Origin of the sequence: Trueperella pecoris (assembly GCF_014926385.1) — a bacterium.
GTDB lineage: Bacteria > Actinomycetota > Actinomycetes > Actinomycetales > Actinomycetaceae > Trueperella > Trueperella pecoris.
Genome location: NZ_CP053291.1, coordinates 1,378,592 through 1,436,262, shown reverse-complemented (window position 1 = coordinate 1,436,262; position 57,671 = coordinate 1,378,592). Strand labels below are relative to the sequence as shown.

The 57,671-nt window shown below is 58.8% G+C and carries 42 protein-coding genes, 3 tRNA genes and 3 rRNA genes (1 of these 48 cut by a window edge); 33 read left to right on the top strand and 15 right to left on the bottom strand.

Going from position 1 to position 57,671, the window contains the following annotated elements; genetic code table 11:
• Nucleotides 1-11: 11 nt before the first annotated feature.
• The gene (locus HLG82_RS10510; protein ID WP_255313843.1) at nucleotides 12-137 is read right to left on the bottom strand and encodes a hypothetical protein; all 126 of its coding nucleotides are present in this window, start codon (nucleotides 135-137) and stop codon (nucleotides 12-14) included.
• A gap of 631 nt (nucleotides 138-768) precedes the next feature.
• Here HLG82_RS10510 and HLG82_RS06775 point away from each other — a divergent pair.
• The 18 genes from HLG82_RS06775 (at nucleotide 769) to pflA (ending at nucleotide 26,032) form a co-directional block, all read left to right on the top strand.
• Nucleotides 769-2,293 (top strand): 16S ribosomal RNA (locus HLG82_RS06775).
• Nucleotides 2,294-2,504: 211 nt separating this feature from the next.
• Nucleotides 2,505-5,591: ribosomal RNA gene (locus HLG82_RS06770) — 23S ribosomal RNA — on the top strand.
• Between the two features lie 102 nt (nucleotides 5,592-5,693).
• Nucleotides 5,694-5,810 (top strand): 5S ribosomal RNA (gene rrf / locus HLG82_RS06765).
• The 16S, 23S and 5S rRNA genes sit together here, the layout of an rRNA operon.
• A gap of 66 nt (nucleotides 5,811-5,876) precedes the next feature.
• A complete protein-coding gene (locus HLG82_RS06760) occupies nucleotides 5,877-6,230 on the top strand; it encodes a hypothetical protein (protein WP_193326113.1) in 354 nt (117 codons plus the stop codon).
• Nucleotides 6,231-6,251: 21 nt separating this feature from the next.
• The gene (locus HLG82_RS06755; protein ID WP_193326112.1) at nucleotides 6,252-7,025 is read left to right on the top strand and encodes a class I SAM-dependent methyltransferase; all 774 of its coding nucleotides are present in this window, start codon (nucleotides 6,252-6,254) and stop codon (nucleotides 7,023-7,025) included.
• 185 nt (nucleotides 7,026-7,210) lie between these two features.
• Nucleotides 7,211-8,998, top strand: coding sequence for a dihydroxy-acid dehydratase (gene ilvD / locus HLG82_RS06750; protein WP_439654678.1), 1,788 nt, complete (start codon nucleotides 7,211-7,213; stop codon nucleotides 8,996-8,998).
• A 152-nt stretch (nucleotides 8,999-9,150) separates the two neighbouring features.
• Nucleotides 9,151-10,755: an aspartate:alanine exchanger family transporter gene (locus tag HLG82_RS06745; RefSeq protein WP_193326110.1), complete on the top strand. Its 1,605-nt coding sequence runs from the start codon at nucleotides 9,151-9,153 to the stop codon at nucleotides 10,753-10,755.
• A 337-nt stretch (nucleotides 10,756-11,092) separates the two neighbouring features.
• On the top strand, nucleotides 11,093-12,886 hold the full coding sequence (locus HLG82_RS06740; RefSeq protein WP_197551765.1) for an acetolactate synthase large subunit: 1,794 nt from the start codon (nucleotides 11,093-11,095) through the stop codon (nucleotides 12,884-12,886).
• Nucleotides 12,886-13,419 (top strand): acetolactate synthase small subunit, encoded by a 534-nt coding sequence (gene ilvN, locus HLG82_RS06735; RefSeq protein ID WP_216858974.1) that lies wholly within the window; start codon nucleotides 12,886-12,888, stop codon nucleotides 13,417-13,419. Before HLG82_RS06740 ends, ilvN begins: the two co-directional genes overlap by 1 nt.
• A gap of 36 nt (nucleotides 13,420-13,455) precedes the next feature.
• Nucleotides 13,456-14,481, top strand: coding sequence for a ketol-acid reductoisomerase (gene ilvC, locus HLG82_RS06730; RefSeq protein ID WP_193326107.1), 1,026 nt, complete (start codon nucleotides 13,456-13,458; stop codon nucleotides 14,479-14,481).
• Nucleotides 14,482-14,626: 145 nt separating this feature from the next.
• Nucleotides 14,627-16,045: an aspartate ammonia-lyase gene (gene aspA, locus HLG82_RS06725; protein WP_255313841.1), complete on the top strand. Its 1,419-nt coding sequence runs from the start codon at nucleotides 14,627-14,629 to the stop codon at nucleotides 16,043-16,045.
• Between the two features lie 271 nt (nucleotides 16,046-16,316).
• Nucleotides 16,317-18,518, top strand: coding sequence for a hypothetical protein (locus tag HLG82_RS06720; protein ID WP_193326105.1), 2,202 nt, complete (start codon nucleotides 16,317-16,319; stop codon nucleotides 18,516-18,518).
• A 339-nt stretch (nucleotides 18,519-18,857) separates the two neighbouring features.
• Nucleotides 18,858-20,009 (top strand): hypothetical protein, encoded by a 1,152-nt coding sequence (locus tag HLG82_RS06715; protein WP_193326104.1) that lies wholly within the window; start codon nucleotides 18,858-18,860, stop codon nucleotides 20,007-20,009.
• Between the two features lie 123 nt (nucleotides 20,010-20,132).
• Nucleotides 20,133-21,182, top strand: coding sequence for a 3-isopropylmalate dehydrogenase (locus HLG82_RS06710; protein WP_193326103.1), 1,050 nt, complete (start codon nucleotides 20,133-20,135; stop codon nucleotides 21,180-21,182).
• A gap of 27 nt (nucleotides 21,183-21,209) precedes the next feature.
• Nucleotides 21,210-22,352: a branched-chain amino acid aminotransferase gene (locus HLG82_RS06705; RefSeq protein WP_193326102.1), complete on the top strand. Its 1,143-nt coding sequence runs from the start codon at nucleotides 21,210-21,212 to the stop codon at nucleotides 22,350-22,352.
• 254 nt (nucleotides 22,353-22,606) lie between these two features.
• Nucleotides 22,607-24,697, top strand: coding sequence for a pyruvate formate lyase family protein (locus tag HLG82_RS06700; RefSeq protein ID WP_193326101.1), 2,091 nt, complete (start codon nucleotides 22,607-22,609; stop codon nucleotides 24,695-24,697).
• A gap of 55 nt (nucleotides 24,698-24,752) precedes the next feature.
• Nucleotides 24,753-25,001 carry an autonomous glycyl radical cofactor GrcA2 gene (grcA2, locus tag HLG82_RS06695; RefSeq protein ID WP_193326100.1) on the top strand — a complete coding sequence of 83 codons (249 nt, stop codon included), beginning with the start codon at nucleotides 24,753-24,755 and terminating at the stop codon, nucleotides 24,999-25,001.
• A 113-nt stretch (nucleotides 25,002-25,114) separates the two neighbouring features.
• On the top strand, nucleotides 25,115-26,032 hold the full coding sequence (pflA, locus tag HLG82_RS06690) for a pyruvate formate-lyase-activating protein (RefSeq protein WP_193326099.1): 918 nt from the start codon (nucleotides 25,115-25,117) through the stop codon (nucleotides 26,030-26,032).
• Between the two features lie 68 nt (nucleotides 26,033-26,100).
• Here pflA and HLG82_RS06685 read toward each other — a convergent pair whose 3' ends face one another.
• Genes HLG82_RS06685 through HLG82_RS06675 form a run of 3 tightly spaced genes read right to left on the bottom strand, consistent with a single transcriptional unit; the run spans nucleotide 26,101 to nucleotide 29,773 of the window.
• Nucleotides 26,101-26,814, bottom strand: a complete 714-nt coding sequence (locus HLG82_RS06685; protein ID WP_193326098.1) for a YggS family pyridoxal phosphate-dependent enzyme — start codon at nucleotides 26,812-26,814, stop codon at nucleotides 26,101-26,103.
• Between the two features lie 29 nt (nucleotides 26,815-26,843).
• On the bottom strand, nucleotides 26,844-29,525 hold the full coding sequence (locus HLG82_RS06680) for a DEAD/DEAH box helicase (RefSeq protein ID WP_193326097.1): 2,682 nt from the start codon (nucleotides 29,523-29,525) through the stop codon (nucleotides 26,844-26,846).
• Nucleotides 29,522-29,773 carry a hypothetical protein gene (locus HLG82_RS06675; protein ID WP_193326096.1) on the bottom strand — a complete coding sequence of 84 codons (252 nt, stop codon included), beginning with the start codon at nucleotides 29,771-29,773 and terminating at the stop codon, nucleotides 29,522-29,524. The genes HLG82_RS06680 and HLG82_RS06675 overlap by 4 nt, the downstream gene beginning before the upstream one ends.
• A 118-nt stretch (nucleotides 29,774-29,891) precedes the next feature.
• Between HLG82_RS06675 and HLG82_RS06670 the strand changes: the two genes are divergently transcribed.
• From HLG82_RS06670 to HLG82_RS06660, 3 genes are read left to right on the top strand one after another with little or no spacing between them, the layout of a single operon-like run.
• Nucleotides 29,892-31,001, top strand: a complete 1,110-nt coding sequence (locus tag HLG82_RS06670) for a glycosyltransferase family 4 protein (RefSeq protein WP_193326095.1) — start codon at nucleotides 29,892-29,894, stop codon at nucleotides 30,999-31,001.
• A 24-nt stretch (nucleotides 31,002-31,025) separates the two neighbouring features.
• On the top strand, nucleotides 31,026-32,819 hold the full coding sequence (locus HLG82_RS06665) for a phosphotransferase (protein ID WP_193326094.1): 1,794 nt from the start codon (nucleotides 31,026-31,028) through the stop codon (nucleotides 32,817-32,819).
• 11 nt (nucleotides 32,820-32,830) lie between these two features.
• Entirely contained in the window at nucleotides 32,831-33,694 is an 864-nt protein-coding gene (locus HLG82_RS06660) for a LicD family protein (protein ID WP_193326093.1), read from the top strand.
• Between the two features lie 50 nt (nucleotides 33,695-33,744).
• Here HLG82_RS06660 and HLG82_RS06655 read toward each other — a convergent pair whose 3' ends face one another.
• Entirely contained in the window at nucleotides 33,745-34,740 is a 996-nt protein-coding gene (locus tag HLG82_RS06655) for a glycosyltransferase family 2 protein (RefSeq protein WP_193326092.1), read from the bottom strand.
• Between the two features lie 164 nt (nucleotides 34,741-34,904).
• Between HLG82_RS06655 and HLG82_RS06650 the strand changes: the two genes are divergently transcribed.
• On the top strand, nucleotides 34,905-36,248 hold the full coding sequence (locus HLG82_RS06650) for a hypothetical protein (protein WP_193326091.1): 1,344 nt from the start codon (nucleotides 34,905-34,907) through the stop codon (nucleotides 36,246-36,248).
• 1 nt (nucleotide 36,249) lies between these two features.
• On the opposite strand, the gene HLG82_RS06645 is transcribed toward HLG82_RS06650, so the two are convergent.
• Both HLG82_RS06645 and HLG82_RS06640 read right to left on the bottom strand, forming a co-directional pair.
• Nucleotides 36,250-36,594 carry a DUF2304 domain-containing protein gene (locus HLG82_RS06645; protein ID WP_193326090.1) on the bottom strand — a complete coding sequence of 115 codons (345 nt, stop codon included), beginning with the start codon at nucleotides 36,592-36,594 and terminating at the stop codon, nucleotides 36,250-36,252.
• Nucleotides 36,591-37,304 (bottom strand): glycosyltransferase family 2 protein, encoded by a 714-nt coding sequence (locus HLG82_RS06640; protein WP_193326089.1) that lies wholly within the window; start codon nucleotides 37,302-37,304, stop codon nucleotides 36,591-36,593. The genes HLG82_RS06645 and HLG82_RS06640 overlap by 4 nt, the downstream gene beginning before the upstream one ends.
• Before the next feature lie 133 nt (nucleotides 37,305-37,437).
• On the opposite strand from HLG82_RS06640, the gene HLG82_RS06635 reads away from it, so the two are divergent.
• Nucleotides 37,438-38,994, top strand: coding sequence for a DUF2142 domain-containing protein (locus HLG82_RS06635; RefSeq protein WP_193326088.1), 1,557 nt, complete (start codon nucleotides 37,438-37,440; stop codon nucleotides 38,992-38,994).
• On the opposite strand, the gene HLG82_RS06630 is transcribed toward HLG82_RS06635, so the two are convergent.
• A complete protein-coding gene (locus HLG82_RS06630) occupies nucleotides 38,908-40,110 on the bottom strand; it encodes a polysaccharide biosynthesis protein (protein WP_193326087.1) in 1,203 nt (400 codons plus the stop codon). The genes HLG82_RS06635 and HLG82_RS06630 overlap by 87 nt on opposite strands.
• Before the next feature lie 55 nt (nucleotides 40,111-40,165).
• On the opposite strand from HLG82_RS06630, the gene HLG82_RS06625 reads away from it, so the two are divergent.
• Nucleotides 40,166-41,044 (top strand): glycosyltransferase family 2 protein, encoded by an 879-nt coding sequence (locus tag HLG82_RS06625; RefSeq protein WP_193326086.1) that lies wholly within the window; start codon nucleotides 40,166-40,168, stop codon nucleotides 41,042-41,044.
• On the opposite strand, the gene HLG82_RS06620 is transcribed toward HLG82_RS06625, so the two are convergent.
• On the bottom strand, nucleotides 41,025-42,197 hold the full coding sequence (locus tag HLG82_RS06620) for an MATE family efflux transporter (protein WP_193326085.1): 1,173 nt from the start codon (nucleotides 42,195-42,197) through the stop codon (nucleotides 41,025-41,027). The genes HLG82_RS06625 and HLG82_RS06620 overlap by 20 nt on opposite strands.
• Before the next feature lie 151 nt (nucleotides 42,198-42,348).
• Nucleotides 42,349-42,421: transfer RNA gene (locus HLG82_RS06615), tRNA-Lys, on the bottom strand.
• A gap of 192 nt (nucleotides 42,422-42,613) precedes the next feature.
• Between HLG82_RS06615 and HLG82_RS06610 the strand changes: the two genes are divergently transcribed.
• Entirely contained in the window at nucleotides 42,614-43,543 is a 930-nt protein-coding gene (locus tag HLG82_RS06610) for an ATP-grasp domain-containing protein (RefSeq protein ID WP_193326084.1), read from the top strand.
• A 102-nt stretch (nucleotides 43,544-43,645) separates the two neighbouring features.
• Nucleotides 43,646-43,717 (top strand) — tRNA-His (locus tag HLG82_RS06605).
• Between the two features lie 274 nt (nucleotides 43,718-43,991).
• On the opposite strand, the gene orn is transcribed toward HLG82_RS06605, so the two are convergent.
• On the bottom strand, nucleotides 43,992-44,642 hold the full coding sequence (gene orn / locus HLG82_RS06600) for an oligoribonuclease (protein WP_193326083.1): 651 nt from the start codon (nucleotides 44,640-44,642) through the stop codon (nucleotides 43,992-43,994).
• A gap of 15 nt (nucleotides 44,643-44,657) precedes the next feature.
• Nucleotides 44,658-44,730 (bottom strand) — tRNA-Arg (locus HLG82_RS06595).
• Nucleotides 44,731-44,822: 92 nt separating this feature from the next.
• Here HLG82_RS06595 and HLG82_RS06590 point away from each other — a divergent pair.
• The 4 genes from HLG82_RS06590 to ettA all read left to right on the top strand — a co-directional run bounded on the left by HLG82_RS06590 (nucleotide 44,823) and on the right by ettA (nucleotide 50,424).
• Nucleotides 44,823-46,367, top strand: coding sequence for a GTPase (locus tag HLG82_RS06590; protein WP_193326082.1), 1,545 nt, complete (start codon nucleotides 44,823-44,825; stop codon nucleotides 46,365-46,367).
• 7 nt (nucleotides 46,368-46,374) lie between these two features.
• Nucleotides 46,375-47,826: a GTP-binding protein gene (locus HLG82_RS06585; protein ID WP_193326081.1), complete on the top strand. Its 1,452-nt coding sequence runs from the start codon at nucleotides 46,375-46,377 to the stop codon at nucleotides 47,824-47,826.
• 148 nt (nucleotides 47,827-47,974) lie between these two features.
• On the top strand, nucleotides 47,975-48,628 hold the full coding sequence (locus HLG82_RS06580; RefSeq protein WP_193326080.1) for a single-stranded DNA-binding protein: 654 nt from the start codon (nucleotides 47,975-47,977) through the stop codon (nucleotides 48,626-48,628).
• Between the two features lie 113 nt (nucleotides 48,629-48,741).
• Nucleotides 48,742-50,424, top strand: coding sequence for an energy-dependent translational throttle protein EttA (ettA, locus tag HLG82_RS06575; protein ID WP_193326079.1), 1,683 nt, complete (start codon nucleotides 48,742-48,744; stop codon nucleotides 50,422-50,424).
• Between the two features lie 187 nt (nucleotides 50,425-50,611).
• Here the strand turns inward: ettA and HLG82_RS06570 are convergent, their stop codons facing one another.
• On the bottom strand, nucleotides 50,612-51,454 hold the full coding sequence (locus HLG82_RS06570) for an acyl-CoA thioesterase (RefSeq protein ID WP_255313840.1): 843 nt from the start codon (nucleotides 51,452-51,454) through the stop codon (nucleotides 50,612-50,614).
• Between the two features lie 204 nt (nucleotides 51,455-51,658).
• Here HLG82_RS06570 and malQ point away from each other — a divergent pair, with 204 nt between their 5' ends.
• Together malQ and HLG82_RS06560 are read left to right on the top strand one after the other, a co-directional pair.
• Nucleotides 51,659-53,797: a 4-alpha-glucanotransferase gene (gene malQ, locus HLG82_RS06565; protein ID WP_193326077.1), complete on the top strand. Its 2,139-nt coding sequence runs from the start codon at nucleotides 51,659-51,661 to the stop codon at nucleotides 53,795-53,797.
• A gap of 110 nt (nucleotides 53,798-53,907) precedes the next feature.
• Nucleotides 53,908-54,165, top strand: a complete 258-nt coding sequence (locus tag HLG82_RS06560) for a PTS sugar transporter subunit IIB (RefSeq protein ID WP_193326076.1) — start codon at nucleotides 53,908-53,910, stop codon at nucleotides 54,163-54,165.
• 74 nt (nucleotides 54,166-54,239) lie between these two features.
• Here HLG82_RS06560 and HLG82_RS06555 read toward each other — a convergent pair whose 3' ends face one another.
• The gene (locus HLG82_RS06555; RefSeq protein ID WP_193326075.1) at nucleotides 54,240-54,761 is read right to left on the bottom strand and encodes a DNA-3-methyladenine glycosylase I; all 522 of its coding nucleotides are present in this window, start codon (nucleotides 54,759-54,761) and stop codon (nucleotides 54,240-54,242) included.
• A gap of 116 nt (nucleotides 54,762-54,877) precedes the next feature.
• A complete protein-coding gene (gene pepN, locus HLG82_RS06550) occupies nucleotides 54,878-57,469 on the bottom strand; it encodes an aminopeptidase N (protein WP_369408113.1) in 2,592 nt (863 codons plus the stop codon).
• A gap of 138 nt (nucleotides 57,470-57,607) precedes the next feature.
• Here pepN and HLG82_RS10630 point away from each other — a divergent pair, with 138 nt between their 5' ends.
• Nucleotides 57,608-57,671: the 5' portion of a mycothiol-dependent nitroreductase Rv2466c family protein gene (locus tag HLG82_RS10630; RefSeq protein WP_425507822.1), read on the top strand. The gene runs 44 nt beyond the window's last position; only the first 64 of its 108 coding nucleotides appear in the window; its start codon is at nucleotides 57,608-57,610; its stop codon lies off the right edge, out of view.

The following is a 57,671-nucleotide window of genomic DNA, read 5'->3' as shown; positions in this document are numbered from 1 at the left end:
GAAGTCATTTGTCACGACGTCGGAGCGGGTAAGTCCAGGCAAAGGTCGCAGGTGTAGTGGCTCACCGTCATCGCCGCGCCAGCGGTGTGCATCGGGTGTGTAATGACGACCGTCCGATCGACGAGTGTGATGTCCATAGCACAATGGTAGTTTCATGCCTGCGTTGGCGCTGGCTCGCGCGCGATGGTGCGCGTCGTCGCTTGGCAAGACGGCCCTATTTTGGCCGTCGCTCGTGGCAAAAATGCATTACGTTGGACGACGCCGAAAGTCCAGTTGTGTGGTTGTGGGTTGTGTTACGGGTGGGTTTTTTGTTGGTGTGGTGGGGTTTGTGGGGTGTGTGAGGGGTGGCATGGTGTGGTGGTTTGACGGTGTGGGTGGTGGGTGTGTAAGTTTTTTCTTGTCGCCGGGGCGTGTGAGGCACGGTTGTGGTGATGGTTTTCTGGTTTGGTTGTTCTGATTGCTGGAGTTTGACTTTGGTGGTTGGTTGGACTAGGTTGGAGAGGTTGCTCCTGAGGGGGTCTGGCAAAGGTTTTTTGTTGGGTTTTCTTGTGTGGGTGTGTTGTTTGATATCTCAATAGTGTGTCAGCTTTTTATGTTGTATTTTTTTGCTGGCTCTTCCATTTTTTGTGGTGGGGTTGGTTTTTTGCTGTGACTGGCCTTTTGGTTGGTTGTGGTTTTTGTTTGCCAGTTTTCTGGTTTTGTTGAGCTTGTTTTTCTTGCTTTTCATATGGATTGGGCTGGCCCTGTTTGTTGGGGTTGGTTTTGTTTTTTGTGGAGAGTTTGATCCTGGCTCAGGACGAACGCTGGCGGCGTGCTTAACACATGCAAGTCGAACGATGAAGCCTTTGCTTTTGCTTGGGTGGATTAGTGGCGAACGGGTGAGTAATACGTGAGTAACCTGCCCTTGTCTTTGGGATAAGCCTGGGAAACTGGGTCTAATACCGGATATTCTGCTTCTGCCGCATGGTGGGGGTTGGAAAGATTTTTTGGATGGGGATGGGCTCACGGCCTATCAGCTTGTTGGTGGGGTGATGGCCTACCAAGGCGTCGACGGGTAGCCGGCCTGAGAGGGTGACCGGCCACATTGGGACTGAGATACGGCCCAGACTCCTACGGGAGGCAGCAGTGGGGAATATTGCACAATGGACGCAAGTCTGATGCAGCGACGCCGCGTGGGGGATGAAGGCTTTCGGGTTGTAAACTCCTTTCAGTACAGAAGAAGCGATGAGTGACGGTATGTGCAGAAGAAGCGCCGGCTAACTACGTGCCAGCAGCCGCGGTAATACGTAGGGCGCGAGCGTTGTCCGGAATTATTGGGCGTAAAGAGCTCGTAGGCGGTTTGTTGCGCCTGCTGTGAAAGTCCGGGGCTTAACTTCGGGGTTGCAGTGGGTACGGGCAGACTAGAGTGTGGTAGGGGTAATTGGAATTCCTGGTGTAGCGGTGGAATGCGCAGATATCAGGAGGAACACCGATGGCGAAGGCAGGTTACTGGGCCACCACTGACGCTGAGGAGCGAAAGCGTGGGTAGCGAACAGGATTAGATACCCTGGTAGTCCACGCCGTAAACGTTGGGCACTAGGTGTGGGGCCTTTTCCACGGGTTCTGCGCCGTAGCTAACGCATTAAGTGCCCCGCCTGGGGAGTACGGCCGCAAGGCTAAAACTCAAAGGAATTGACGGGGGCCCGCACAAGCGGCGGAGCATGCGGATTAATTCGATGCAACGCGAAGAACCTTACCAAGGCTTGACATACACTGCGATGTGCCAGAGATGGTGCAGCCTTCGGGGTGGTGTACAGGTGGTGCATGGTTGTCGTCAGCTCGTGTCGTGAGATGTTGGGTTAAGTCCCGCAACGAGCGCAACCCTTGTCCTGTGTTGCCAGCACTTTGGGTGGGGACTCACGGGAGACTGCCGGGGTTAACTCGGAGGAAGGTGGGGATGACGTCAAATCATCATGCCCCTTATGTCTTGGGCTTCACGCATGCTACAATGGCCGGTACAGAGGGTTGCGAGCCTGCAAGGGTGAGCTAATCCCTTAAAGCTGGTCTCAGTTCGGATTGGGGTCTGCAACTCGACCCCATGAAGTCGGAGTCGCTAGTAATCGCAGATCAGCAACGCTGCGGTGAATACGTTCTCGGGCCTTGTACACACCGCCCGTCACGTCACGAAAGTTGGTAACACCCGAAGCCCGTGGCCTAACCTTTTTGGGGGGAGCGGTCGAAGGTGGGACTGGCGATTGGGACGAAGTCGTAACAAGGTAGCCGTACCGGAAGGTGCGGCTGGATCACCTCCTTTCTAGGGAGCCCTGGTGTGATGGTCACTGTTTGTTGGTGGTTGTCGTTTTTTGTTGGGGTTTTTAGTGGTGTGCAATGTGGGGAGCTGGCATGCTGTTGGGGTGTGGGGTAACACCTGTGCTGCCTGTGCGTGGGCCTGCTTGTGTGGGTTTGTGTGTGGTGTTGGTGTGGTGGTTGAGAATTGTATAGTGGATGCGAGCATCTTTTGGTTTTTGTAAGTGTTTTAGGGCGTTCGGTGGATGCCTTGGTACACGGAGCCGATGAAGGACGTTGTAGCCTGCGATAAGCCTCGGGGAGTTGGCATACGAGCTGTGATCCGAGGGTGTCCGAATGGGGGAACCTGCCTGGAGTTGTTTCTGGGTACCGTCATCTGAATGTATAGGGTGATTGGGGGTAACGCGGGGAAGTGAAACATCTTAGTACCCGTAGGAAGAGATATTCTGTGAGTAGTGGCGAGCGAAAGCGGATGAGGTTAAACCGGGTGTGTGTGATAGCCGTCGGGCGTTGCATATTCGGGGTTGTGGGGCCTGCAGTGATTCCCTCCGACGGGGGGTCGAGGAGTGATAAAGGTGGCAGATAGGTGAATCAGTTGGGAAGCTGGACCGTAGACCGTGATAGTCGGGTAGTTGAAATCTGTTGCTCTTCTTTGTGGTGTTCCCGAGTAGCACGGGGCTCGTGAAATCTCGTGTGAATCTGCACAGACCACTGTGTAAACCTAAATACTTCGTGTGACCGATAGTGAATGAGTACCGTGAGGGAATGGTGAAAAGTACCCCGGGAGGGGAGTGAAATAGTACCTGAAACCGGACGCTTACAATCCGTCAGAGCCCTTTTTGGTGGGGGTGATGGCGTGCCTTTTGAAGAATGAGCCTGCGAGTTAGGATGTGTGGCGAGGTTAACCCGTGTGGGGTAGCCGTAGCGAAAGCGAGTCTGAATAGGGCGGTTTGAGTTGCATGTTCTAGACCCGAAGCGAAGTGATCTAGCCATGGGCAGGGTGAAGCACGTGTAAGAGCGTGTGGAGGCCCGAACCCACTTCAGTTGAAAATGGAGGGGATGACCTGTGGTTAGGGGTGAAAGGCCAATCAAACTTCGTGATAGCTGGTTCTCCCCGAAATGCATTTAGGTGCAGCGTTGCGTGTGCTTGCTGGTGGTAGAGCGACTGGATGGTCGATGGCCCTTATACCGGGTACTGAGATCAGCCAAACTCCGAATGCTGGTTTAAGTTGAGCGTGGCAGTGAGACTGCGGGGGATAAGCTCCGTAGTCGAGAGGGAAACAGCCCAGATCATCGGTTAAGGCCCCTAAGGGTGTGCTAAGTGGGAAAGGATGTGGAGTTGCTGTGACAACCAGGAGGTTGGCTTAGAAGCAGCCATCCTTGAAAGAGTGCGTAATAGCTCACTGGTCAAGTGATTCCGCGCCGACAATGTAGCGGGGCTAAGTACACCGCCGAAACCGTGGCAACAAGTTTTTGTTGGGTAGGGGAGCGTCGTGCTCGAGATGAAGCTGCCGGGTGACCGTGTGGTGGATTGGGTGCGAGTGAGAATGCAGGCATGAGTAGCGAATGACGGGTGAGAATCCCGTCCTCCGAATGACTAAGGGTTCCAGGGCCAGGTTCTTCCGCCCTGGGTTAGTCGGGTCCTAAGGCGAGGCCGACAGGCGTAGTCGATGGGCAACCAGTTGTTATTCTGGTACCGGCGAAGGACCGTCCATGCTGAAGCGGGGGATACTAACCATCCTTGCTTGCTGTTGTACCCTTTCGGGGGTTGATGGTAAGTGAGCGTGGGACCTGATCTTGTGGTAGGCAAGCGTGTTAACAGGGGTGACGCAGAGTGGTAGCTTCCGCGTGGCTAATGGCTTGCCACGTTTAACAGCGCAGCTCGTTCCTTAGGTAAATCCGGGGAACATGGTGAGTGAGGCTGGATGATGAGACCGTGTGGTCGAAGTAGAGTGATCCTGTGCTGCCGAGAAAAGCCTCGACGTGAGGTCCAAGCCGCCCGTACCCTAAACCGACACAGGTAGTCGAGTAGAGTATACTAAGGAGTTCGAGTGAATCGTGGTTAAGGAACTCGGCAAAATGCCCCCGTAACTTCGGGAGAAGGGGGGCCTGATCCTTGAAGCACCTTGCGTGCTAGGGGTGATGGCCGCAGAAACCAGGGAGAAGCGACTGTTTATCAAAAACACAGGTCCGTGCGAACACGTAAGTGGATGTATACGGACTGACGCCTGCCCGGTGCTGGAAGGTTAAGAGGATCGGTTAGCCACCTTGTGTGGCGAAGCTGAGAATTTAAGCCCCAGTAAACGGCGGTGGTAACTATAACCATCCTAAGGTAGCGAAATTCCTTGTCGGGTAAGTTCCGACCTGCACGAATGGCGTAACGACTTCTCCACTGTCTCAACCGCGAACTCGGTGAAATTGCATTACGAGTAAAGATGCTCGTTACGCGCAGCAGGACGGAAAGACCCCGGGACCTTTACTATAGCTTGGTATTGGTGTTTGGTACGGTTTGTGTAGGATAGGTGGGAGACTGTGAAGCCGTGACGCTAGTTATGGTGGAGTCATTGTTGAAATACCACTCTGATCGTGCTGGATGTCTAACCTCGGACCATGATCTGGTTCAGGGACAGTGCCTGGTGGGTAGTTTAACTGGGGCGGTTGCCTCCTAAAATGTAACGGAGGCGCTCAAAGGTTCCCTCAGCCTGGTTGGTAATCAGGTGTCGAGTGTAAGTGCACAAGGGAGCTTGACTGCGAGACTGACAAGTCGAGCAGGTACGAAAGTAGGAACTAGTGATCCGGCGGTGGCTTGTGGAAGCGCCGTCGCTCAACGGATAAAAGGTACCCCGGGGATAACAGGCTGATCCTGCCCAAGAGTTCATATCGACGGCATGGTTTGGCACCTCGATGTCGGCTCGTCGCATCCTGGGGCTGGAGTAGGTCCCAAGGGTTGGGCTGTTCGCCCATTAAAGCGGTACGCGAGCTGGGTTCAGAACGTCGTGAGACAGTTCGGTCCCTATCCGCTGCGCGCGTTGGAAACGTGAGAAGGGCTGTCCCTAGTACGAGAGGACCGGGACGGACGAACCTCTGGTGTGCCAGTTGTACCGCCAGGTGCATGGCTGGTTGGCTACGTTCGGAAAGGATAACCGCTGAAAGCATCTAAGCGGGAAGCCTGCTTCAAGATAACGTTTCCCGAACACCCTTGGGTGTTGAGAGGTCCCCTATAGACCATGGGGTTGATAGGCCAGACGTGGAAGCACTGTAAAGTGTGGAGCTGACTGGTACTAATGGGCCGACCACTTAAAAAACCAGACAACAAAAATTTTCGTATCCACTATACAATTCTGGACCACCACCCCATCCCTTGGTGGCAGAGACAAATTGAATAAAAATTGGTCCCCAAATGTTTTGACGGTGGCCATAGCGGTGGGGAAACGCCCGGTCCCATTCCGAACCCGGAAGCTAAGCCCACCAGCGCCGATGGTACTGCACTCGCGAGGGTGTGGGAGAGTAGGACACCGCCGTCAACCAAACCCTTTTTGAGCCCTGACCCAACAGTCAGGGCTCAAAACACACCCTGGTAACATTTGCTTATGCGTTCCTTAACATCCCACGAGGCCGAACTCCTTGAGGCTCTCCTCAAGCACGGCCAGGCAAGCGACGATTCGATGTTGACCGAGGCTACGCGTCAGGACCTCATTGCACAGATCCCGTCCACCCGGGTCCATAGCGAGTGCGGCTGCGGAACCTGTCCGTCGATCCAGCTCTCGGCCCAGCGTCAGGACGCCTCGTTCGCATCCATGGAGATCATCGAGGCTGGTACCGTTTCTCATGACGCTATGATCATGCTTTTTGTCAACGACTATCAGCTGTCTTACCTTGAGGTCGCGCCCATGGGTGACTCGACCGTGGAGCTCCCAGCCCTCGACCAGCTCGTCTTTTTCTGAAACTCGGCGGCACGCATTCTCATGTCTCATCCACATTCTCCTAATCCCTTCGCGAACGCTGGCGAATCGGTGCCCACCTACGTCGACCTCCGCCCTGGATACTCGGCGTCAGCCCTTTCGAGCCTCGGTATTGAGCCGCACCACGTCGTCGTCGATGTTGGGGCTGGCACCGGCAAGCTTACGGCCACGCTCGCTGCGCTGGCCGGGGAGGTCTGGGCCGTCGAGCCGTCGGCCGATATGCGTTCCGGCTTCCGCGCCGCACTGCCAGATTTCCCCGCCGAGCGTCTTCTGGACGCCTCCGCCGAGCGTCTGCCATTCGCCGACGCCTCCGTCGACGTCCTCACCTACGGTCAGTGCTGGCATTGGGTCGATGAGAGGCTAGCCGCGAGTGAGGCGGCTCGCGTGCTTAAACCCGGTGGAGTCATCGCCATTCTTTTCAATCAGCTTGACGTCCGCCAGCCCTGGGTGCACCGCCTCAGCCGCATCATGCGTTCGGGTGACGTGCATCGAGCAGATCGCGTGCCAGACTTGCGGGTACCGGGCCATCACGGCCACATGGAGCGCCCGTTTTCGCCGCCCGAGCTGTCGATATCGGTCTGGCTCGATCCGCTCCTCCCGGAACAGATTGCCCAGTTGGGAACAACGCGATCGTCATGGATCGGCTCGGATGCCTCCGGCCGGGCTCGCATGCGGAAGAATCTCGATTGGTACATGTATGAGTATCTGGGGTGGCGGGACGACGCCGTCGTCGGGCTTCCGTACCAGCTACACGTGTGGAGTGCGCGGCTGAGTTGAGCCCCTGGTGTGAAGTGCGGGTGCCGTTGGGTGCGTCGTTGCTTGGGTGAGACTTGTGGAGGTGGTCAGCGTACGGGCTGACACGGCGTCGTGGGCGGGGGCTGGCTAGAATGGCGTGAGTAAATTCTAGGAAAAGGATGATCATGCCTCAGCTTCGGTCAGCGACGTCGACTCAGGGACGCAATATGGCAGGTGCGCGTGCGCTGTGGCGCGCCACGGGAATGAGCGCGCAGGATTTCGGCAAGCCGATCATTGCGGTGGCCAATTCCTTTACCCAGTTTGTTCCCGGTCACGTGCACTTGAAGGACATGGGCCAGCTGGTGATCAAGGCGATCGAAGCAGCGGGTGGCGTCGGCAAGGAGTTCAACACGATCGCCGTCGACGACGGTATTGCGATGGGGCACGAGGGCATGCTCTACTCGCTGCCTAGCCGTGAGATCATCGCCGATTCGGTGGAATACATGGTGAACGCCCATAGGGCTGACGCGCTGGTGTGCATCTCCAATTGTGACAAGATCACCCCTGGCATGCTGATGGCGGCGCTGCGGCTCAACATCCCGGTGGTGTTTGTGTCAGGCGGGCCGATGGAGTCGGGCAAGGCTGTGGAGGGCGTGGTCGACCACAACATTGATCTGGTTGATGCGATGGCACAGTCGGCGAATGAGTCGATCACGGATGCCCAGCTCCTGGCGATCGAGGAGAACGCGTGCCCCACGTGCGGGTCGTGCTCGGGGATGTTCACGGCCAACTCGATGAACTGCTTGACGGAGGCGCTCGGGCTGTCCTTGCCTGGTAATGGCTCGACGTTGGCGACGGCGGCGCGCCGCAAGGACCTTTTTGAGCGGGCGGGCGAGCTCATCGTCGAGCTGTGCAAGCGCTACTACGACGACGGCGACGAGTCGGTTCTTCCTCGCAACATCGCCACCCCGGCGGCGTTCCGTAACGCCATGACGATGGACATCGCGATGGGCGGATCGACGAACACGGTGTTGCACATTCTCGCGGCGGCGCAGGAGGGCGAGGTCGATTTTACGATTTCGGACATCGATGCGCTCTCGCGCCGGACTCCGTGCTTGGCGAAGGTGGCGCCGAATTCGCAGAAGTTCCACATGGAGGACTTCCATCGTGCCGGCGGCATTCCGGCAATCTTGGGCGAGTTGGATCGGGCCGGTCTGCTTGAGCGGTCGGTTCACGCCATTCACGCCGATTGCCTTGATGACTGGCTCGCTGATTGGGACGTGCGCGGGGGAAGGGCCAGCGCGGCCGCCCGCGATCTTTACACGGTTGCGCCGGGCGGGGTTCGCACGACGCAGGCATTTTCGCAGGATAAGCGCTACGAATCGATCGACGACGATGCGGCGGCTGGCTGCATTCGGGACGTTGAGCACGCCTACACGGCCGACGGCGGCCTGTGCGTGCTGTATGGCAATCTGGCCGAGGACGGGGCCGTCATTAAGACGGCCGGTATCGACGAATCGCTTTTCCACTTCGAGGGGCCAGCGAGGGTGGTCGAATCGCAGGACGCCGCGATTGAGCTGATCTTGTCCAAGCAGGTGAAGGAGGGCGACGTCGTCGTAATCCGCTACGAGGGCCCCAAGGGCGGTCCGGGCATGCAGGAAATGTTGTATCCGACGTCCTTTCTCAAGGGGCTGGGCCTGGGCAAGACGTGTGCGCTGATCACCGACGGGCGGTTCTCGGGCGGAACGTCGGGCCTGTCGATTGGGCACATATCGCCGGAGGCTGCCTCGGGCGGGACGATCGGTCTGATCGAGGAATACGACCGCATTATCATCGACGTCCCCAGTCGGCTACTCAAGCTCGACGTTCCGGACGAGGAGATCGCACGGCGACGCGCGGCCAAGGGGGAGGCTCCGTGGACCGCGAATCGTGACCGGAAGGTATCGAAAGCGTTGCAGGCGTATGCGTCGATGGCGACCTCGGCCTCGACTGGCGCGGCGCGAAAGGTGAACTAGGGCCTGTCCTTGCCGTGCTCTCGTGAGGGGACGGCGGGAATTTTCTTCGTTGTCTTGCTCACGCTGGAGCAAATGGGGCCCTAGGGCCGTTGGTATCGCGGGGGTTTCCGGAATAATAGTGATCAGTTCAGACGTCACATGTAAGGATGGACATGACTGCTGTTTTCCAGTTTCTTTCCTCGCAGACCGTTCTCCTCGTATTCTTCCTCGTCGGCCTCGGCATGCTTTTTGGGCATGTGAAGGTCAAGGGAGTATCGCTGGGTGCGGCTGCGGTTCTTTTTGTCGCTATCGCGATTTCCGCGTGGGGCACCTCGATGGGGATCGAGGTGGTTGTTCCTCACGAGATCGGTCACATGGGCCTTGCACTCTTCGCCTTCGCGATAGGTAACAACTCCGGCCCGTCGTTCTTTGAGAATGTGAAGAAGGCCGTGGGGCCGATGGGCACGCTCATGCTTCTCTACCTGCTCGTGGCGGCAATTGCCTACGGCGTGGGCAAGTTTGTTTTCGGCATGGATATCGCCCTGATCGCCGGTACCTTCGCGGGTGCCGTGACGAACACCCCGGCGCTGTCGGCGGCCGGTGAGGCAGCTGGGGACCCGGCGGCTGCTACGGTTGGCTACTCGATCGCTTACCTCTTCGGCGTGATTGGCATGATGATTGCTGCGGCCGCAGCACTGCGCAAGGCCAGCGAGGACACTGACAAGCCCGAGCCCGTCACCCACATGAACCTGCGCGTTGACCGCGACGACAGGCCGCGCTTGGGCGAGCTGATTGGCCTGCTGAAGAAGCCGGTGGAAATTTCGCGTATGCGCCGCGGCGAGACGGGCCCGATCTGGATCCCGACGCGCAACGATATCGTCGAAAAGGACGACCTGCTCACGGTCGTGGGTAGTGTCGCCGAACTCCAGCAGCTCGAGGAGCTGGTGGGCCACCGTTCCTCGCATTCGTTGCGTGCGGATCGTCGTTACCTCGATTTCCGTCGCATCACCGTCTCGGATCCGAAGATCGCCGGCAGGACGATCGCGGCCCTCGATGAGGAGCTGTCTGCCAAGTTTGGTGCCACCGTTTCCCGCGTTCGCCGCGGAGACAACGACATGCTGGCAATCCCAGGCTTCATGCTTGAAATGGGTGACCGCGTGCGCGTGATCGCCCCGACGTCGAACATGAAGGCTATCTCGAAGTACTTTGGCGATTCGTCGAAGGGCCTGACGGACATCAACCCCGTCACCCTCGGCCTTGGCGTCGCCCTCGGCATGGCCATTGGTGCGATCCGTATCCCACTTCCGGGCGGTTCGACCTTCGCGATCGGCGCGGCTGCTGGCGCGCTCATCGTCGGTCTCGTCCTAGGCCGCCTGGGCCGCATCGGCAAGCAAGTGACCGCTCTTCCGAATACGACGTGTGCGGTCCTTGCGGAGATCGGCCTGCTACTCTTCCTCGCGCAGGCCGGCACGAACGCCGGTCGTCAGATTCTCGTGGCGTTCTCCTCGGGTGCGTGGATCCAGATCCTCGTTCTTGGCTTCGTGATCACTTCGGCACTCGCGGCAGGCTTGTATGTCACGATGCGTTCGGTGTTCAAGATCGGCGGCACACAGCTGTCCGGCATGCTTGCCGGCGCGCAGACCCAGCCCGCCGTCCTGGCCTTCGCCAACACCCGCACGAGTTCCGATCCTCGCGTGGCCCTGGGCTACGCGCTGGTCTACCCGGCGGCCATGATCGGCAAGATCCTCGTTGCGACGATTCTCGGTTCGATGCCCTAAGGATTGACGACGCCGTGTGGGCCCGAAGCCTTGGAGGTTTCGGGCCCACACGTGCATCTGCCCTGCACCTGGCCTTGATATGTATCCGAGAGAGGGGAGTACCGACGGCGTCGTCGACGAAACTCGCCTTCCAAGACCGTAATCCACGATGTGAGATGCCGGCTTTTTGATTTTGTGGCAACTTCCCATCCGGTTATTCTTGAGGCATGTCGATTATTCTCGTAGTAAGTCAGCGCACCAGCAGGTAGAAGCTGACCTGCGGTGCGCCCCTCGAAACCCGAGGGGTTTTTTAATGCCTGAATGATCGTCGGCAGATTCTCAAGGAGGAACTATGGCTATGGCGCCCACCCCGCACCAGGTCAACGATCGGGCGGACACTATCCGCGAGACAACCACGGGAGCCCGTGCTGTCATTCGCTCTCTCGAAGAGCTCGGCGTGAAGAACATTTTCGGCCTGCCCGGAGGCGCAGCGCTTCCGCTCTACGATGCGATTTTCGAGTCGTCGATTCGCCACATTCTGGTGCGTCACGAGCAGGGCGCTGGCCACGCTGCGGAAGGGCTTGCGGTATCGACGGGCGAGGTCGGCGTATGCATGGCCACCTCCGGGCCGGGCGCATCGAACCTCGTGACAGCGCTGCTTGACGCGAATCTTGACTCCGTCCCACTGGTGGCGATCACCGGGCAGGTCGGCGCGTCCCTCATCGGCACGGACGCCTTCCAGGAAGCTGACATCATCGGCGCCACCATGCCACTGGTCAAGCACTCCTTCCTGATCACGGATGCCAATGACATCCCGGCGCGTATGGCGGAGGCCTTCTACCTCGCCTCCTCGGGGCGGCCAGGCCCGGTGCTGATCGACGTGACCAAGTCTGCCCAGATCGAAGAGTGCGAATTCGTCTGGCCCCCACAGATGGACATGCCCGGCTATAGCCCGCAAACCAAGCCCAACCTGCGTCAGGTGCGCGAAGCCGCGCGGCTCATCGCGGGCGCAAAGAAGCCCGTCTTCTATGTGGGCGGCGGCCTCATCCGTTCGCGCGCCCATCAGGAGCTTAAGGAACTCGTGGAGCTGACCGGTATCCCGGTGGTGACCACGCTCAATGCCCGCGGCTCCTTCCCCGACGCCGACCCGCACCATCTCGGTATGCCCGGCATGCACGGCACGGTTCCGGCGGTGGCCGGCCTGCAAAAGTCCGATCTCCTCATCACGCTGGGGGCACGTTTTGATGATCGGGTGACAGGCAAGCTTGACGAGTTCGCACCGAACGCGAAGGTCATCCAGGCCGATATCGATCCGGCGGAGATCGGCAAGAACCGTGCGGTCGACGTCGCCATCCTGGGCGACCTGCGGGAGACCATCATCGCGCTCGCGGAGGAGATGGAAGATACCTACGACCAGTACGGGGCCGCGGACTTGACGCAGTGGTGGACCTATCTGAACAAACTGCGCCAAACCTACCCCGTCGGTTACGAGGACACTGACGATGGGCTGATGAGCCCCCAATACGTCATCTCTCGCCTCGGCGCACTTGCCCCCGATTCGATCTTCACCACGGGTGTGGGCCAGCACCAGATGTGGTCCCAGCAGTTCATCCAATGGAAATTCCCCGGGCAGCTGGTCACCTCGTGTGGCGCCGGCACGATGGGATTCGGAGTTCCTTCGGCGATGGGCGCCCAGGTGGGTAACCCGGACAAGACCGTGTGGTGCATCGACGGCGACGGCTCATTCCAGATGACGAATCAGGAGCTGGCCACCTGCCGCCTGAACGACATCCCGATCAAGGTCGCGCTCATCAACAACTCCTCGCTGGGAATGGTGCGGCAGTGGCAGAACCTCTTCTACAACGGGCGTTTCTCCCACACCGACCTCAACACCGGCCACGGTACCCGGCGCATCCCGGATTTCGTCAAACTGGCCGACGCCTACGACTGCCACGGCATCCGCGTCGAGCGCCCGGAGGATGTGGACAAGGCGATCGAGGAGGCGATGTCGATTAATGACCGCCCGGTCGTCGTTGAGTTCGTCGTCTCACCGGATTCGATGGTGTGGCCCATGGTGCCGTCCGGGGTTTCCAACGATGACATTTTGTATGCGCGCGATTTGCGCCCGAAGCACGAAGAGGAACAAGCATGATCAGCCACCGTCGCACTTTGTCGGTTCTCGTTGAGAACAAGCCGGGCGTCTTGGCCCGCGTCTCGGGTCTCTTCGCACGCCGCGCGTTTAATATTCATTCGCTGGCGGTTGGCCCGACGGACGACCCGGAGCTTTCGCGCATCACGTTGGTGATCGACACCGCCGAGTCCTCCTTCGAGCAGCTGACCCGCCAGCTCAACAAGCTGGTCAATGTCATTAAGATCAGTGAGCTCGAGCCGGAGAACGTGGTTCAGCGTGAGCTGATCCTGGTCAAGGTCAAGGCCGACGATGCCTCGCGCACGAGCGTCATCCAGGTTGTCGAGCTGTTCCGGGCCCATATTGTCGACGTCGTCCCGGATGCCGTCACCATCGAGGCCACCGGCTCGGATGCCAAGATCAAGGCGCTGTTGTCCGCGCTCGAGCCGTATGGTGTCAAGGAGATCGTCCAATCCGGTGCCGTGGCTATCTCGCGCGGATCGCGGTCGATGACCGAAGCTGTCCAGGCCGAGCGCAAGCAGTTGCGCGGAGCATAAATGCCAAGCAGTCCATCTCAATTTTAAGGAGAAAAAGTGGCAGAGATTTTCTACGATTCCGATGCGGATCTGTCCATCATCCAGTCCAAGAAGGTGGCCGTCATTGGCTATGGCTCCCAGGGCCATGCGCACGCGCTTAACCTTCGCGATTCCGGGGTCGACGTCGTCGTCGGCCTGCGCCCGGGCTCGTCCTCGATCGCCAAGGCTCAGGAGCAGGGACTGACGACGGCGACCATCGAGGACGCGGTCAAGGACGCCGACGTCGTCATGATTCTCACCCCCGACCAGCACCAGCGCAAGGCCTACGCCGAGCAGATCGCCCCCAACCTCAAGGACGACGCCGCACTCTTCTTCGCCCACGGTTTCAACATTCGCTTCGGCTACATCAAGCCCGATGAGGGCCACGACATCTGCATGGTCGCCCCGAAGGGCCCCGGCCACACGGTTCGCCGCCAGTTCGAGGACGGGCGTGGCGTGCCGGACATCGTGGCTGTCGAGCAGGACGCCTCCGGCCAGGCATGGCAGCTCGCTCTGTCCTACGCCAAGGCCATCGGCGGCACCCGGGCCGGCGTCATCAAGACGACGTTTACGGAGGAGACTGAGACTGACCTCTTTGGCGAGCAGGCCGTCTTGTGCGGTGGCCTGTCCCAGCTCATCCAGTATGGCTTCGAGGTGCTGACCGAGGCGGGTTACCAGCCCGAGATCGCCTACTTCGAGGTCCTTCATGAGATGAAGCTGATCGTTGACCTGATCAACGAGGGCGGATTGACCAAGCAGCGCTGGTCGATCTCGGACACCGCCGAATACGGCGACTACGTCTCGGGACCGCGCGTGATCACGCCTGCGGTGAAGGAAAACATGCAGGCTGTCCTGGCTGACATCCAGAACGGCGCCTTTGCCTCGCGATTCATCGCAGACCAGGACAACGGAGCCAAGGAATTCGCCGAGCTGCGTGCCAAGGGCGAGGGACACCCGATTGAGAAGGTCGGCGTTCAGTTGCGCAAGATGTTCGCGTGGGGGAGCGTCGACGCCGACTACACGGACGGTTCAGCGGCCCGCTAAATTGCACATGTGGGCGGGAGGGTGGCCTTCGGGCCAGCCTCCCGCCCATTCTTGTTCTTTCGCCACCGCTGGGGCTCCACCTGCGGTTAGGATAGTGACACAGGCAATACCGGTTCAGAGACGAGCCGTAGGTGAAGGAGTTTACGTGTCACAGTTCCGCGTAGAAGAAGACCTTCTGGGCACCCGCGAGATTCCATCCGACGTTTATTACGGGGTCCATACACAACGTGCGATTGAGAACTTCCCGATCTCTGGGCGCACAATCAACGACACCCCCGAGTTTATTCGTGGCATGGTCATGGTGAAGAAGGCTGAGGCGCTGGCTAATCGCGACAAGCATGTTCTTCCAGCCAAGGTTGCCAACGCCATTGTCAAGGCCTGCGATCTCATCATTGATGAGGGTCGTTGCATGGACCAGTTCCCGGTCGATGCTTTCCAAGGCGGCGCCGGCACGTCGGTCAACATGAACACCAACGAGGTCGTCGCCAATCTCGCGCTCGAAACGCTGGGTCGCGAGAAGGGGGATTACGGCGTCGTGCATCCGAACGACGACGTCAACAAGTCCCAGTCAACCAACGATGCTTACCCGACCGGCTTCCGCATCGCGTTGTACCGCATGTGTGCGGACTTTATCCACGAGCTGGAGGCGCTACGCGAATCGTTTGACCGTATCGCGCAGAAGAACATGCACGTGCTGAAGATGGGGCGCACGCAGCTCCAAGATGCGGTGCCGATGACGGTGGGGCAGGAGTTTGCTGCGTACCGTGTTCTGATGGATGAGGAGGTGCGTAACGTTTCGCGGCAGATGGAGTTGTTGCTTGAGGTCAATCTTGGGGCGACGGCGATCGGAACGAAGCTCAATACTCCCGACGGGTTCCAGGAGGCCGTGGTCGCGCGCCTGGCTGAGGTGTCTGGCCTGCCTGTTATTCCGGCTCCCAATCTCATTGAGGCGACGTCGGACACTGGTGTCTACGTGGCCATGTCGAGCGCCTTTAAACGTATCGCGACCAAGGTGTCGATGATTTGTAACGATCTGCGCCTGCTGTCTTCCGGTCCGCGCGCGGGCCTGAACGAGATTAATCTCCCGGAGATGCAGGCCGGTTCTTCGATCATGCCGGCCAAGGTCAATCCGGTCATCCCTGAGGTCGTCAACCAGGTGTGTTTTAAGGTTATCGGCAATGATATGACGGTGACGATGGCCGCGGAGGCGGGGCAGCTTCAGCTGAATGTGATGGAGCCGGTGATCGCTGAGTGTCTTTTTGAAGATATTGAGCTTTTGACGAATGCGTTGGCGGTGTTGCGGGAGCGGTGTATTGATGGGATTACGGTGAATGAGGAGATATGCCAAGCTTATGTGGTTAACTCTATCGGGATTATCACGTACCTGAATGAGTTGATTGGGCATTCTCAGGGGGATGCTGTTGGTAAGGAGGCTGCCCGTACGGGTAGGAGTGTGCGGGATCTTATTCTTGAGCGTGGTTTGTTGACGGAGGAACAATTGGATGAGGCGTTGTCTTTGGAGAATCTGATGAATCCGGTTTATTTGGGGAAAACTTACGAGTAGGTGTAGTGAGTTTGCCCATCTGTTGAGATGTGGTTTGTTGTATGTGCATGTCGTCTTAGTGGCTAAAATCGCGCCATTCTACCTGTTTGCGGGGTTTGTGTAAGTGGGACACGCGAGTCACGAAGATGTGTGGCTCGTGTGAATATTGTGACTTCTCTGAGAGTTGGCTGGGAGCTGTGATAAATTGACTCCTGCTCGTAGGGCTGCGCCCAAGTGTAGCCTGTGAAATGAAACTCGTTTGCATAAACGTAGAGGACTCTTGGAGGACATCATGTCAACCCGCACATTTGCAGGTATCGCGGCTGCAGCGCTTGTTGTTTCCGCTAGTGGTACGGCTGTGGCTAATGCTGCGCCTGCAACTGAAGGTGATCAGCCTAAGTGTATTTCGATCAAGGATAAGGAAACCCAGGTTGCTGCCGCGAAGGCTGCCCTGGAGGCGGCGAAGACTCGTCTGGCCGCGACTGAGGCGAAGCTTCCTGAACTGCAGAAGGCGCTGGCAGATGCGCAGGCCAAGCTGGCGGACGCGATCAAGGCTGACCTCGGTGCTGGCAACAAGGTTGCTGCAGCGGAGAAGGCGGTTGCCAGTGCGAAGGAAGCCCTTACTCAGGCGAAGGCGGCGTATGACAAGGCTGTTGCCGCTGAGAAGGCCGCCCAGGAAGCCTATGACAAGTACAAGAGGGCACTTGACTTAGAACGGGCTGCACAGGTTGCGTATGAAGCTTCGCAGGCGGCTGAGAAGGCTGAGGCGGAAGCTGATGTGAAGGCTGAGCAGGCTCTTGCTGCTTCGCAGGCGGCTGAGGAGGCTGAGGCGGAAGCTGACGTAGATGCTAAGGGTGCGCTTGAGTTGTTGCGTGCGGCTGAGGAGGCTGAGGCGGAAGCTGATGTGAAGGCTGAGGAGGCTCTTGCTGCTTCGCAGGCGGCTGAGGAGGCTGAGGCGGAAGCTGACGTAGATGCTAAGGGTGCGCTTGAGTTGTTGCGTGCGGCTGAGGAGGCTGAGGCGGAAGCTGACGCTGAACTCGATGCTGCTGAGAAAAGGGCTCTCGATGCTGTTGCCTTCGTGGCTAAGTCCAAAGCCGATGTAGCTGTGGCAGAAAGGAAGCTTGTCGAAGCTCAAGCAGTTAAGGTCGATGCCGACAATAAAGTTGAAGAAGCTGAACTCCGGGTAGAGAGCCTTAAAAATGAGATTGAGCTTTTTACTTCTCATCTTGAAGAGACGGATGAGCCCACCGAGAGAGCTGGGCTTGAAAAGAATATTGAGCTTACGCGCAAAGTATTAGCAGAGGCTGAGCAAAAACTTGACGCAGCTAACGCTGTTGCTCGAGAGGCCAATCTTGAAAAGCAGGCTGCTGAGCAAATATTAAAGAAAGCTCAGAAGTCTGCTGAGGAAGCGCCGGCACTGGTTGCAGTTGCTGAAGCGGAGAGCTCGAAGGCCAATAAGGTAGCTGTTGAGGCCGCTGAGGAGACGACGGATTCTCGTGAGGCGTTAGATGCTTTCAAGCGGTTGGCTGCTGATGCTGGTGAGAAGGCTAAGGCTGCTCGTGAGGCGTTGGAGGTTGCTAATAAGGCGGCTGTTGAGGCCGCTGAGGAGACGACGGATTCTCGTGAGGCGTTAGATGCTTTCAAGCGGTTGGCTGCTGATGCTGGTGAGAAGGCTAAGGCTGCTCGTGAGGCGTTGGAGGTTGCTAATAAGGCGGCTGTTGAGGCCGCTGAGGAGACGACGGATTCTCGTGAGGCGTTAGATGCTTTCAAGCGGTTGGCTGCTGATGCTGGTGAGAAGGCTAAGGCTGCTCGTGAGGCGTTGGAGGTTGCTAATAAGGCGGCTGTTGATGCTGGTGAGAAGGCTAAGGCTGCTCGTGAGGCGTTGGAAGCTGCTAAGAAGGCCTCAATTGAGGCGGGCGACTCCTCCAAGCTCTATGATGATGTGATTGCGACCAAGAAGGCCTCCCTTGAAGCCGGCGACGCAAATGTTCTTGCGGACAGCGTTGAAAAAGCAAAGAAAGCACTCGCTAAAGCTGAAGAGGATCTCAGTCCGACTAAGGCTGAGCGTGCAGAGGTTGCTCTTAAGCTCGAAGCTGCCCGCAACGCCGCAGATGATGCGGCACGCGAACTGACCGACCTTGAGAAGGCTATCGCCGGCGCAAAGAGCGATTTTGAGGCCAAGCGCGTTGCATACGAGGTTGCATCTGGGCTGAAGGAATGTGCACCTATTGTGCCGCCGGCCCCTGTGGAGCCCACCCCTGCTCCGCAGCCTGAGCCTGCTCCTGCTCCGCAGCCTGAGCCTGCTCCTGCTCCGCAGCCTGAGCCTGCTCCGTCGGATAAGGTCATCGCTCAGAAGCCTGCCGAAGGTAAGAAGCTTGCTAACACCGGTGCAACCACGGATTCTTCGATCGCCGTCGCTATGGCGTCGATCCTCGGCGGTTTGGGCCTTGTGGCGGCTGCTCGCCACACCCCGCGTCACCGCCGCGGTCTGTAACCATTAAGCATTAAAACCTGGTGCCGGCGGCGAGAATACTCGCCGCCGGCACTTTATGTTGGGGCCCTGTTTCGCGAGGTTGAAACTGGGCCCCAACGTTCCATCAACACGCCCATCATCTCCTACCACGGGATCACCAAGAAAAGCTCAGGGGCGGGAAAGGACGGGGCTTGGTTAAAGGTCACATTCCGAAAAGCGTCCGCCATGATAGCTGAACAAATCATCACCTCCCGTCCGTGGACTACGCCTGTGGGCGGATGCTCATGACGATTTTCGATCCGCCAGCATAGTAGCGTTGTTCGAGCTCAATTAACCGATGGGAAGCTTGTGGAGGACGTTATGTCAACACGTAAAATTATGGGAGTAGCGGCGGCAGCGCTCATGGTGTCAGTCAGTAGCCTGCCCGCTGCTCATGCTGCACCAATAGCTCAGGCCGAATCACATAGTATCTCTATCGACGGCAAAGACGCGCGATTTGAAACTGCGAAAGTGGTACGTGCTGCTACTGACGTGGCTCAGTTGCAGAAGGCTTTGGCAGATGCCCAAGCGAAGCTGGCGAATGCTGGCAAGAGTGTCACCCAAGTCGAGAAGTCCGTCGCTGAGTTGAAAGCCAAACTAGCTGCAGCCCAAGGAGAATACGACAAGGCTGTTGCCGCGCACAAGGCTGCCAAGGATGCAGCTGACAAGCTTCGGAAAGCCCTTGACCTAAAAGGACGGGGCCAAGCTCTTCAGATAAGATTTCAGAAGGCTGAGCGTGCCAAAAAAGCGGCCGACGAAGCTTTTATCAAGTACCAAGATGCGGTTAAAGCGAAGGCGACTACGCCAGACGCGGGAAACCCAGAAGTTCTCCTCAAACAATTCGAGGTACTTAAGAAAGCTGCTGAGGCTGCAGGCGACCCAGACAAGCTCTTTGGAGAGCTAAAGACCATTAACGAAGAGCTACGTCAACTGGGCGGGTTAAGCTCGCAGGAGCTTAAAGCTAAGGCAGATGAATTGGAAAAAGCCGCGCGCCTAGCTGGCGATGTCAAGATTCTTGGCGGCAAAGTCGATGCGCTCAACAAGCCTCTTTCAGATGCCCAGAAGCAACTCACCCAAGCGAAAGCTGATGAGGCATCGGCACGAAAGGCAGTGCAGGAAGCCACTGCCCGATTAGAAGCGGTGAAGACGGCGCCGGGTAAGGCTCAGCCGGGACCGAAACCTGCTCCGGCCCCGAAGGCAGAAAAGCCTGCACCCTCGAAGCCCATGCCTGCACCCGCCCAGCCCGCGCCTGGGCCAACACCCAAGCTAAAGGCTCCTAAGTCTGTGCCCTCGATGAAGGCCCCGGCCGCGCCTCATTATGGCACGGATGCCACCCCGGCTACGAAGAATGTGCTAGCTAATACCGGTGCGTCGGCAGATTCTTCGATCGCGCTTGCCCTCGCATCGGCATTCGCCGGTTTGGGATTAGTTGCCGCAGCGCGCCACAACCCGCGCCACCGCCGCGGAATGTAACGCTAAATCCCCTCCATTGCCGGCGGCGAGACAACTCGCCGCCGGCAACGCTATACCCATGGCCCCTTTTTTCGATATATGAACATCGGATTCCAGAAAGCGGACAGTGCATACACTGATGGCATGACTATCGAACTTGCAGTGATTCCTGGAGATGGCATCGGCCCCGAAGTTGTGGCAGAGGGCCTCAAAGTGCTCAACGCCGTCACCGCAGACCTAGACATCCGCCATACCACGTATGACCTTGGCTCGGGGCGATACCGCCGCACCGGCGACATCCTCCCGGATGCTGAACTAGAGGATATCAAGAAGAAGGACGCCATCCTCCTCGGCGCAGTCGGCGATCCGTCCACGCCCTCCGGCGCCCTCGAACGCGGCCTCCTCCTCAAACTACGATTCGAACTCGACCACTACATCAACCTGCGCCCCTCAAAGTATTACGAGGGTGTCCCGACGCCCCTGGCCAACCCCGGCGCGATCGACTTCGTCGTCGTCCGTGAAGGAACCGAAGGCCTCTACGCCGGCAACGGTGGGGCGGTCCGTGTAGGCACTAGCCAAGAAATCGCCACCGAAGTCTCCGTCAACACGCGCTTCGGAGTTGAACGCGTCGTCCGCTTTGCCTTCCAACAAGCACGTACTCGTCGCAAGAAACTCACACTGGTCCATAAACACAACGTCCTCGTCAACGCCGGGCACCTGTGGCGCCGCACAGTCGAGGAAGTCGCCTACGAATACCCGGACGTATGCGTCGAGTACCTCCATATCGATGCGGCAACCATCTTCCTCATCACAGATCCCGGCCGGTTCGACGTCATCGTCACCGACAACCTCTTCGGCGACATCCTCACCGACGAGGCCGGCGTCATTACAGGCGGAATCGGCCTAGCGGCGTCGGGAAACATCAACCCGGACCGCACGTTCCCGTCAATGTTCGAACCCGTTCACGGCTCAGCCCCCGATATTGCCGGGAAAGGAATCGCCGACCCCACGGCAACCATCTCATCAATCGCTATGATGCTCGACTTCCTCGGCCTCCCTGATCGCGCAACGAAAGTCCGAAACGCCGTCGACGCCGACATGGCAACCCGCGCACAAGCCTCAACATCGGCGGTTGCTCGGCAACGAAGAACCGCCGAGATCGGCGATGCGATCCTGGGCCTGCTAGAGAAGTAGAATAGGCAAATAAAGGAAGGTAGTAAGATGCGTCAGCCCACAGAACTCGAATTATTATCCACACAGCCCGTACCCAGCGCCGATGAGCTGGCCGGCACCTTTGCCCGCCAACCCCATGAGAACCTTACGTCAGACCAAGAGCACGCTCGCGTATTTTCCCGCCTAGGCTTTGGCACGGACTTTACCGATTACATGGCACACGCAACCTGGAGTGCCGAAGAAGGCTGGCACAAAAAGATCATCGAGCCCTACGGTCCACTCAGCCTCGATCCGGCAGGATCCGTGCTGCACTACGGACAAGAAGTATTCGAAGGGATGAAAGCCTACCGACACGACGACGGCTCGATCTGGACCTTCCGGCCAACATACAATGCCGCCCGAATTAACATGTCATGCCGCCGCCTGGCCATCCCGGAGATCCCGGTCAAGGATTTCATGGCCTCAATCGTGGACCTCGTGCGCGCCGATGCTCGCTGGGTGCCTTCAACACCCGGTAGTTCGCTCTATCTTCGCCCCTTTATCTTTGCTTCGGAATCATTCCTCGGGGTGCGTGCGGCCTCACGCTATGAATACCTCGTTATCGCCTCACCGTCAGGTGCCTATTTCTCGAACGGCCTCAAGCCCATCAACGTGTGGGTTGACCGTGACTATCACCGCGCTGGCCCAGGCGGCATGGGTGAGGTGAAGACGGGTGGGAATTATGCCGCCTCACTGCTGCCCAAGGTTCAGGCTCACGAGGCTGGTTACGATGAGGTCCTCTTCCTAGATGCCGCGACCAACACCAATATTGATGAGCTCGGTGGCATGAATGTTTTCGTCGTCATGGCCGATGGGTCGGTCAAGACCCCGAAGCTGAACGGCAACATCCTTCCCGGAGGCACGCGCTCGTCTATCCTGCAGTTCCTCGAATCTGAGGGGGTGAAGGTTTCCGAAGAAACGCTATCGCTGCGCGGCGTCGTTGCGGGGATTGCCTCCGGTGAGGTCGCTGAAATGTTCGCCTGTGGTACGGCTGCTGTTGTTACGCCTATCGGGCGCCTGGCGTCGGAGGATTTCGATGTTGAGGTACCCCTGGGGGAGCGTACTTCCGCGATCTATGAGGAACTCACGGCGATCCAGCTCGGTCACCGCGAGGATCGCTTCGGGTGGCTTTATAAGATCATGGATGCGTAATGGTTAGCTTCCTGTTTTAGGTGGACCATTTCATATGACGTGGACCATCGGCACAAGCGGGGTGATGCAGTTTTAGCGGGAGAGAGCGCGTGTCATGGGTCTTCCGTCCCAAGGTGAAAACGAGTGCTTTTTGTTGAGAGCTAGGGCGCCGGATATGAGTGAAATGCACTGTGTGAGTTAGCTCCCCATTGCCGCGGAGAATGGATGAATTCCATAGACTGGGTGGTACAGGTACGACCTAAGGAGAAACAGGCGTGACAAACGAAGCTGGTTCGGTCAACGACACGACGCAGTGGCAAGGTTTCAAGGAAGGCGTGTGGCAGTCGACGATCGACGTGCGCGACTTCATCCAGCAGAACTACACCCCATACGAAGGGGACAAAGAGTTCCTATCCGGCCCGACCGAGAAAACCCTCGGCCTGTGGGATGAACTCGACAAGAAGTTCCTCTCCGTTGAACGTGAGAAGCGAGTCTACGACGTCGACACCGACACCCCCGCAGACATCGACGCTTTTGGTCCGGGCTACATCTCTGACAACGACGACGTCATCGTCGGCCTTCAGACTGACACCCCGTGCAAGCGTGCCATGATGCCTTTCGGCGGCTGGCGCATGGTTGAGACCGCCATTCACGAGGCTGGGATGGAAGCCAACCCTGACGTGAAGGAGATCTTCACCCGTTACCGCAAGACGCACAACCAGGGCGTTTTCGACGTGTATACCCCGCGCATCCGCGCCGCACGTTCGTCCCACATCATCACCGGCCTGCCCGACGCTTACGGCCGAGGCCGCATCATCGGCGACTACCGCCGTGTGGCCCTCTACGGCGTCGACCGCCTGATTGCAGAGAAGAAGGCTGACAAGCTTGCTCGTGCAGATCAGCCATTCTCTCCGGATTGGGCTCGTGATCAGGAAGAGATCGCCGAGCAAATTCACGCCCTTGAGAAGCTCAAGAAGATGGCGGCCTCCTACGGCTTCGATATCTCCCGCCCCGCGGACACTGCGCAGGAAGCCGTACAGTGGACCTACTTTGGCTACCTTGGTGCGATCAAGTCCCAGGACGGTGCGGCCATGTCCTTCGGCCGAGTCTCCGGGTTCTTCGACATCTACTTCGAGCGTGACTTCGCCCGCGGCATCCTCGACGAGCGCGGCGCCCAGGAGATCATCGATTCCCTCGTGATCAAGCTTCGTATCGTCCGCTTCCTGCGCACCGAAGCCTACGACCAGATCTTCTCCGGCGATCCGTACTGGGCAACATGGTCGGATGCTGGCTTCGGCGACGACGGCCGCACGCTAGTGACCAAGACGTCCTTCCGTCTGCTGCAGACGCTCGTCAACCTCGGCCCGGCTCCGGAACCAAACATCACGATCTTCTGGTCCGAGCGCTTGCCCGAAGGCTACAAGCGTTTCTGTGCGGAGATCTCCATCGAGACCTCCTCTATCCAGTATGAGGCCGATCGCCAGATTTGTGGCCACTGGGGTGACGACGCCGCCATCGCCTGCTGTGTGTCCCCGATGCGCGTGGGCAAGCAGATGCAGTTCTTCGGTGCTCGCGTGAACGCCGCCAAGTCCCTCCTCTACGCCCTCAACGGCGGCCGCGACGAAATGACTGGTAAGCAGGTCGTTGAAGGCTACGAAGGTATTCAGGGCGACGGCCCGCTTGACTTCGATGAGGTCTGGGAAAAGTACGAGGACATGCTCACCTGGGTTGTCGAGACCTACGTTGAGGCCCTCAACATTATCCACTGGAGCCACGACAAGTACGCCTACGAGGCACTCGAGATGGCATTGCACGACACGGACATCATCCGCACCATGGGTTGCGGCATTGCTGGCCTGTCAATCGTTGCTGACTCGCTGTCCGCCATCAAGTACGCTAAGGTCTACCCGGTCCGCGACGAAACCGGCCTGATCATTGACTACAAGACCGAGGGTGACTTCCCGCGTTACGGTAACGACGACGACCGCGCCGACGAGATCGCCGCAACGATCGTCCACACCGTGATGAGCAAGATCAAGGCCATCCCGATGTACCGCGGAGCTATTCCTACCCAGTCGGTGCTCACGATTACCTCCAACGTGGTCTATGGCAAGAACACTGGTAGCTTCCCCTCGGGGCACCGCGCGGGTACGCCGTTCTCCCCGGGTGCCAACCCTGAAAACGGCGCAGACACGCACGGGATGCTCGCGTCGATGCTTTCGGTTGGTAAACTTGACTACAACGATGCACTCGATGGCATTTCTTTGACGAACACCATCGTTCCGAGTTCGCTTGGTCGCAACCGTGACGAGCAGATCACAAACCTTGTGGGCATCATGGATGCCGGCATGGTGCACAAGGGCTAAGCCCAATCCCGATAAGAGATAATATGTGGGCCTAACCGGCCAGAAGGAGATAGTCATGGCTAAGACTTACGAAGAGCGTCTTGAGTCGATGAAGGCACAGCGCGAAGAAAACGGTGGCGTCCAGGGTTTGTACCACGCCAACGTCAACGTTCTCAACCGCGAGACCCTCGAGGATGCTATGGAGCACCCCGAGAAGTACCCGCAGCTGACCGTCCGCGTCTCGGGCTACGCGGTCAACTTTGTGCGCTTGACCCGCGAGCAGCAACTTGACGTGCTCTCGCGTACCTTCCACGACCAGATGTAAGGTCGCTGAGCATATGCCGGGCGCGTGGGTTCTCCGCGCGCCCGGCTTGCACTATGTCAGTGCACGCTATGGGAAGAGTGTTACTTCCCGTATTTGATGATTTGAGGAGTCCTATGGCCGACCATCAGCTTGATGCACGAAAGTACCTCGTTCACGAAGTTAAAGTAGGTGAGGGCTCAACGGGCGAGTACGCGCCCGAGCCGCTCGAAGACGAAATTCCTCGTGCCGCAGGCAAGGGACTCGACGGGATCGCCAAGGCGCCGCAGATGACGCGCCACGAACACATCGAGGCCGTTCGGAGAGGCGAGGTGGGCTCGCTGCACTCTTGGGAGCTCGTGACGGCCATGGACGGGCCAGGCACTCGCATGACGGTATTCTTTGCCGGTTGCCCGCTTCGTTGCCTGTACTGCCACAATCCTGACACGCTCCACGCCCGTGAAGGTACCACAGTGACAGCCGAGGCGATCCTCGACCGCATGAGCCGCTACAAGGCCGTCTTTAACGTGTCTAATGGTGGCGTGACGTTCTCTGGAGGCGAGCCGCTCATGCAACCAAAATTCCTCGCCAACCTTCTTCGCGGGGCCACAGAGATGGGTATCCACACGGCGATCGACACCTCGGGTTTCCTCGGGCGTAACCTTACCGATCAAATGATGGCCGACGCCGATCTGTTCCTCCTCGATGTCAAGTCCGGCCTGCCAGACTACTACGAACGAACCACAGGCCGCCCGCTGCAGCCCACGATTGACTTCGGACGCAGGCTCTCTGCAGCTAACAAAGAAATATGGGCCCGTTTCGTTCTCGTGCCCGGCCTAACCGACGACGTCGCTAACGTCGAAGCCGCGGCAGCAATCATGAAGGAATGGACCTCCCTGAGCCGGGTCGAGGTGCTGCCTTTCCACCAGATGGCACGTGACAAATGGGCATCACTCGGGATGGACTACCAGCTCAAAGACGTCGAGCCACCCAGCAAGGAGCACACTGAGCTCATCCGGGAAATCTTCCGCTCCCACGGGCTGAACACGTTCTAAGCCTGCCTGGCCGCCCGTGTGCCGGTGTGTCACCGCCGCGGGTTACGTACGCGGGTTGCCGGCGTGGGCTACGGACGCGGGCGAGCCCCGAAGACGGCTGTGCCCACCCGCACCAAGGTCGAGCCTTCGGCGACGGCGATCTCCATGTCGCCCGTCATTCCCATCGAAAGCTCCTCGGCGCCCTCGAGCCCGGGGAGCTTTCGCATCTCCTCGCTCAGGCTCCTCGTCAGACCGAACGAGGCGCGAACCAGCCCCTTGTCGTCCGTGTTGGCTCCGATGGTCATGAGGCCGTCGACGCGGACGAGATCGAGCTCGGCGATTGCCGCCGCAATGTCGATGAGCTCCTCGGGTGCGCACCCGCTCTGCGTGGCGGCCCGCGCGGAATTGACCTGAATGAGGATCGGATAGGGGCCGTCCGCGAGTCCCTCCTCGATGCGAGTCTCCTGGCGGCGTGCGATGCGTATCGCCTCCTTGACCGAATCCACGGTGTCGATCCGTTCGGCATGATCCATGGCCGCACGTAGCTTATTGGACTGGACCGGGCCGATCACGGTGTGCGTGAGCGCGCCTGTTCCGGCCAGACCCTGCGTTGATTTCACCAGTTGCGCAACGATGTTGTGGCCGAAACAGGTACAGCCAGTGGCCACCGCCTCGTGGAGGCGATCGAGCGGCTGGTACTTCGCCGCAAGCTGGAGCGTCACCGATCCTGGTTCTCGCCCGGCGGCGGCCTCCGCCCGAGCGATGCGGGCGCGAACCATAGCTATATTGGTAGTGATGGACACGGGATGACTTCCTATATCTGGGGCGGGTCTTAGCGTTCGCCCATGTTAACCATGTGTAAGACGAGTTCGCCGGCCTCGTCGGAGGCGTCGAGGTCCGCCACGGCCCACATCGCCCACGTCATGTCGGGGCCATCTCCCTCGGGGTCGGTCGAGCCCTCGTCATCAAGTATCTGAATGACGAGCCACAGTCTGCCAGGTTTGTGGCTCTCCAGCCACGCCGACGCCGTCTCGTCGTCAACCCCTGCCTGCAGCAGGTCGGCGAAGGACGGGTCCTCGAGGACGGAGAAGAAACGATCCGAACGCGAATTGGTTGACGTGCCCAGGCGTGCGTAGACGTTCCAGTAGGGATCCATCGCATCGGCCCACCGATCCGCGTCCCAACCGGCGGCGCCGTCGAGCCTCTCGAGCAGGTCGTAGTCGTCACGATCGAGCGCCTCGATACGGCGGAACATCGCGTTGCGGATCGAAGTGCGCAGCGCGTGCTTGTTGCGGCTGACGGCCACGTTGCCTTCGGCGTCGGCGCCGAAGGCGGCCTCCTCACCGGTGGTGGCGTCCTCGTCGGACAGCATCGTGAGTTCGTCAAGCGTGAGGCGACCGTCCGCGAGAGCCTCCCACTCATCGAGGAGGGAGGAATCGATCGAGCGGACGAGCCGCCCGAGCCAGCCGATAATCTCTTCGACCTCGTCGGTGCGATAATCGTGAGGAACGGTTTGACGCAACGCACGGTAGGTGTCGGTCAGGTATCGCAGGACGACACCCTCGGAACGTGCCAGGTCGTAGCGCGAAATGAGCTCGGAGAAGGTCATCGCCTCTTCAATCATGTGCCGCACAATCGACTTCGGCTCGAGCTCATGTCCGGCCACCCACGGGTTGGCCTTGGCATACATCTCCAGGGCGGGTTCAAGCAGGTCGGCAAGCGGCCGTGGCCAGGTCACCTCGTCGGCCAGCGCCATCCGCTCGTTGTAGTCCACGCCCTCGGCCTTGAGCTTGCCGATCAGCGCCCCGCGAGCCGCCTTGCGCTGCGCGATGAGCACCTGGGTGGGATTTTCTTGTACCGCCTCAACGACCGAGACGACGTCGAGCGCGTAGTCGGCGTCGTCAGGATCGAGCAGATCCAGCGCCGCTAACGCGAAGGGCGCCAACGGGGAATTCAGCGCAAAGTCGTCCGGGACGTCCTTGGCAAAGTGGATCGGGGAGTGGCCTGGGTGATCGCTGCGCCACTGACGATTCTCATGCGTGATGACCTCGGCCGTGCGCAGGGAAGAATAGATGTCCAGTGCGCGGCGAACGAACCGATTGCGTCCGCTGTGGGGCTCATGATTGTCCGTGAGAATCTTGACGATCGCAGGGACTGGATCGCGGCGCTGAAGCAAATTAAGAATCAACGAGTGGTCAACACGGAACCGACTGGTGAGCTTTTCAGGCTCGGCACTCTTGAGCCTGTCGAAGGTCTTCTCCGACCATGAAATTTCGCCCTCAGGCGGCTTGACCTTCTGCACGCGCTTGATGCGTAGCGGATCGTCACCAGCCTTGCGCAGCCGGCGAGCATTCTCAATCTCATACTCCGGGGCCTGTACGACGACGTAACCCACCGTGTCGTAGCCCGCTCGCCCCGCCCGCCCGGCGATTTGGTGGAACTCACGCGCACCCAAAACGCGCATGCGGGCGCCGTCGAACTTGGTCAGCGAGGTGATGAGCACGGTTCGAATCGGAACGTTGATTCCCACGCCGAGGGTATCCGTGCCACAGACAACCGCCAGGAGGCCCGCCTGAGTCAAACGCTCGACCAGGCGCCGATAGCGGGGGAGGAGGCCTGCGTGATGGACGCCGATGCCTGCCCGAAGGAGCTTCGACAGGGTTTGGCCGAATCCCGGGCTGAATGAAAAACTGCCGAGAGCTGCCCTGATCCGTTCGCGCTGGTCATTACTGATCAACGACATCGACAACAGACCCGTAGCCTGCGCCACCGCCTCACGCTGAGAAAAATGGACCACATAGACCGGCGCCATATGCGTCGCCACCAGCTCCTGGATGACTTCACCGACCGGCTCGGTCGAATAGGTGAAGTGCAGAGGAACCGGGCGGACGGCGTCGTCGACGACCGAAACCGTGCGACCCGTGCGGCGCTGCAGGTCCTCAACAAAGAAAGACGTATCGCCTAGCGTCGCGGACAGGAGAATGTGCTGGGCCTGAGGCAGCTCGAGGAGCGGAACCTGCCACGCCCAGCCACGTTGCGGATCGCCATAGAAATGAAACTCATCCATGACGACGACGCCGACGTCCGCCTCCTCACCCTCGCGCAGCGCAAGATTGGCCAAGATCTCGGCGGTCGCACAAATGATCGGAGCTCCGGGGTTAATCGACGAATCCCCCGTGATCATGCCGACGTTATGCGCGCCGAATTCGGATATGAGGTCAAAGAACTTCTCCGACACCAGCGCCTTGAGCGGGGCTGTGTAATACGACGTGCGGCCGGTCGCCAAGCCCGTAAAGAGCGCCTGCGCAGCGATGAGGGACTTTCCTGAGCCGGTCGGGGTGGCGACGATCACGTGGTCGCCAGCGACGATGTTGATCAGCGCCTCGGCCTGATGGGGGTACATCGTCTTGCCCGAGGCCTCGAAGGCCGCGGTGAAGGCATCATGAATAGCCTCGGGGGAGGGGGTAAGGCCGTGCTCGTCCTCGAGGGCGTCGAGCGCGCGGTTCAAAGTCATGACTGCTCCTGGAAAGGCTCGGCGTCGTCGGAAGAAGCCGAATGCGCCTCAGGCGGTACAAGCCTGGACGCCCGCCGCCGGATCACGCCACGCCACGCGTCAACCACAACCAGCGCAACCGCAAGAACGATCAGGATCATTCGTTCGGTCGAATTAGCCCTCAACGCGAAAAACGCCAACACGATCGCAACAAAAACGAGCAGTGGGTTAAACGTGGAGCGCCAAAACAATCTCTGCAACAAACTCATCAATCCTCACATCCGCACAGACCAGTCCATCATATCTGACAATCTATGACCCCTCGCGGTGTCCTTTTATCGTGAGGAAGTTTGAGCGATAGAATCTATCGACACGAGTGAGGATAATATGCGTATCGCCCTGATTGTTAACAACTACCCTCCGATGGTTGGGGGAATCGAATACCACGAAGAAAACCTTGCCCATGGCATCGCTGCTCTCGGTCATGACGTATGGGTTATCAACCTAGCCGGGCCGGTCGGCCAACGTCTAGACGGGCAGGTTCGCGTACTTTCCGGAAAAGGATACCTCTCCGTTTCGGACATCATTCGCGTGCCGGCTCTCGGAACGACACGACGGCTAGCTGCCTGGCTCCGCAACAACCGTATCGACGTCGTCTCCACGCACACGCGCTTCTTTCCCATGAGCTTCGTGGGTGTCCGGGCGGCGCACCAAGCCGGTATACCGGTCATCCACACCGAACATGGAAGTGGCTATGTAACGACGAAAAACCCCGTTATCTGGCTCGGATCGCGGTTCGTTGATCTCACCTTTGGTCGATCTGTCCTCCGCTCGGCAGACAAGGTGCTGGGTGTGTCGGAGAACGTGGTGGACTTCGTGCGCAAGTTATCGGGACGTCGCGCCGACGTCTTCTACAACGCGATCACGCCGCCCAGCCCTGAAGCCGTTCGCGAAGATCGCCCCAGCCATCTCGTCTTTATCGGCCGGATGGTACCCGGAAAAGGGGGGGATACTTTTATCGACGCCGTAAAAATTTTGAAAAGCGAGGGGTACGACGTTGAGGCCGAACTAATCGGTGCAGGTACGCAACTCGAATTAGCCCGCGCAAAAGTCACCGAGATGGAACTGTCCGACACGATCGACGTCGTCGGCCAGGTCAGCCCAGCCGAAGCACGACGCCGACTCGCCGGAGCAACCCTAGTCAACCCAACGATACTGTCCGAAGGATTCCAAACAACGCTCGTTGAATCTATCGCAGAGGCCGGCCGAGTAGTGACCTATCCCGTGCCCGGCGCACAGATGCTCGCGGAGCGCGGCGCGCCAGTGGCCATTACTCAGCAGCGCAGCGTTGAAGAGCTCGTAAAAGAGTTACGCCAACTCTTGGCCGCGCCTCCCACGCCGGGCGAGGCCGAAACGGTGAAGGACCTCATGTGGCCACAACAGTCGGCGACATACTGCCACATTTGCTCTACCCTAAAAACGACACTGCAACGATAACCGCGAACATGTGAGGAGAAGCCAGTGAGCCTGACGATTGAAGAATTCACGCTCCTGCGTGAACTACATTCCGCCGAAAAGGGTAAGGTGCCTGCGCAGCTTTCTCACGGAACCGACATAAGACCACATCTTGTGGAGGCCACGAAGGTCAAACTGCACAACCGTGGCTTAGTTGATTCGCATGGAATCACCGAAAAAGGAATCGAAGAACTCGAGCCGTATAAGGTAACCAACGCTGTTATTCTCGCTGCGGGACTATCATCCCGATTTGCTCCAATCTCCTACGAACGCCCAAAAGGCACGCTCCGCGTGCGAGGCGAAGTCCTTATCGAACGCCAGATTCGCCAGCTACACGAGGTCGGGATCGACGACATCACCGTCGTCGTCGGGTACAAAAAAGAACACTACTTCGACTTAAGCGAAAAGTTCGGTGTCAATATCGTCGTCAACGAAGAATATGCCAGCAGGAACAACAACGGTTCGATCTGGCGTGTTCGGCACAAACTAACCAATACGTACATATGTTCCTCGGACAATTATTTCGTCGAAAATCCATTCGAGTCGCACGTATATCGAGCCTATTATTCGGCAGTATATGCTGCGGGGCCAACAAAGGAATGGTGCCTCGAACTTGATCAGGTAGACAGGATTGTTGGGTGCTCAATCGGAGGCCATGATGCCTGGACGATGCTCGGTCACGTCTATGTTGACAAGGAATTCTCGCAGGAGTTTTCTCAGATCCTAGATGAGGTCTACGACCAACCTGCCACCCGCACAAAGCTGTGGGAATCGATCTTCCTTGACCACCTAGGCAGGCTAAAGATGTATGCGCGCAAGTATCCTGATGGCTTCATTTTTGAATTCGACTCCCTTGACGAGCTTCAAGATTTTGACCCAGAGTTTATCGAGAATGTAGATTCACGGATCCTCACCAATATCAGCGAAGCCTTGCAATGCCCCAAAACTGACATCCAAGAATTTCGGCCAGTCAAGACCGGGCTGACAAACCTATCGTGCATCTTTAAAGTCGCCGATAAGTGCTACATTTACCGCCACCCTGGGGCTGGAACACAGAAAATCGTGGACCGTCACGCAGAACACTCCGCCTCGCTGGCAGCTAAAGAGCTGGGACTTGATTCCACTTTCATTACGGGCAATCCAGAAGAGGGATGGAAGATCTCGCATTACGTGCCACACGCGCGCAGTCTTGACCTGACCAACGAAGACGAGCTTGCCACGGCAATGGCACTTATTCGGAAGCTTCACGAATCCGACATCGTTTTCGAAAGAGAGTTCGATTATGTCCAAACTGGCCTTGAATACGACGCGCTCTTGAGGGAACACGGCCAGATTCATCTGCCCAGTTATGAGGCTCTGAAAGGCCGGATCGTCGAGCTGAAGGCACTCGTCGATGCAGAGGGTTTCCCGCGTGTCCCAAGCCATAACGACTTTCACGCTCCCAACCTGCTTGTCCACGAAGATGGGCAGATGGACCTTATCGACTGGGAATACGCAGGTATGTCCGACATAGCCTCCGATTTTGGGACGTTAATTGTATGCTCCCCAACACTCGAACTGGAGGCTTTCGATGCGGTTCTGGCCGTCTATCTTGGCCACGAACCGTCGCCACAGGAATGCCGGCATTTCCGGGCCTATGTCGCTTTCGCGGGCTGGTGTTGGTATGTGTGGGCCCTGCTTAAACAGGCAGAGGGAGACAATGTGGATCAGTGGTCCTTAACGTATTATCGGCATGCTGTTCGTGACCTCGATTCGCTCTTAGACGAATACTCGCAGACGCCGGGTAACAACTGTCACTGAAGGGGAATCTTATGGAAAATAGCGTGATCGACGCCCGCACGCTGAAGCAAATCCAAAAATGCGGACGCTATGTCATGGCAGAATTCGATAGGGTCTGCACCGAGCTAGGACTGCGCTACGTGGTATACGGAGGCTCTGCAATTGGCGCAATTCGCCACCAAGGCTTTATCCCGTGGGACGACGACGTCGATGTGTGCATGCCCCGGGAAGATTACGACGTGCTACTGGAAAAAGCACCACAAGTGCTGGGGGATCACTTCATCCTGTTGGACTACAAGAACAACCCGGATTATCCCAAAACCTTCGGGCTTCTGGGCCTTCGTGGCAGCGAGTTTATTCCGGAAGTGGCGGCCAAGCGGAAATTCAAAGTTCCAATTGGCGTCGATATCTTCCCGCTCGACCGCCTTGCTACGGATGACCGCGAACTGGCCTCCCAGGCTCGACAAACGTGGATCTGGGGCCGTCTCCTATACATCTATGGAACTCCGACGGCAAATCTTGCCGGACCTGTTGTCATTCAAGCACCGGTAAAAGCTACACTCCGTGTCATCCATGCCGCTCTCCATCTCCTGCGGATCAAACCGAACTTTCTGGCAAAAAAGTGGGAACAGGCCGCGCGTCGTTGCGAAAACTCGAATGGCGCTTACGGAGATTTTTCCACGCGTGATCCCCGGCGATGGTCTGCAACAGAAGAAGAGCTATTTCCCGCAAAGCGCATGCCGTTCGACGACATATCTGTGATGGCTGCGCGCCAATACGATGTCGTTCTCACCCGCCATTTTGGCGACTACATGGCAATGCCAGCCCAGGAAGACCGGGTCAATCATGAAGCCGCTTCGGTGAAATTCGGCCCCTATTTCTCCATAGAACCATAAGTTTGCTCATAAATTGAGCCGCCGGTAGGGAACAGGATCTATGTGAAGAACTAAACGGCGTGGTTCGGATGCTTTCTCTGGAAAACGCGTCCCAGGAGCCAGGCAGTTGTGCGAATACCTAAGATTTTTGACGTCAACCTGGCAAGCTTGACTTCAGTGCGCTTAACCCGTGCCAAGAGGGGAGTGAGCCGAATGAGCGTGTCAATGCGTTGCGTTGAATCAAAAAGCCCAAGAGCAGAGGCCTGCCCCATCCACACCACAAACGGATAAGCGAGAAATGCGCGTAGCGTGTCGCCAGATTGTGGGGAAAGCGAGGCAGCTAGGTCATAGTTATCGATGAGGATACGTTCGAGGTCATCAACCGAATCTGCAGATAGCTTATGTGAAGTCTGTGCATAAGAATGGCCCTGACGGTAGGCGTAGAAACGCTCATCGATCCAGCCCACGTTCTTGCTCGCTGCTAGTAATTTCGCACTCCATTCGGTATCCTCATTGCGCATGCCAGAGGGAAAGAAAATCTGGTGATCTGCAATAAGATCCCGGCGTACGATCTTCGCCCACACCGCACTTGCGAGCAGGCTGTGGTCGATCAAAAAGCGGAAAGCCTCCTGTGGCGACATCGCGGCGACGGCATCAGCATAATCAGTGGCCTCATCATTGTTGATGGCGCCATCAAAGTTGGCGTCACAGTTCATGTGACAGAGTAAATCGACTGGCCGAGAGGCGAGCGAAGCATGAACGATATCTAGGCAATCTGATCGGGTCCACCAATCGTCGTTGTCCATGAAGGTCACGTAGGTGCCGCTGGCAGCGTCTAACCCCGTGTTCCTCGCCGCGCTTGTACCTGCGTTAGGCTGATGAATCACCGTGATACGGCTGTCCGATAACGTGAGTTGATCGCACAGTTCAGGAGAGGAATCTGTGGAACCATCATCCACGAGGATAATTTCCCAATCCTGAAAAGTCTGCTCTTTAACGCTGTCAACGCACTGAGAAAGATACTCTTGGGCGTTATAGACAGGAATTACAATACTGATGAACGTCATACGAGCCCCTATTAGATACTGCCCAGCACAAGTGCTGTTCCATGTTACTTGTATTTCAGGCATCAGTAGTACTTGCTGGGTTCGGGTAAACTCAACATAGCCTCAGATCGCGGGGCCGAAAACATTATTCTAGGAGCGCGCTCTTGTCCCCTTCCACTGTCGTTGTGAATTGGCGTACCAAGTTCATCCAATGGTTTTCAAGGACTGGGCAGTATTGGATCTTGGCCGTTTTCACCCTCGTGACGATGCTGTCGTATCGAGGGCGTTGGATGGCACAAATGTCTCCCATCGACGAGGCGACTTATCTCGATATCATTTTCAAGTTTCCAGACGACCTTGTGGCACAGCGTGGTGAGTTCTTTAGCCCGGAAATCCGAGAAAAATTCGCGTGCGACGGTAATCATCTCTTTGGAAAAGCAGGCCCGCCGTGTGGGGCCGATTATTCAAATCCAAAAGATTTCCCACAAGGAGGCAAGACATCGGCCGATGCCTATAGCCCGGTGTTCTTTTGGATCGCGGGCACTTTTGCCAGAGTCGCTCAGCTTGTCGGCATCGACCTGACCTACGGTGCGCGCCTTGCCATGATCATATTCGGCATCGCCACGGTGCTACTGACATACAAGGCCATGCGTATGATTCGTGTTCCCATCGGTGTCGCTTATACGGTCCTCACCATCGCTACGATGTCACCTCTGTTCTGGTGGACCTATGGATTCCTCTCCACCGACGCTCCAGTGCCCATGTTCGGCGCACTGACGATCATCATCATGATCGGCTTCCTGCAAGGAAAACATAGCTTGTGGCGTCTAGCTCCTGTGGCCATCCTCGGCATGCTCTTCAAAATCACAACGATCCTGGCCATCGGATGGGCTGGGCTTGTAGCTATGCTCTACGCCGTGGCAGTCAAGTTACCACAAGGAGCAATCCCCGGGATGGAAACCTCCAGGCAAGTGACGACGAAGCAATGGTTGCGCCCACTAATTGGTGCGACTGCGGGAGGCGTGGCTACTTTCGTCGCATGGGAAATTATCCGCCGGCTCATTGCCGTTGGAAACGCCGGTGAACAGGGCCTACACCTAGGGCGAACCAGCATAAGCGAAGCAATATTCCAAGTGCAAAACGTTCTACGAAGCCTCATCGACGCCGACCACGGTGAGAGTTCAGCGACTCCGCTGGCGTTCCTTATCTCGAGGCTGATCAGTTTCCTCGTGATCGCGGGAGTGATAGGGATGATGCTTTATCAACCAAAATCTCGAATGGAATTCTCCTTAACGTGGGCAACGGGCATTGCCAGCGTGTTGTTCCTGCCGATTCTCTTCGTTATCTTGCGCTTCGGCGTCGTCGGATTCTCCTTACCGCCACGCTACGCAATCGCGGTCCTTCCCGCCATGTTACTATCCGTAGCATTGTCGATTAGGTGGGTAGGCGCCCGCTGGCTTATCGGAGTGATCACCGCACTAGCCTGGGTCTATTTTGTGACCAGCGGCATGACCTATATACCGCAATAAGCTATCGACGCAGCGCGTCGACGTCGTGGCGCAGGTAGGCAATCTCTTCCGCCAGGCGGCGTCGCTCTTCTTCCAAACGGGAAACGGTAATCGCCTGGTGAATCTCAACGACCACAAGCACGGCTATCACGGTAAAAAACACCAAATTTGATGGGACATCAAAGCCCAGTACCCGCGACATGGCGTAGAGAGCCTGCGGCCACAATACGAAGATAAGAGCCAGGAAGTCTAAGAAGAGCCAAAGCCAGACGTACTTTTCCTTCAACACCCTGCCGCGTACGAAGCCGATGAGTGCGGCGGCGATCGCAAGGACCACCACGAGGGAGATAATCTGGATCGTCGTCATGAACCCACCTTCTTTTTCCGAGACATGAGTGCTATGGCAAGAGCCAACATTGCGCGCAACAAGTAGACAGCCGACTTAATAGGGGAGTGAGACGGTGTGCCCGCGACTCGCTTATTCATCTCGACGCCGACCTGCCTCACGCGCAGACCAGCCTTGATCGCTATGACGAGCGATTCAACGGTGTCGCCAAGGTACTCTGCCGGGTAGTTCTCCGAAAACAAGTAAATAGCCCGACGAGAGTGAAGCTTGAAACCGGAAGTGACGTCCGTCAATCTGGTCTTCGCTAATCTGCTCAACACTTTTGACAACACCACCATCGCCCAGCGGCGCGGGCCGCGCGCACTGTACGTACCAACCCCAGAAAAGCGCGCCCCAATGACGATGTCAGCCCCGCGCTCAGCAGCATCGAGCAGTTGCCCAATATACTTCGGGTCGTGCTGACCATCAGCATCAACTTGTACAGCATAGTCATAATCGTGGTCGCGTGCATATCGAAATCCTGTACGCATAGCTCCACCAACCCCAAGATTAATCGGGAGATCAAGGACATCCGCTCCTGCTACGCGTGCCTGGGCAGACGTCTGATCTTGCGAGCCATCATTGACCACGATGCAATCTGCCTCAGGAATGGCATCCTTAATTGCGGAAATTACCAACGCGATCGAATCTTGCTCATTCCACGCGGGAATGATGATAAGAAGCTTAGACACCCAGACACCTTTCTAGCTGTGGGAAATTCTACAACACCCAAGCCTTGGGCGGCTCACATGAGACTGGATGCGCGGAAATGATGCTAGTTTGAGTTCATCCGTGCGCACTACACGATTGCGAAAGTAGACAAGAATGAACACGACACGCAAAGAGAATGCGACTTCATCGCCACGAAAGCAACAACTAGTTGCCATCTTATTCTTTATTTCCCTCATCGGAACTGGCTTTTCGTGGATCATGGCTTCGCCAATTGGGGGATCACCGGATGACGATTTCCACATGGGATCGATTTGGTGCCCACGACCGGCCGAAGAATCCTGTCAGACCGCCGTGATCAATGGTGTACTCAATATCAAAGTTCCCGAACCGGTCGCATTGGCTACAGAATGCCACGCACACAAGCCTGATCATGCAGCAGTGTGCCCCCGCCCTCTTTCGGATGACAAAGAGGCTTTTTCGGCCCGCTTCGACATAGCAAGCTACCCAACCGCTTACTACCGGTTCCATCATCTCTTGATCCAAGAGACAGTAGCTGGATCCATCCTGCTGATGCGGGCGGTGAACTTCTTCATCACCGTGACGCTGTTCGCAGGTATCGGAGCTCTACTTGAAAAGAACCTCCGCTACCCATACCTCTTGGCAATGGCTGCGTCGTGGGCACCGATGGGAATCTACTTCCTTACCTCCATCAATCCAAGCTCCTGGGCAATAGCTGGCACCTTCGCTTACGCTACCGCCATGTGGGGCGCATTAAGCGCACGAGATGACAAACGCCGGTGGGCGTTGACAGCGCTCGCACTAGTTGGGGCCCTGTTGAGCTTCGGATCGCGAGGAGACGCTGCTTTCTACATCTTCGTCGTGACTGCTGCGCTTTTCTTCGCGTTTGCAAAGAAACGTTGCCACCGTCCCCAGTGGATCCTCGCTAGCGTCTTGAGCCTCGTGGGAATTTACCTCATGATGAGCGGCGGCCAAGCGAGCAACGTGGTGCAAGCATCATCGGTATCAAGCAATCCGATCGCAATCGCTCTACGAACCATCGTCGATCTTCCGCGTTTCTTCGGCGGACTTGTTGGGTATGAATTCGGGCCGGGATGGTTCGATATCCCGCTCAGTGGCACGATCGTCGTTCTCGCCATTTTCGTGACAGGTTCCTTCCTCTTCGTGGGAATTCGCCAAGGATCATGGCGAAAGTGGATGTCTGCACTGATGGTATTTGGAGCAATGGCAGGTATACCGGTGCTCATAATCGTTGCAGGAGCCTATCCTCATTTGGGACCTTACCAGCCCCGTTACATTTTGCCTTTGCTTGCAGTCCTGATGTTCGTCCTGTTTGCCTCCGATGGAGGAATACGCTTGCGACCATCCTTGCCACAGAGAATCGTCCTCATGACCAGCCTGTGGCTGATTCTTTCCTTTACACTACATACCATTTTGTGGCGTTACGTCAAAGGCCTCGGTGGTGTCCCGCCCTTTAACCTCGACGCCCTTGTGAGCTGGTGGTGGAACGTACCAATTTCGCCGATGACCACGTGGCTAATCGGTGCAGCCTCCATGGCCGTTACTCTTCTAACGGGCTCCTACCTTGCCCGAGAGACCCTGCAATTAGCGCAAGATGGCACGCAAATGAGTAACGATACCTCCTATCGGGGCGAGGCTGAGAGTCCAGAGCGTCCGCTCAACGAGCGATAATGGCAGAAAAGTCATCATTGCCAAGGCAAGTGCAACGGTCAGATACCATCCGATCAAGCAATCCCGATATTTGTTCATGGCAATCGTGATTGTCCCGCCCAAGACAAGCAGAGCAAGTAACACGGCATCGGCTACCAGCACTCCCAAGATCAGTGGGGTACTCCTGTAAGCCGGACCAAAGACAACGCCCATCATGAACGGCCCGACTAACGCCGCAACGGGCACGAGAACTGCTGCTAACACGCCGAGGGAACCAATCAGCCGACGTGTGGTAGTCTCACGCTGATCTGGATGCCGTACATAGTGGGCGACGACGACCGCTTGGAACGCAAACACGGGCACGAGGATCGGAGCCCGTGTCACTGACACCGCGATCGCCAAATCCGCCGATGCTTGATACTCGGCGGCCGGCGTCGTTATTGCCATGACAAACGGGAACCCATTAACCAAAAAAGCAGTAGCGCCGGCCGCGGCCATCGCCCACACGATATTCTGCGCAAAAACTCGGCGCGGAAAAGAGACCCGAATCCGGTCGAGGACGTGCCGCGACGGCGTCGCTAACAGTAACAACCAAAAGAAAAACGCAACCACACTTGCAAATTGGAAACCCACAGTGCGTTGGCCAATGAACGCGGCAACACTCACAGCAAAAAGCCTTACAAGCGCCTCACCGCCGGTGACAACACCGAACGCCCTCCACAGGCCTACCCCTGCCAGCGAGCCTGTCACGGTCATTTGGCCTGCATACAAGAACGCCGCAACAGCAATCAACAACACAGGGAAGAAATATGCATCATCTCCGCTGATGGAAGGACCCAAAAAAGGACCAGCAAACATGACGACAATCGCCATCCCGAATCCTGCCAGTAGAGTGATGCGGAAAGGAGAATAACCGCGCTCATCAGCGAGCGTTGTAGCACGCGTCACCTCCTGCTGAATTCCAGAAAGGACTCCAGTCACCAAAAAAAGAGCGGACCAAAACGACAGGAACACTGCATTGTTCGAAGCGGAAAGGACGTGGGCAGCAATCAGGAGAATAGCAAAGCCGCTTACAGCTGCGAGGACAGCACCCACAGAAACCGCAAAGCCAGATTTGTGTGTTCCAGGATGCGTCATCTTCCTACCTCCGTTGTTAAACTGGGACTAGTTTAACGTTCTGAAAGTCGACGTGATGAGAATTGACATTATGGTCCCCTACTGGGGAAGCGTGGCCTGGGTACGCGAGCTTATCGACTCAGTCCTCGCCCAAGATGATGACCAATGGCGTCTTGTCATCGTGGACGACTGCTACCCGGGTGATGAAGCGCGCAAGCTGGTCGAAGGCATCAAGGACCCGCGCGTTGAGTACGTTCGTAATGAGGAAAATCTCGGATTAAATGCCAATTTTCGGCGATGCCTTGATCTTTCCACGGCGGAATACCTCGTCATCCCCGGATGCGACGACCGCTTTTTGCCAAATTATGTCTCCACGATGCGTGCTGCGGTCGAGAAGTTTCATCCCGACGTCGTCCAGCCGGGCGTGCGTGTCATCAATCAGGACGGCAGGGCCATGTGTGGGCTCCCTGAGCGGATCAAGGCCGTCATCCGCTCGCGCCAGGCCAGGGCATCTCAGCCTCGTTCCGGCGAAGGTGTGGCCGTGTCGCTCATGCACGGAAACTGGATGTACTGGCCATCGTTGCTTCTTCGCCGGGAGGCAGTGGAAGCCCACAGCTTTCGGGAGTTTTCCATCATGCTCGACCTCGGGCTCGTCGTCGACGTTTTGCTTGCAGGCGGGAACCTACTTGTCCTCAACGAAGTCAGCTTCGAATATCGCCGATCAACCGAGTCTGTTTCCGGCAAAACAGCGCTCGACGGGAAGCGCTTCGTTGATGAAGCAAAGTATTTTCGTCTAGCATCTGGGCTCTTTGCCAATCACGGATGGCCCAAGGCCGCTTGGGCCGCGAAGTTGCATCTCACATCGCGTCTACACGCACTTATCCTTATCCCACAGGTGTTACGTAGCAATAAACGGCCTGTCGTGGCAGGACTACTTAAACACGTCCTCCGCTAGGGAGACTCCTGTAGCTCAACGCGAAGAAGAATCCCATCACGGCAAGAGCCACAACGCTCGCCACTATGCCGACGACGCTAGGGCCGTTGAGATGGAAAGCTCTCGTGAGTGGGGCGCTCAGGGCGAGGGTAGACGCCGCTGCGGCGACACCTCCGGCAAAGCAACCCACATAGTCGCGCAATCCGAGTAGAAGATCATTAGTGAACCACACAAATGCAGTGATGACCGAGAGGAATAACGCCGGCTGGATGAGGTATGTGTAGGGGAGAATATCCGTGCCGAAAAGGATAGACAGTAGAACGTCTCCGAACAACGCGAAGGCGATTGACGCGAGCGCCGCCACCGCGAAAAACATCATGACGATCATCGCGATCAATCGCAAACCGCGCGTCTTCGACATGTTCAGTTGGGTGACAATATGCCCAAGCAAGGGGATATACACATAGGCGGCTGTAGCCTGAATGATCAGGGCGAGAACCGCAACGGATGCGTAGATTCCGAGAGCTTCCGTTCCCTCATAATCCTGCAAGTATTGCCGCGGCACCAGTGTGACGATCGCTAAGGCGGCATTCACCATGGCAATGGGGAAGAGCTTGGCGAAAGTGGAGAAAGCTTTCTTCCAACGGATGACCGGTCGAATGGACCCAAAAAATCGAGCCCGAGGTAGGTCGTATGCGATGACGACGACAACGGTCGTTGCCGTCACCAGCGTGACAGCAATCAAGAGGGAGTTGAAGAAATAAAGGCCGCAAACGAAGCCTACGAGGTTGCCTAGGCCCTGAAGGATGTAAGAGATGCCGATGAAATCCATACGCGATTCGCGTTGTTCAATGGCATGGTATCCCTCGGCGTAGGTGCCCACGAGCTGCCCAATCGTGTAGACGATGATGACGGCAAAAGCAGATGTGTCGATCGTCGCTAACGTGTAGACGATTCCCGCAGCAAGCGCGAGGACACTCGAGACGATGCGCATCCCTAGGTATTCCTGGCTGGAATGCTCGTTGTGGATGTCGGTTACGTGCACGGTGCGCAGGCGATATTCTGCGGCTGGAATGACCAAGTTTGAGATCGACATAGCCAACGCAAGAATTCCAGCGACGTCGAAGCCCGTTGCTAGGCGAACAGCAACAATCGTGATGAGCCAATTGCACATGGTTTTGAAAATCGACCCAAAAGAGCTCCAGGCGAGATTTCTTTTCAGCGGCAATGGTTCAGGTGTGTTGCGATCCAATGTGCACCTTCAAGCGTCAAATTAACGGGATACCAGAAGCGGGAGCTGGCGAACCAGCTCCCGCTTCAATTCGTACACCGCCAGGGACTTGAACCCTGAACCCTCTGATTAAGAGTCAGATGCTCTGCCAGTTGAGCTAGCGGTGCGCAACGAGTAGTTACTTTAGTAGCGCGATGGCCTCGACGCAAATTGATTTCGCCCATTTTTGTGTGACCTGAGACACCGGGGGTGCTGGGTGGCGGAATCGCGCCGAAAGGTGTGGGCCGCGTGCCGTGACGTCGTCGTGGATCACACTGGAACGCGCCCAAAAAGGGCGAAAATCAACTAGAGTGACTCCCGTGGCTCAACCAAAAGTATTTCTTGCAACTTCCGAGTATCTGCCCGCCCTGGACCAGGATGAGCAGGACCTGCCTGATGCGCTTCGCGATCGTGGTATCGAACCCGTCGTGGCTGTGTGGAACGATCCCTCGGTCAACTGGGCGGATTCCGACCTGACGGTGGTGCGCTCCGTACGCGACTACGCCAAGGCTCCCAAGCAGTTCCTCGAGTGGGCGAATTCGATCCCTCGTATCGCAAACTCTGCTGCGACTATGGCCTGGAATATGGATAAGCACTACATGAAGGATCTTGAGGCGCTCGGGCTTCCTGTCATTCCGACCATGTGGCTCGAGCCGGAGCAGAATCTGTCCAAGCAACAGATTCACTCGCGCTTCCCGTCCTATGGAGACTTTGTGATTAAGCCGGCAGTGTCGTCGGGTGGTCGCGGTACGGGCCGCTACACGTCGACGGACGCGAAGTCGCGCGCCGAAGCCATCATGCACGCTCAGTATGAACTTGCGGCCGGCCGCTCGGTCATGGTCCAGCGTTATCTTGAGGACATTGATGTCGCAGGCGAGACCTCCCTTGTCTACCTCAATGGGCTGAGCTCCTATCAGGTTGAAAAGGAGCCGATGCTCCACCCGCGCTATCGCAACTCTCGCGACTCGGGCGTGGTTGAGGAAGTCGCGCGTTCTGCTGACGCTTCCGAAGAGTCGTGGCGTTGGGGCGAGCGCATTCGCCGCGCCCTACATGCTCACATCAAGAACAAGACCGGGCGTGACGAGCTCCTGCTTTTCAATCGAGTCGACCTCGTTCGTGGCGCCCCTGATTCGGAAGAAGAGTTCTACGTCATGGAGCTCTCGCTGATCGATGGTTCGCTGTATCTCTCCGCAAATGATGAGCACCTGACCCGTTTTGCGGACGCGATCCAGATGCGCGCCTTCTGGTGATGTGGTTCACCCCGCATCGTTTAGGTGAGGTGGGGGAAGCCTTGATATAGTTTCAATTCGTTGCCCCGGCACTCAGAAATGAGCTAAAGGGTAAAACAAATGGTGGCTGTAGCTCAGCGGTAGAGCACCTGGTTGTGGTCCAGGGGGTCGCGGGTTCAATCCCCGTCAGCCACCCCGTCAATCCCGGCTTGCTTGGCAGGTCGGGATTTTTCGTTCCCGACGCCGGCAGGCCTTCGTCGCTGTGCTGGCCCGGGCCGCGTTCGGTGTTGCCGGCGCTGTACTAAAAGGATTGCCGCTGTACTAACCTGCGGCAGGTTACTACAGCGGCAATCATATTAGTGCGGTTTCGGCGGGTGGGACCGGACGGGGCCGCGTGGGACCGCGTGGGCGCCAGGTTGCGGCAAGCCGGGCGGCGGACCGTGTGCCGGCACCCTACCCGCCGCCCGCCCTACTCGCTCGCGGCCTCGGCGCGGGTGCGGGTGAGATCGTCGAGGATTGATTGGGCCACCTCACGCGATTCCTCGGTGGAGGGCCCTTCGCCGTCGGGCATGAGGACGGCCCGGTAGTAGCGAAGCTCGTCGATGGAATCGTAGATGTCGCCGAGCGCGGTGTGATTGCCAGTCTTCTCGGGGGCCGCGAAATAGGTGCGCGGATACCAGCGCTTGGCGAGCTCCTTGATAGAAGAAACGTCGACCACGCGGTAGTGGAGGTGCGCAACGAGTTCGGGCATGTCGCGCGCGAGGAATGTGCGGTCGGTACCGACGGAGTTGCCTCCCAAGGGCGCCTTGCGTGCCTCGGGCACGAAGCGGCGGACGTAGTCGAGAACCTGCGCTTCGGCGTCGTGCATCTCGAGGCCGTCGTCCCACTCGTCGATGAGTCCGGTGACGGTGTGCATGTTGACCACGAAAGGATCCATGTTCTCGACGGATTCCTTCGTGGGCTTCATGACGAGGCGGAGGCCACGGTCGAGCGGGTTGAGCTCGGAGTCGGTGACGACGACGGCGATTTCGACGAGCGAATCGGTCTCGAGGTCGAGGCCGGTCATTTCGCAGTCGATCCAAACGATGGGTGTTGATTGGGCGTTAAAATTACTCACCATCGAAGCTTATCAGTGCGCCCCCAGCAGGACTCGAACCTGCGACACATGGCTTAGAAGGCCACTGCTCTATCCGCTGAGCTATGGAGGCAATGCCCACATAATAGCGCCGCACCTAGGTAGCCAGCCAATTTTGGGGGAGCCCTCATCGAAATCCGGGCATTTTTGCGACACAATAGATGTGTGAGTACTCCAGCTTTTTCCCGCGCCGCATTGGCAGGCCTCGTTTCGCGCACCATCGATGCTTTGAAGAACGCGAAGCTGCCTCTTGAGATGCCTGGAACGCGCGAGTTGGTCGAGTCGCGTTCTCAGCTGCTAACTCAGTTGGAGAGCCGCATCCTGCCGCATCTGCATTCCGATGATTTGCCGGCGGTTATCGTATTTGGCGGTTCGTCGGGTGCCGGTAAGTCGACGTTGGTCAATTCGCTGGTGCGCGAGGAGGTCTCGCCGGCCTCGGTGCTTCGTCCCACGACCCGCACGCCCGTCATGCTCATTCACCCGCGAGACTATTACAAGATGGGTCGCCATGCCCTGTCGCGTATGGGCAAGTATGAGGTGGTGACGAGCGCGATTGAAGGCATCGTGATTGTCGATGCGCCAGACTTGGATTCGGTTGATGATTCAAATCGCGCGCTGTCGTCCCGTTTGATTGACGCGGCGGATTTGTGGGTCTTTGTGACGACGGCGTCGCGCTACGGTGACGCCGTGGCGTGGGACACGCTGCAAATGGCGAACATGCGGGGAGTGACCTGTGCGGTTGTGCTCGACCGCGTGCCTGCCGCGGCGATGCCGGTTGTGCGCCGCGATTTGGCCCACCGGATGGAGCAGATGGGGCTGGCGGAGAGCCCGCTGTTCATTGTTCCCGACGCCGGGGCGCACTCTGGCTTGCTGCCGGAGGAGCTCGTCAAGGATTTGCGCGAGTGGCTTGAGGTTGTGGCACGGACGAAGGCGGGCGATTCTCTCGTGGATCGCACGACGGCGGCCACGTTACCCCAGCTCCGCCAGGATCTGCTTTTCCTGGCTGAGGCCGTGGAGGCACAGGATAACGCGTTGACGGACTTGAAGGACAAGGCGTTCGAGGGTGCGCAGGAGCCGATGGAAAAGCTTGCGACGAACATTTCTCATGGCCGCTTCGGCCAGGGTGCGCCGACGACGTCGTGGCTCTCGCTGGCCTCGACGGGTGGCCCACTGGCGGGCATGGTGGCTGGCCGTCGGCCTAACATCCTCGATCGTCGTAGCGGCGCTCGTGACAGGGCGATGACCACCATTTTCGACGCTGTGCTCACGTCGGTGCGGGTCGCGCTCACGCAGGGGCTGACGGCCGCGCGGGTGAATGTGAATCAGGCGTGGGAGTTCGACGTCGTGAATACGGCCGAGCTTCGTGCGCAGGCGAACGCCAACGTGGACATTGACGCGATCGTGGATCGTGCGCTTGATGGCTGGAAGTCGGACCTGTTGAAGCTGCGAATGGGGGACAACCCATGGCTCGGTGCCGCCGGGGTGGCTTCCCTCTTGGGCGTGGGCGCCGGGGGAATTGCCGGCGCGCAGAAGGTGGCTGAGGCGCTCGGAGGTAAGGAAGCCGTCGGCCAGGCGCGCGAGGACCTGACCGAGCGTGTGCGGCAGGCGCTGAGGGAGCTTGTGGCGGCATATACGAGCGTTGTTAACGCGATTGACGTGGGCGACGCGTCCACGTTGCGGCTGCGTGCCAGTGAGTTTTTGAATCGATAGGGGAGTTATGAATCCGCAGGTGGATCACGAGGTCATTGGTCGGCTAACGGCTCTTCAGCGTGCGGTCGGTGCGGGCGGTCGGTTCTTCGATCCGTATATTGCCAATCGCGCCCAAGATGACCTGAGGCGCACCCAGGAGCGCATGCGCCTGGGCACGGAGGCGACTGTGGCGGCGCTGGTCGGGGGCACGGGCTCGGGCAAGTCGACGATGTTTAACGCCATCACGCAGCTCGACTTTGCCGATTCGGGTGACATTCGCCCGACGACGGAGCGCGCGGCGGCCTGCACCTTCGACGTGGATGCGCGCGAGCTTCTCGATTACCTGCAGGTTGATGAGGATCGGCGGATCGAGCATTCCTCCATTTTGACAGCGGGCAATGACAAGCTCGACGGGCTTGTGCTGTTGGACCTGCCCGATCACGATTCGGTGGCGCTGACGCACTCGGCGCAGGTCGATCGGCTCCTGCCGATGGTGGACCTGCTGATCTGGGTGCTCGATCCGCAAAAGTACGCCGACCAGGTGTTGCACAAGGGCTTCCTGGAGAGCCTGGGCGGGCGCCAGGAGGCGATGGTCGTGGTTATGAATCAGATTGACCGCGTTCCTGCGGACCAACGCGAGGTTCTTCTTGGCGACTTGCGTGCGCTTCTGGACCGCGACGGGCTCGAGCGCGTGCCAATCTTGGCGGCCTCGGCACTGACGGGCGAAGGTGTGGACGCGATTCGCAACAGGCTCGCCCAGGCCGTGGCTGGGGAGTCGGTCAATGCGCGCACGGCCGCCGCCGAGCTTGACGCGATCGCCGGGCGCCTGCGGGCCAACGTTGGGCTCAGCGAGGCCGAGACGAGTGGCGTCGCCGTCGACGAGATTAACGATCGGATCGTTCGTTCCTCGGGTATCCCCTCCGTCGTCGAATCGATTCGCGTTTCTGGCGAGTCCTACCAGGCTCCGGCCCTCGTGGTCCCGGAGCAGCCGGCGAACACAATGGTTCACGCAATCCGTGACGCCTGGGTTGCCCACCTGCGCACCGGGCTTCCCTCGATTTGGCAGGAGGCGGTCACTGCTGAGGTGTCGTCCGCCGATCGTTTCCGGCGCGCTTTGGGCGGCGCTATTCGTACGACGCCGCTGCCCAGCATCTCGCGCACTCCGGCCATCGCCGGCTTGGCTGCCGGCGTGGTGGTGGCACTGGTGTGCCTGGCGCTCGCGGTTTTCGCGCCGCTGGGTGGGCTGGCCGTGAGGTTGGGCGTTGTAGCCGGTGGACTGATCGCCGGGGGCGTGCTCGCGTGGCTGGGGAAGCGCGTGATGAGGGGCAACGCTCGCAAGGCGGCGCTGGCCTATGACTGCGAGGTTCGTGCGGCCGTCGCGGCAACGACGGAGGAGCACCTGCTTGCTGGCCCGCGCGCGATTCTCGACCAGCATCGCGTCACCCGCGAGGAACTGCACTCGGGGGTTTTCCGCAGGTAGAAGCGGTTTTCTCGGGTTAATGGGATGCGGAAAAGTTCTCCACAATAGCCTCGGGTCGCGCACAATCCACATTTGGCGGGTAGCGCGACGCACGAATCGCGCGAGATTGGCAAAGTCGTTCATACCACTTTCCAACAAAGGAGAACTAATGAACGACACGATCATGACAATCCGTGGCTGGGTGGGCGGAGCTCCCCGCCACTACCCGAAGGATCCCAAGGTTACGGGCTCGAGGATGGCCACCACGTTCCGCGTGGGAGTGACCCCGCGCTATTACAGCCGCGCCGAAGGGGAATATCAGGACGGGATAACCACCTGGTTTTCGGTGCGTTCCTACGGGAATCTCGCCTACAACGCCGCCAGCTCGTTGGGCAAGGGCACGCCGGTGATCGTGCGCGGCAAGCTCAGCACTCGCCAATGGTCGGACAAGGACGGGGTGGTTCACAACGAACTCGTCATCGTTGCCGATTCCATCGGCGTCGAAATCAGCGCGGGCATGGCGAACTACGTGCGCGTCATGCGGATCGCCAACCCGGACGAGACCGACCAGTGGCGTACCTCCCCAGACGGGCAGGGGCTAGCGACGCAGGCTGAGCGATCCGGGAACGACGCCGAAGATGGCACGTCGGTCGGCGTCGGCGAGGCTGATGCGGATGTTGCGCGTGGTTTCGGCGAAGCGGGTGCGGACGGCGTCGAGGCTGGGGCTGAGGCCGATGCTCCGGGCGGATTCGGCGAAGAGCGCGCGGACGGGGTCGAGATTGAGGCCGATCTCGAACGGGAGGTGAGCGAGGCGGTGGCATAGCGAAAACCCGCGCCGGGTGATCAAACGCCCAGGCGCGGGCCTTTGCCGTTTGTTCCCAATAAATTAGGCTTGGTGGTGGAATTGAGAACCAGCAAGCGAACAATGGGAGAATTGTGGCTGAGTTTATTTATCAGATGATCAAGGCCCGCAAGAAGGTGGGCGACAAGGTCATTCTCGACGACGTGACGATGGCGTTCTACCCGGGCGCGAAGATCGGCATGGTTGGCCCCAACGGCGCAGGAAAATCAACGATCTTGAAGATCATGGCTGGCCTTGACCAGCCGTCGAATGGTGAGGCGCGCCTGTCGCCGGGCTATTCGGTGGGCATCTTGATGCAGGAGCCGCCGCTGAGCGAGGACAAGACCGTCCTCGAAAACGTCCAGGAAGGCGTGGCCGATATCCTCGCCAAGGTCGAGCGCTATAACGCGATCGGCATGGAGATGTCCGATCCGGACGCCGACTTCGACGCGTTGATGGATGAGATGGGAAAGCTCCAGCAGGAGATCGACGCCGCAGACGCATGGGACCTTGACGCCCAGCTGAGCCAGTCGATGGACGCGCTTCGCTGCCCGCCGCCGGACACCCCGGTCAGCGTGCTTTCGGGTGGCGAGCGTCGCCGCGTGGCACTGTGCAAGCTCCTCCTCGAGGCTCCCGATTTGCTCTTGCTCGACGAGCCCACCAACCACCTCGACGCTGAATCGGTCCTCTGGCTCGAACAGCACCTCGTGAAGTACCAGGGCGCCGTCATCGCCATCACCCACGATCGCTACTTCCTCGATAATATGGCGCAGTGGATTGCCGAAGTGGACCGCGGCAAGCTTTACCCCTATGAGGGCAACTACTCGACCTACCTCGAGACGAAGGCCCAGCGCATCAAGATTCAGGGTCAGAAGGATGCCAAGCTTCAAAAGCGCCTCAAGGATGAACTCGAGTGGGTTCGATCCTCGGCGAAGGGGCGCCAGGCGAAGTCGAAGGCACGTCTTGCTCGGTACGAGGAGATGGCTGCCGAGGCGGAGCGCACGCGCAAGCTCGACTTCGAAGAGATCCAGATTCCGCCGGGGCCGCGCCTGGGCAATCTTGTGATCGACGCGAAGAATCTCAAGAAGGGCTTCGGCGACCGCGTGCTGATCAAGGATCTGTCGTTCAACCTGCCCCGCAATGGCATCGTGGGCATCATCGGCCCCAACGGCGTCGGTAAGACCACGCTGTTTAAGACGATTGTTGGTCTCGAGGAACTCGACGAGGGCGAGTTGCGCATCGGCGAAACCGTCAAACTCTCCTATGTTGACCAGTCGCGTGCGGGCATTGACGCAGAGAAGACGCTGTGGGAGGTCGTTTCCGACGGGCTCGACTACATCAAGGTCGGCAACGTCGAAATGCCTTCGCGCGCGTACGTCTCCGCCTTCGGGTTCAAGGGCGCTGACCAGCAGAAGAAGGCCGGCATCCTTTCCGGTGGCGAGCGCAACCGCCTCAACCTTGCCTTGACGCTCAAGCAGGGCGGAAACGTGATCCTCCTCGACGAGCCCACCAACGACTTGGATGTGGAGACTCTCGGGTCGCTCGAAAATGCGCTTCTCGATTTCCCCGGTTGTGCCGTGGTCATCACCCACGATCGCTGGTTCCTCGACCGCGTCGCCACCCACATTCTCGCGTGGGAAGGCACCGAAGAAGAGCCCTACAACTGGTACTGGTTCGAGGGTAACTTCGAGTCGTATGAGAAGAACAAGATCGATCGCCTGGGCCCGGATGCGGCTCGCGCAAACGCGTCGACCTACCGCAAGTTCAAGCGCGACTAGTCGGCCGGGCCGCGCTCGGCGTTGAGTAGTTGGCGCTCGGTTGCCACGACACACCTTACGCTTAACGGCGCACCTCACGCTTAACGGCGCACCTTAAACCCGGGTTTAAGGTGCGCCGCGAGTGGAGAAGTGCGCCGCGAGTGGAGAAGTGCGCCGCCGGCGTGCCGACCATCTGAGTCGGCAGGTATTACGCCGCCGGCGTCGTGCTTCGACGTGTGCGGACCATGCCCTCCTGCGACATGGTCGCCACGTGACGCCCCTGCTGGAAAAAGCGAGCGAGCGAGAGCCCGCGCCCGCCTTGTGCGCTGGGCGAGGTCAGCTCGGCAAGGATCCAGTCCGACATGTCGACGTCGCGATGCCACCAAATGGCGTGGTCAAGAGTGGCGAGGGAAATATCTGGGCTCATCCAGTACATGCCGTGACGCCGCATGACCGGTTCGAGCATGAACTGATCCGTCGCATAGGCCAGCAACGCTCGATGCATCAGTTGAGAACTTCCCGCAGGCATGGGATTGCGCAGCCGGAACCAAATCAGGGTGGCGTCCTCGGTCGGGGGAACGGGCTTGACCCAGATGGGCCCGCCCACGTGTCGCATGTCGGTGGCGTTGGTGGTGTTCATCGCCGTCCCGAGCGGGTGATCCATGTTGGCGAAGTAGCAGACAGAGGAGGGTAAGGACTCTGGGTCGGGTGCCTGCGGCATAGCGGTTTCGTGCTCCACGCCGGGCTGGACTTCTTGGAACGACGCACGGGCGGAGAGTATCGTCTTTCCCTCCTGTGAGGCGTGCACGCGGCGCGTCGAGAAGGACCGGCCGTCGAGGACCTCTTCGACGTCAAACTGCGTGGGTACATCGAGTCGGCCGGGGCGAAGGAAGGCGGCGGTGATAGAGTGAATCTCCCGGTTGCGGTATTCATTTCCGACCGTGGCGTGAGCAGCAACGACTGCTTGGGCGAAAACCTGGCCACCGTAGACTCTGCCGGAGAGCTGGTCAAGGTTACTTCCCACGTAGGAGCCTGGTTCGCGCTCTTTCATAGTCAGGGTCCGTAGCACGGACGACAGGGGCTCGTCAGAGGTCTCGGGCACTGGTAAATACGGCATATTCTTTGGCTTTCATGTCTGTTGTCTGTCCCACACAATTATGTTACGTCCGGGTAAGTTTGCAAAGTCCTCAGGGAGTTTCCGCAAACAGTTTGTGTTCTGGCAAAATTGGATTAGCTACGTGATAGAGGAGATGCAATGACGCACGAGGTAAACCGCGATCTGCTCGAGGCTCTTGCTGACAGCTATGGTGTCGCGCTGGATTTTTGGGATTTCGACGGTACTTTCTGCGAAGTCTCCACCTCAACTTTGATTTCGGTCCTGCGGGCGATGGGCGTGGATGCCTCGACGGATGAGACGATCCAGGCCGAGTTGCGTGCCCGTGTTGACCGCCCGTGGCGCCGCGTGCTCCCGCCGTGCACGGTTGCGCGTAATGACCGTGAGACTCCTTTCCAGGTCCACGTGCCCCACGGTTGCGCCGTGCGCGTGGACATCGTGACTGAGGATGGCAGCACGATGGGGGCGCGCCAGATTGACGACTATTCCCAGCCGCGCGAGATTGACGGCGTTTTGATCGGGCAGGCTTCCTTCGTCATTCCGACCGGCACGCCGTTGGGCTATCACATCCTGCGTGCCCGCGTGGACTACGGCAACGAGATCCGCGAGGAGGAAGCAACCCTCATCGTGACTCCGACCCGTCTTGACGTCGAAGCCAGGCTACGCGGACGCGCCTGGGGCATGATGGCCCAGCTCTATTCGACTCGTTCTCGCGAGTCGTGGGGGATCGGCGACACCGCCGACCTTGCCGAGATGGGTTCGCTGTTTGGCGATCTCGGCGCAGACTTCCTCCTGGTCAATCCCTTGCACGCGGCCGAGCCGATCGAACCGATGTCACCCTCTCCCTACCTGCCGGTGACTCGCCGCTTCTTTAATCCGATGTATATCCGGCCGGAGGATATTCGCGAGGTCGCCTACATGTCGGGCCCGCAGCGTTCGCTCGTCACCTGGGCGAGCGAGAACGTCAAGAAGTTCTCCCTTGAGAACAACCTCATCGATCGCGACGCCGCATGGAAGGCCAAGCGCGAGGCGCTTGACGTGATTTTCGCAGCGGGCCGTTCGCAGGCGCGCCAGCGCGACTTCGAACGTTTCCGTGCGATGGAGGGCCAGGGACTGGAAGACTTCGCGCTGTGGTGTGCCTTGGTGGAGAAGTATGGCAACGAATTCCCGCCTCAGTTGCGCGACATTAACTCGCCCTACGTGGCACGCGAGCGCCGCGAGCTTGCTAATCGCGTGGACTTCTGGGCGTGGTTGCAGTGGGTGATGGACGAACAGCTGAGCAAGGCTCAGGAAGAGTCTCACATGGCTGGCATGCGCATCGGAATCTCCCACGATCTCGCCGTCGGCGTCCATCCCACTGGCGCAGATGTGTGGATGCTGCCGAATGCCTTTGCGAAGGGCATTGGCGTGGGCGCGCCGCCGGACATGTACAACCAGCAGGGCCAGAACTGGTCCCAGCCGCCGTGGCGCCCGGATACCCTCGAGGAGATGGACTACGCGCCGCTGCGTGACATGGCACGCACGGTCATGCGCCACGCCGGCCTCCTGCGCGTTGACCACATCATGGGCTTGTTCCGCCTGTGGTGGATTCCGGAGGGGTCTGCCCCGACCGAGGGAACTTATGTTCGCTTCAACCATGAGGCGATGGTCGGCGTCCTCCTCCTTGAGGCGCATCGGGCGGGCGTCATCGTCGTCGGCGAAGATCTTGGCACGGTTGAGCCGTGGGTGCGCGAGTACCTGCGCGAGCGTGGCATCTTCGGCACGTCTGTGTTCTGGTTCGAGAAGGACGAATCGGGATGGCCGATCCACCCGGAGGAATTCCGCTCGGATGCCATGGTCTCGGTTGACACTCACGATCTTCCACCAGCCGCGGGATATCTTGCGGGCGAACACGTCGACCTTCGCGAGAGCCTGGGGCTGTTGGTCAAGCCCGTGGAGGAAGTGCGTGCCGAAGCCGACGAGGAGCGCGAGCGCGTCATGCACCGCCTGCGCGAGCACGGTCTGATTGGCGATTCGCCCTCGGAGCGAGAGATCGTTGAGGCACTGCACAACTATGTTGCGCAGACCCCGGCGCCGATCATTCAGATTTCGCTCGTCAACGCCGTCGGTGAGCGCCGAGCGCAAAACCAGCCGGGCACCGATCAGGAATACCCGAACTGGCGGGTGCCGATGGCGGACGGGACTGAAAAGGTCGTCCTGGTGGAGGATCTAGCGAAGAATCCGCGCTTGCAGTCGCTCGTTGCCGCGTTTACTCACGAACTGCGCGACGCTCGTATCTAGCTGCAGGTGCCGACGCCGTGGCTCGTCGGCGCCTGCAGAATCTTGCCGGTTAGCGCTCGTCGCTGGTCGAAGAGCCCCGCCAGAGATTGGCAGGGAAACGAAAGGTTGACATGAATATCGAGGAGCTCCTGGCCGCCCTAGGCGGGGAGGAGAATATCCGCAAGATCGAAAACGCGCTGACACGTGTGCGCGTAGGGGTAGTCAACAAGGATCTCGTTGACAAGCCCTCCCTTGCGCGCATGGGAGCCGTTGGGATCGTCGTTCAGAGGCGCGCCGTCCAACTCATCCTCGGTCCCGACGCCGAGCAGACCGGTTGTGACCTCAGCGAGCGCGTCTTTGGGGAGCCCAAGGATCCAGACCTGCTCTAGGCACCCCGATACTCGCTGGCGGTACTCGGTTAGCCCGGCCGTGGATGCGGCCATCGCCGCTTCTAGCAGCCCCGCTACAGCCGGTGTGCGTAGATGCCGATTGCCTGCATGAGCGCAAACATCGTCACGGGTCCGACGAAGGTAAAGCCTCGCCTCTTGAGCTCTTTTGCCAGGGCAAGCGACTCCGGCGACCGGCTCGCCTGCGGGCCCTCGCCATAGCTATCATCCGGCGCGAACGACCACACCAGTTCCGCCAACGATTCTCCAGCATCCTCCATTCGGACGACCGCTTGAGCGTTGGTCATGGCCGCCCGTATCTTCTTTTCGTTGCGAATGAGGCGCGGATCGGCGAGGAGCCGGGCGACGTCGTCGTCGGTAAAGGCGGCCACCGTGCGGGGCTCAAAATGGGCGAACGCTTCGCGTAGCGCCTCCCTTTTGCGAAGCACGGTCTCCCATGACAGCCCCGCCTGGAAGCCCTCAAGAACGATGCGTTCGTAGACGGCGGCGCTGTCCCTGACGGGAAATCCCCACTCGTCGTCGTAGTAGGCGCGCAGCAGGTCCGAAGATGCCCACTGGGGGCGGTGGATGTTGTTCATGGACTCATCGTAGAAGATGAGCCTGGAGGGAAGAACGCGAGATCCACGGGGTGTGGAAGCAACTGGACTTCGACACCCCGTGGATAAAATTGCCCGACGTCGATAACTGCGTTCGATTACTCCGCGTCGCGGGCCTGTGCCGCCGCTGCGCGCTGAGCGTTCGACAGGCGCTCGGAGACCAGACGGCGCAGGGCAGGTGCCGCGTCGGAATGATCGGCGAGCCACTGCTCGGTGCGCGCCACCAGGTCCACGCCCAGGCCCAGTCCGTTAAGCGGCGCGGGATAGACGAGGTTCACGAAGTTCTGCGAGAACTCCAGCGTGCGCTCCTCCCACTGATGGACGATCTCGTCAAAGAAGCGCTCGACGTAGGGGAGCAGTAGCTCCGGGTCGCCCTCAGTGAAGCCCCACGCCAGCGAGCGCTGCACAGAGTTGGAGACCTTGCCGCCGATGATGTCCTCCCACGCGCGCTCCTTAGCACCCGCATCGGAGATAGCGGCGCGAGCACGAGCAGCCCCAGCGGCACCAGAGGCGGTGTTATCACGCTCGGCAAGCTCGGTTTCGATGACCTCCTCGCCTACGCGACCGGCCGCCGCGAGTCGGCGAAGGACCACCCAACGGAAGTTGGCATCTACGGACAGGCCGGCGGGAACGGCCTCGTCTGACAGCCAACCGGCGATCGTTGCGAGCTGTTCCTCAGACTGGGCCATATTCACGGCCGTCATCGCCACCTGCAGCTGGCGATCCGATTCGGGCTCGGTGCCCTCAAGGATGGCGAACAGGCGGGCCGCGACCTTGTCCTTGAGCTCCTGGCGGTGGGCGGGAGCCGAATAGAGGTTTGTGGCGGTCTCGAGCTGGGAGAGCAGGTAGCGCAGCACCGTGCCGTGATCTTCGGTTTCGAGCGCCGAGAGCGCGAGCTCGATGTAGTCCGAGGCGGGAAGCTCGGCGTCGCGGCACATGTCCCACATGGAGGCCAGGACGAGCGTGCGCGGCAGGCGGTCCGTGAACGCATTGATGTGGTCGCGCGCCGTGGCGGCCGATCGCTCGTCAAGGCGAACCTTGGCGTAGGCGAGGTCGCCGTCGTTGATGAGGATGAGATCCGGGCGAACGACGCCGGACAGCTCGGGAACGTCCGTCAGCTCGCCATCGATGTCCAGTTCGTGGTGGAAGACCTGAACGAGTGCATCTCCATCGAGCAAATAGCCGCCGACGCCGATGCGGTGTGGACGGAGCGAGGCGTGCTGATCGCAGGTCTGCTTGATGGCGAAGGAAGAAATCGCATCGCCGTCCATGTCGATGACGGGCCAGAGCGTGTTGATGCCGGCCTCCTCGAGCCACAGCTTCGACCACTGCTTAAGATCGCGGCCGGAGGCGGCCTCGAGCTCGACCAAGAGGTCGTCGAGCGTGGCATTGCCCCACGACTTCTTCTTCAGATAGGTGGATACGCCCGCCATGAACTCGGCGTAGCCCACGTAGGCTACGAGCTGCTGGAAGACCGAGGCGCCCTTTCCATAGGTGATGCCGTCGAAGTTGACCATGACGTCTTCAAGGTCGCGAATCTCCGCGGCGATCGGGTGGGTGGAAGGCAACTGATCCTGAGCCTGCGCCCACACCTTTTCCGAAGCGTTGAACGTCACCCACGCGTCCGTCCAGGCAGTGTTCTTCGCCGTCGCGACGTGACTCATGAACTCCGCGAAGGACTCGTTGAGCCACAGGTCGTTCCACCACTTCATGGTCACCAGGTCGCCGAACCACATGTGTGCCAGCTCGTGGATGATCGTGATGGCACGACGCTCGATCAGCGCGCCCGTGGCGCGGGAACGGAAGACGTAGTCGTCAAGGATCGTCACGCAGCCCGGGTGTTCCATAGCGCCGGCGTTGAATTCGGGCACGAAGATCTGATCATACTTGCGGAACGGATAGGGGACGTCGAATTCGTCTTCGAACACTTCCATGCCCTGGATCGTGATGTCGATGCACTCCTGGGCGTCTAGGTACTCGCCGAGCGAGGCGCGGGCGTAAACGCCCATCGGAATCTCCCGACCATCGGTGGAGGTGTACGTGCTGGTCTCGCCGACGTACGGGCCGGCGACGATCGCGGTAAGGTAGGTGGAGATGCGCTCGGTGGGGGTGAACTCCCAGCGGGCGATGCCGTTTCCGCGAGGGGTGGGTTCCGGCGTCGGGGAAACGGAGAAGACCTTCCAATCTTCCGGGGCGTCGACGACGAACGTAAACTCGGCCTTCAGATCCGGCTGCTCAAAGTTGGCATACATGCGCCGGGCATCGGGCACCTCGAATTGCGAGTAGAGATAGACCTTGCCGTCGGCCGGATCGACGGCGCGATGCAGGCCCTCACCCGTGTGCGAGAAGGGGCAGATCGCCTCGACATAAAGCTCGTTGTCCTGGGCGAGGTTGGGCAGCCGGATGCGGGAATCTTCGTATGACTCCAGCGGAAGGTCGATGCCGTTGAGGGTAATCTTCCGGACGGAATCAGCGATGAGGTCAATGAAGGTAGACGCGCCCGGCTTTGCTGAGAAGCGGACGGTGGTTGCCGAACGGAAGTTTTCCTCGCCGGTCAGGTCGAGTTCTACTCGGTAGTCCTTGGTGGCGATAAGTTCTGCGCGCTCAGCTGCCTCGGCGCGAGTGAGGTTTGTCCCGGGCATGATGTCCTTTCCATCGGGGTAAAACAGGCTGATATCAAGGATACTCACTGGGTCCGACACCTCCCAAAGCCGAAGGGCGGAAGGCCGCTTGCTACCGGCCGCCCGCCGGGAACCCTGCTCCCACGCCGCCGCTACGCCGTCGGCCGATCCGTGGCAACAGCGCATGCTATCGGCAAGAATGAAGGCATGAGCGAAAAAGTAGATTTTTGCTTTGACCCTTCCTGCCCGTGGACGTGGATCACCTCGCGCT

Coding starts and splice junctions, on each gene's coding strand:
- HLG82_RS10510 (WP_255313843.1), bottom strand. CDS start 137: ATGGACATCACACTCGTCGATCGGACGGTCGTCATTACACACCCGATG.
- HLG82_RS06760 (WP_193326113.1), top strand. CDS start 5,877: ATGCGTTCCTTAACATCCCACGAGGCCGAACTCCTTGAGGCTCTCCTC.
- HLG82_RS06755 (WP_193326112.1), top strand. CDS start 6,252: ATGTCTCATCCACATTCTCCTAATCCCTTCGCGAACGCTGGCGAATCG.
- ilvD (WP_439654678.1), top strand. CDS start 7,211: ATGGCAGGTGCGCGTGCGCTGTGGCGCGCCACGGGAATGAGCGCGCAG.
- HLG82_RS06745 (WP_193326110.1), top strand. CDS start 9,151: ATGACTGCTGTTTTCCAGTTTCTTTCCTCGCAGACCGTTCTCCTCGTA.
- HLG82_RS06740 (WP_197551765.1), top strand. CDS start 11,093: ATGGCGCCCACCCCGCACCAGGTCAACGATCGGGCGGACACTATCCGC.
- HLG82_RS06720 (WP_193326105.1), top strand. CDS start 16,317: ATGTCAACCCGCACATTTGCAGGTATCGCGGCTGCAGCGCTTGTTGTT.
- HLG82_RS06715 (WP_193326104.1), top strand. CDS start 18,858: ATGTCAACACGTAAAATTATGGGAGTAGCGGCGGCAGCGCTCATGGTG.
- HLG82_RS06710 (WP_193326103.1), top strand. CDS start 20,133: ATGACTATCGAACTTGCAGTGATTCCTGGAGATGGCATCGGCCCCGAA.
- HLG82_RS06705 (WP_193326102.1), top strand. CDS start 21,210: ATGCGTCAGCCCACAGAACTCGAATTATTATCCACACAGCCCGTACCC.
- grcA2 (WP_193326100.1), top strand. CDS start 24,753: ATGGCTAAGACTTACGAAGAGCGTCTTGAGTCGATGAAGGCACAGCGC.
- pflA (WP_193326099.1), top strand. CDS start 25,115: ATGGCCGACCATCAGCTTGATGCACGAAAGTACCTCGTTCACGAAGTT.
- HLG82_RS06680 (WP_193326097.1), bottom strand. CDS start 29,525: ATGACTTTGAACCGCGCGCTCGACGCCCTCGAGGACGAGCACGGCCTT.
- HLG82_RS06675 (WP_193326096.1), bottom strand. CDS start 29,773: ATGAGTTTGTTGCAGAGATTGTTTTGGCGCTCCACGTTTAACCCACTG.
- HLG82_RS06670 (WP_193326095.1), top strand. CDS start 29,892: ATGCGTATCGCCCTGATTGTTAACAACTACCCTCCGATGGTTGGGGGA.
- HLG82_RS06660 (WP_193326093.1), top strand. CDS start 32,831: ATGGAAAATAGCGTGATCGACGCCCGCACGCTGAAGCAAATCCAAAAA.
- HLG82_RS06655 (WP_193326092.1), bottom strand. CDS start 34,740: ATGACGTTCATCAGTATTGTAATTCCTGTCTATAACGCCCAAGAGTAT.
- HLG82_RS06645 (WP_193326090.1), bottom strand. CDS start 36,594: ATGACGACGATCCAGATTATCTCCCTCGTGGTGGTCCTTGCGATCGCC.
- HLG82_RS06635 (WP_193326088.1), top strand. CDS start 37,438: ATGAACACGACACGCAAAGAGAATGCGACTTCATCGCCACGAAAGCAA.
- HLG82_RS06630 (WP_193326087.1), bottom strand. CDS start 40,110: ATGACGCATCCTGGAACACACAAATCTGGCTTTGCGGTTTCTGTGGGT.
- HLG82_RS06625 (WP_193326086.1), top strand. CDS start 40,166: ATGAGAATTGACATTATGGTCCCCTACTGGGGAAGCGTGGCCTGGGTA.
- HLG82_RS06620 (WP_193326085.1), bottom strand. CDS start 42,197: ATGTGCAATTGGCTCATCACGATTGTTGCTGTTCGCCTAGCAACGGGC.
- orn (WP_193326083.1), bottom strand. CDS start 44,642: ATGGTGAGTAATTTTAACGCCCAATCAACACCCATCGTTTGGATCGAC.
- HLG82_RS06585 (WP_193326081.1), top strand. CDS start 46,375: ATGAATCCGCAGGTGGATCACGAGGTCATTGGTCGGCTAACGGCTCTT.
- HLG82_RS06580 (WP_193326080.1), top strand. CDS start 47,975: ATGAACGACACGATCATGACAATCCGTGGCTGGGTGGGCGGAGCTCCC.
- HLG82_RS06570 (WP_255313840.1), bottom strand. CDS start 51,454: ATGAAAGAGCGCGAACCAGGCTCCTACGTGGGAAGTAACCTTGACCAG.
- malQ (WP_193326077.1), top strand. CDS start 51,659: ATGACGCACGAGGTAAACCGCGATCTGCTCGAGGCTCTTGCTGACAGC.
- HLG82_RS06560 (WP_193326076.1), top strand. CDS start 53,908: ATGAATATCGAGGAGCTCCTGGCCGCCCTAGGCGGGGAGGAGAATATC.
- HLG82_RS06555 (WP_193326075.1), bottom strand. CDS start 54,761: ATGAACAACATCCACCGCCCCCAGTGGGCATCTTCGGACCTGCTGCGC.